The organism is Kribbella koreensis (genome assembly GCF_039525325.1).
Taxonomy (GTDB): domain Bacteria; phylum Actinomycetota; class Actinomycetes; order Propionibacteriales; family Kribbellaceae; genus Kribbella; species Kribbella koreensis.
Genome location: NZ_BAAAHK010000021.1, coordinates 191,746 through 239,971 on the forward strand (window position 1 = coordinate 191,746; position 48,226 = coordinate 239,971).

Sequence of the window (48,226 nt, forward strand, 5' to 3'; positions counted from 1 at the left end):
CGATCGGGACGAGGTCTTCCGGCGGACCCTCGAGGCTCTCCCCGAGACCGTGGAACTCGACGCGCAGGTCCACGTCCACCTCGCTCGCCGCTTGGGAGACTAGCTTTCTTTGGAGGGTTTGCCGCGTGGACGTGACGGTCTTGTGTGATGCGGTGGCGGTGTTTCCGGAGTCGGTGGAGACGGCGTTGCCGGGCTGGTCTGCAGCGGAGGCTGAGTGGACGGCGGTGGCCGCGCCGGGGAATGTGGCGGCCGAGGGTGGATGGTGGCTGCATTTTCATAGCTACCTGGTGACTTCGGCGGCTGGTGTTCTGCTGGTTGATACGGGGATCGGGCCGGCCGGCGGTGAGGCGGCTGAGTGGTTGGGGACGGCTGGGCGGTTGCCGGCCTTGCTGAAGTCGGCGGGGGTGGCGGCTGGGGAGGTCGACACCGTGGTGTTGACACACATTCATCTGGATCACGCGGGATGGAATCTGGCCGAGGCGGTGCCGCGGTTTGGGAACGCGACGTACGTGGTGCAGCAGGCCGAGGTTGAGCATGCGCGGGGGTCGGCGACGTACGAGCGGTTGGTCAGGCCGCTTGAGGATGCTGGGCAGATGCGGGCTGTGGACGGAGAGGTGTCGCTCGACGGTGGAGTGCGGTTGTTGCCTACGCCGGGGCACACGCCTGGGCATCAGTGCGTGGTGACTTCGCGGGCTGTGCTCGGGGGCGATGTGCTGGTGCATCCGGCGCAGGGGCGCTGGCCGGAGTTGACCTATGTTTACGAGAGGGACCCGGCGGTTGCGGTGACGTCACGGCGGGAGGTGCTGGCGTTGGCGGCGGCTAGCGGAGTACCGATTGCTGCTGCGCATCCGCAGATGGCACTGGACAGTTCCGGGATTCCCTTGCCTGCTAGGGATTCCGGGTTCGGCGTCTGCTCGCCGTACAAGCTCTAGGCGGTCAGCGGTAGCCGGTGGTGTCGGCTGGCTTGCCCTGGGATTCGACCTCGACGATGTAGCGCCAGGCGTCTGGTTGGCTGCCGTCGAGGTCGGTGAAGCCGTAGACCTTGGCCAGTTCGCCGCTGGACAGTGACTTGCCGTGGTACCGGGAGACGTCGGGGTCGGCGGCCAGTGCGGCCACTGCGCGTCCGACGTACGAAGGGCTCTCGGAGATTGCGAAGTGCGGGATGCGCTCGGTCGCGTCGCGCCAGTTGTCCTCGGTGACGCCGAAGCCGTCGAGCATCGCCTCCGAACGCAGCCAGCCGGGAGTGAGCAGGATCGAGGTCGTGTCGTACTTCTCGAGCTCATGCGCCAGCGCGAAGGCCATCCGGCTGACCGCTCCCTTCGCGACGTCGTAGAAGAACGAGACGCGGTAGTTGGTCGCGTTGTACTCGTCCGTGCCGTCGGTCATCTCGACCACCAGGCCGCCGGGCGACTTGATCAGCAACGGCAACGCGAAGTGGCTGGTGATCGCGTGCGTCTCGACGCCGAGCCGGAACAGCTTGAGCCCGTCGTCGAGCGGCGACTCCCAGACGGTCTTGTCCCAGCTCGGTTCGCCGGTCTGGCCCCAGATGTCGTTCACGAGGATGTGCAGCGCACCCTGCTCGGACTCGATCCGCTCGACGAGCGCCTTCACCTGCTCGGGATCGGTGTGATCAACCCGTACTGCGATCCCGCGACCGCCGGCCGCGTCGACGAGCTCGGCGGTCTCCTCGATCGTCTCGGGGCGATCCATCTCCGAGCGCTGTGCTCTGGTGGACCGGCCTGTCACGTAGACGGTCGCGCCGGCCGCGCCGAGCTGGACCGCGATCCCTCGTCCGGCCGCCCGCGTCCCGCCGGCCACCAACGCCACCTTGCCCGCCAGGGTCTTCTCGCTCATCTACTGCCTCCCGGTGTAGCCATACGTTGTATGATTTCGTACCATACGACGTATGGTTAATGCTGGCAAGCCACTTCCGGGCCGCTCGGGACGGCCACGAGCAGGGGAAGAGCGGCTCAGCCGGCACGCCATCCTCGAAGCGGCGCTGCGGATCGTCGACACCGAGGGCCTGGAGGCGATGACGATGCGCCGGCTCGCCTCGACGCTCGGCGTGAACCCGATGTCGATCTACCATCACCTACCGAACAAGGCGGCCGTCTTCGCCGGGCTGGCCGAGCTCGTCTTCGCGCAGCTGGAGTCCACCCCGCCCGACGACAGCGTGCCGTGGAAGGACGAGCTGAAGACCGCGGCCGCCGCCTATCGGGACGCGTTGCGCGCCCATCCGAACCTCGCCCTGCAGATCCTCTCGGACACCTCGGCGGTATCGGACGTCGTCGTGGTCGTCGTCGAACCGTTCTACCGCTCCCTCGACCGGGCAGGCGCCGATCCACGCCAGATCGTCGAGGCCGTCAACACCATCATCGACTTCATCCACGGCTTCAGCCTCGGCGAGGCATCGGTCCGCGCCGAAACCTTCGACCTCGCCCCCGACCTACTCGCCCGAGTCAGCGCCTTACCTCCCGGCAAGGCGCCAACACTGGTCCGTGTGGTCACCGAGCTGGGCGCGGAGGGCCTGGCCTACGACTTCGACACCGGTTTCGCGACCGGCATCGCTTTGCTTGTCGACGGCATCGCCACCCGTTTCGCCCTGTAATCAGCTCAGCTGGTAGCGAATCCGGACGTTGTGTCCTCCACCCGAGCTGTCGATCTCAAGGGAGCCACTGACGCCGGCCAGTTCGGCGGTGCCGGAGCCCGGGGCGAACTCGTAGTACAGGGTGCTCTCGCCGTTCATCGTCCCGAACTGCTGCAGCACGACGCTGCCGTTCAGCCCATCGAGGCTGCCTTGGAACAGCTCCAGCGCGACGTATCCCGCCTTGCCCGCGGCCGGGTCACCCGCCGACAGCATGAAGCCGGTGCTGGTTCCAGCCATTCCACCGGTCCATACCTTGGTGAAGTCGAAGCGGCCGGTCGCGTCCAGTAATGCTTCGCCGGGTTGCAGCTCGATGGTGAATGCTGCTGTCGTTGAGTTGTCGGACATGCCCCGGACACTAGCCGCAGCGCGTCATCCGCTGCTTGTAAGAACACGACAGTCGATTGCTACTGCCCGGAGGTTTCGATGCGCGCCAAGGTTCTCTACGTCAGTGATCTGACTTATCCGGCTCGGGGGCGGCGGTATGGGGATGAGGACGCGTATCTGACCCGGGAGTTGCGGGAGCACTTCGATCTGGCGTTGTGTCATCCGTTGGATGCGGTCGGGTTGATGGACCGGTTCGACGCGGTGATCGTGCGCAACAGCGGGCCGGTGCTGCACTTTCAGGCTGAGTACGACGAGTTCCGGGCTGAGGCGATCGCGCGGGGGACGCGGGTGTTCAACCAGCTCAGCGGTAAGGCCGACATGGTCGGCAAGCAGTATCTGGTGGAGTTGAGCGACGCGGGCTATCCGGTGATCCCGACGACCGACAGCGATCCGTCGACGTTGCCGGAGTCAGCTGGTTATCTGGTGAAGCCGAAGCTGGGCTCGGACTCGATCGGGCTCCGCAAGGTATCGCGGGAGGAGCTGAGCACGCTCGCGCTCGACGGGCTGCTCGCGCAGCCGTTGGTCGACTTCCAGTACGAGGTGTCGTTCTACTTCGTCGATCGCGACTTCCAGTACGCGCTGTACACACCGGATCCCAGGCACCGCTGGGAACTCGCGCCGTACCAACCGACTGAGGCCGACCTGGCCTTCGCCCAGCGCTTCGTCGACTGGAACACCATCGACCACGGCATCCAACGAGTCGACGCCTGCCGCACCAGCACGACCACGGCCGGCGCAACCGGCGCCGGCGAACTGCTGCTGGTCGAGCTCGAGGACCTCAACCCCTTCCTCTCCCTGGCCTCGACCACGGACGATCGCCGGACCACGTTCGTCGATCGCGTTGCCTCATCCCTCGGCGCCCTGCTCGCTTTGTGAAGCCGGCGGCGGTAGCGCCGCCGGCGTGATCAGAGCAGTCAGGAACAACGGGATCGTCAGACCGGCCACCAATACCGGCAACGCGAACCAGACTGCTCCCAGGGCGAATCCCGCATAGACCAAGACGGCGAAGACTTCGGCGAACAGTCCTGACACCGAGGTCACCGTCGCCCGCGCCGGACCCGTGATGGCGTCCTGCAGCCGTGCCTCGGCGACGATGATGACGAGCTGCATGAAGCCGTACCCGAGCGCGATCGGCACGAACCCGACAGCCGTCCCACTCAACGCACCCCACGCCAGCAACCCCGCGGACAACGCCAGTCCGACACCGAGCACCCACCCCCGCATCCGGTACGCCGGACCCGCGAGCGCGCCACCAATCGCCTGCGCGGCAACCGTCCCTGCGATCAGCAACGGCACGAGCGCCGTCGAAGCACCGATTCCCCTTGCCAGCAAGGGAAAGTACTCATCGAAAGCCAGGAATCCACCAAGCAGAGCCACAAGCACAACAGCCTTACGAACAACCCGGCTGGTCGCCACCTCCGACAACCCAGCACGCAACATCGCAACGTACCGCCCGAGCACGCCATCGGCGGCAGACCCGTCTCCGGCCGGCCGCTCGGCCACGCGTCCGTCTCCAGCCGGCCGCTCGGCAACGGGTCCGTCTCCGGCCGTGCCCTCTGCGACAGAGCGTTCTCCAGCCAGGCGTTCGGTTGCTGCTTCCACCTCCTTTGTCTCGTCGGCCGTGGCGACTCGGGTCGCCTCCGGTAGGGACACGGCAACTGCCGCTTGAGCTAGGCAGCTCACAACACTCACGATGCCCAGCAGTGGATAGCCGCCGAGCTTGAACAGTGGTGCTGCCAAGGCGGTCGCCGCCAGGTTCAGGACCAGCGCGGCCGACTTGGCACGGCCGATCAGTCCGGCATACCGGTCGGCGGCTCCGCGCGCGGCGAGTTCGTCGTACACGAGGGCTTCGAAGGTGCCGGAGATCAGCGCGGAGCTGATTCCCCACAGGACGAAGCCGAGCGCGAACCCGGCGTACGAAGGAACGACGATCCAGCCGGCGAAGCCCAGGCCGCGGATCAGCGTGCCGAGCACCAGCAGTTTGCGCCGGGAGAAGACATCCGCCCAGGCACCGGACGGCACCTCGAGCAGGAAAGCGGTCGTGGACCAGATGATGAACAGCGACGAGACCTCCGTCGCCGAGAGCCCGTGATCGGTGAACAGCAGCTGATACACCGGATACAGCGGGATGAAGTCCTGCAGCGCCTCGAAGGCGACGATCCGCGCAGACAGACTGCGTGGGACAGCGTTAGGTCGGCGGCTGGATTGTCAAAGGTGCGGCGCTGAGTAGTTCATACCTCAGAAGATAACCGCGAACCCACTACCCGAACAGCTCCTTTGTTCCAGGTGTGGACAAGTGCAGCACCTGGTACCGCGTCCCCGGCACGATCCCCGGCTCGCCGCTCCACAAGGTGAAATGCACGAGCTCCCATCGCTCCGGATCCACCGCGATCGCAGAACTGTGGACACCGGGCATCTCAACGGTGCGCTGCAAGGCGGCCAACGCCTCGGCCACCGGCTCCGTCGGATCGACCTCCGCAGGCAACCTCCACACATTCTTCGTCGCACCCAGCGCCGGCTGGTCCACGTCAGCTCCGGCCTTCGCCGCCGCGCCGGTCCAGTGCCGCACACCCGGCCGCCCGAACGACCGGCAGATCCCGCTGAAGAACCCGCCGCCCCACAGGAATCGCCCCATCCCCGCAGCGTCGTTCCACAGATAGAACGGCGCGTACTGATTCACGATCGCCCCGTTCGCCTGGTCCTGCACCAGGTACGCCTTGATCCCCAGCCCTTCGAAGTCGTCCGTCCGGTCCCCCAGCGTCTCCACCCGGCGCCGGATGATCCCCATGTCGTAGTCCGTCGGCAGATTCAGCTCGTACTGCATCGCGTACATGCCGTACATACTAGTTGGTACAGAACGATATTGAGAAGCTTTTCCACCGGCGGTCCGGCAGGCTTTGGGGATGGCTGACGTGGGCGAGCGGGTCTGGCGGAAAGTTCCCGACGGGGTGCGGGAGGCGCTGACGCGCGGGCTCAGTCCGTCGGAGTTGCAGACGGCTTTGCTCGAGGTCAGTCGGGAGCGGGCGGCTGCGGTGACGCCGGCACGGTTGGTGCAGCGGTGGCGGGAGGATCGGTTCGTGCGGCCGTCCGGAGTCGATCCGCGGGCGCTGGTGAAGACGCAGGCGATGCTGTGGGAGCGCCTGCCGGAGCGGTTCGCGGGCGTGGAGTTGTCGCCGCTGACACCGCTGGGGACGTGCTCGGCGGTGGCGACCATTCACCAGAACATGGTCGTCAGCACGATCCGCGGTACAGAGGTCGCGAGCGATCCGACCAACCAGCTCGCGATCGAGGCCGCGGTACGCCGCCGCGCCGGCCAGGACCGCGTCGACCTCGCCACCTGTCAGCGGGTGGTTCGCGCGCAACTGGTCGACGGACCAGGGATGTTCGCGCACTTCGAGCTGTTCGCGTTGGTGTCGAGCGCGCGGGACACCGGGTCGGGGCGGATCGAGGCGGAGATGCTGGTCGACCATCTCCGCTACTGGCACGACGTACTGGGTGACGAGGCACAGTTGACGTTCACCACGTTCGAGCGGACCGCAGTACGGGAGCGGATCGACGACACGGTACGGCCTGCGCTGAAGGTCGAGTTCGCCGAGGATCCTCAACGGGAGAAGGGAATCAACTACTACTCCGGTACTGCGCTCGGCATCGCCCTCCCTGGTGCCGACCTGGGCGACGGCGGCTTCACGCCATGGACCGCCCAGCTGCTCGGAGACGCCAAGGAGCGCTACTTGATCTCCTGCGTGTCGACCGAGCGGCTGACCGCAGTACTCAGCGGAGCTTGAGCAGGGCCGCCTCGGTGGGCGAGAAGCCGCATGCCTTGACGTAGAAGTCCGCGAGATGCGGCTCGTAGTCGACATGCAGCCACTCGCAGCCTGCCACGTTCGACTCCTCGGCCGCGAGGCGAACCAGCTCCTTGCCGATGCCTTGCCGCCCGTATGACGGGTGGACAGCTGTGTCGAGGACAAAGGCGTGCGCACCACCGTCCCAGCAGACCTGCACGAAGCCGACGAGCTGATCGTTGCTGAAGGCACCGACCCAGGTGAGCGCGTGCCGCTCCAGCCGCGCGGCCCATGGCTGCACCTCGACCGTGGACTCGAAGGCGAGTGCATGCAAGGTGGACAGCTCGGTGTCGTCGACTGGGAAGCGGGTCCGGTAGTCGATCACGGGGCAGCCTCCGTACTGATCAACACGACTGTGCTGTGGGCAGTCAACGGCAGCAGGTCGCGTGCGGATCGCAGGCCGGCCAGGGTGGCGGCTCCGCTGGCGCCTGATGAGATGCCGGCTCTACCGAGGTCCTGGACGGCAAGGGTTGCCTCGTGCTCCTCCACTGTGACCGCTGCGTCGAGGCCGGCCCGCAGTACCGGCCAGGCGAGGCTTGAGGGCGTACCGCAGTTCAACCCCGCCATCACCGTCTGCCCTGTCGGCACAGTGAGCAGCTCGCCTGCCCGCAAGCTTGTGGTGACACAGGCAGCGCTCGCCGGCTCTACACCGAGCAGTACCGGAGTTAACGGTCCACTGCGGTAGTGGGTGACAGCAGCTTGGGCGACAGAGCCGACACCCATCGGTACTACGACCAGGTCCGGCTCGACGTCGATCTCCCGGAACAGCGTCGAGTATCCGTCGACGATGTGCTGCGGGATGACCTCGTATCCGGGCCAGGCCGAGTCCTGGATCAGCAGCCTCTCCCCTGTCGCCTCCTCGGCCGCGGCGGCGACCGCAGCGTCGTACGAGTCGTCGACGATGGTGACGACGGCGCCCTCGGAGCGGATGGCCTCGACGGCGCGGTCGCTGACCACAGCGGGGATGAACACGTGCGCCTTGAGGCTGAGGGTCCTGGCCATCCGAGCTACTGCTCGACCGTGGTTGCCGTCGGTGGCGGTGACCAGCTCAGTGGTCGACGGGTGGTCTTGCAAGGCGCGGTGGACTGCCCACCAGGCTCCGAGCGCCTTGAACGCGGGCAGGCCGAGTCGCTGCGACTCGTCCTTGACCAGGAGCTCGGCTATGCCCAGTTCAGCCGCTAGGGCTGGTACTGAGGTGAGCGGGGTCGGGCGGTAGCCGTCCAGGGTCTGGTGGAAGGTGAGTACGTCTGCGGGCGCAGCCGTAGTACGCCAGGTCCTTGCGGACGGGTTGGTGTGCCAGAGCACTGCTTAGGCGACCAGGGCGAAGGCTTGGGCTGAGGTGGAGTAGGCGTTCGGGGACGAGACCACGCGTTGCGGGGCCGACTCGGTGACGCGGATCGAGGAGGTCTGGAGGCGTACAGGCAGGGTGGCGCGGACCGCGGTGGCCAGGTCAAACTGCACCTCGGCGAGGAGGTCGGCGAGCTCGAGGTCGAGGGCCCGGCAGATGGCGGCGAGGATCTCTGAGGAGGGTTCCTTGCGGCCGCGCTCGATCTCGGAGAGGTACGGCACGGAGACCTGGGCCTGCTCGGCGAGCTCGCGCAGGGTGATCCCCCGCTCGCGCCGCAGCCGGCGGAAGACGTTTCCGATCACCTGGCGTAGCAACACGTCTGGGTCCTCCCCTGCTCCGGTGTCCTTAGGTCGAGTGTGCCACCCCGGGCAGGTCTGCGGTGGGCAGATCTGCCATGGGCAGATTCCTGGGACTCCGCCGCGCGGGGCGGCGACGCTGGATGACATGAGCGAGACCACTGCACCGAATGCCCTCGACAACCACATCTACCAGCGCCTGCTCTGGCAGCGCATCGTCGTGCTCGGCGACGAGATCAAGGACGAGAACGCGAACGCCTTGTGCGCCCAGCTGATCCTGCTGAACGCCGAGGATCCGAAGGCGGACATCTCGCTCTACATCAACTCGCCCGGCGGATCCGTGTCGGCCGGGCTGGCGATCTACGACACGATGAACTTCATCAGCAACGACGTGGCGACGTATGCGATGGGGCTGGTCGCATCGATGGGTCAGGTGCTGCTGGCTTGTGGGGCGGAAGGTAAGCGGTATTCACTACCGCACGCCCGGATCATGATGCACCAGCCGATCGGCGGGATGGGCGGAACGGCGACAGACATCAAGATCCAGGCGGAGCAGTCGGTCCTCGCCAAGAAAGACCTCGCCCGCCTGCTGAGCCAGCGCACCGGCCAGCCGATCGACCGGATCGAAGAAGACTCCGACCGAGACCGCTGGTTCACCCCAGAGCAGGCGTTGGACTACGGAATCATCGACAAAGTCCTCCAGCAACCAGCCCCTGCACTCACCTAGGCCTGGGCGAGGCCTCACGGCCTAAGTGAGTGCTGCAATGGCCGGCCCGCTGAGGTGGGGTCAGCTTGGCTGGGGTGGGGCAGCCGCGCGGTGGCAGGCGGAGTAGGTCAGGTGGCGGCTAGGGCTTGGGCCAGGTCGTTGGTCAGGTCGTCGGGGTCTTCTAGGCCGATGCTGAGGCGGAGGAGGTTGTTGTGGGGTTTGGCGGAGTCGTCGACCAGGCGGTGGGTTAGGCCTGCTGGGTGTTGGATGAGGGTGTCTACTCCGCCCAGGGAGACCGCGTGGGTGATCAGGTGGAGTGAGGCTGCGACTCGGGCAGCGGAGTCGTAGCCGCCGGTGGTGGTGAAGGCCAGGACGGCGCCGGGGCCGGATTGCTGGCGGCCGATGAGGCCCTGGGGGTCGCACTCGGCTAGGCCGGGGTAGTAGACGTTATCCACAGCCGGGTGGGTGCTCAGCCAGTCAGCTACCTTCTCCGCCGAGGACTGCTGCGCCCGGACTCGTACCGGCAGGGTCTGGAGTCCCCTGTGCAGTTCGTACGCCGCAAGCGGGTGCAGCAGGCCACCGGTCAGGGCACGGACCTGGCGGAGCTTGGCGGTCCACTCGGCGTTGGCTGCGATGACTCCGCCCATGACGTCGCCATGGCCGCCCAGGTACTTCGTTGCCGAGTGCAGCACCAGAGTCGCGCCGTGCTGGGCGGGCTGCTGGAGTACAGGCGTCGCGAAGGTGTTGTCCACAAGCACCGGTACGCCGTTGGCCTGGCGGACGGCTGCGGCGATGTCCACCAACTCCACCGTCGGGTTGGCCGGCGTCTCGACCAGGACGAGCCCGGTGTCGGGGCGGATGGCATCAGCGATACCAGTCGGGGTCACCCAGCTCACCGACGTACCGAGTAGGCCTGTGGATAACAGGTGGTCCGAGCCGCCGTAGAGCGGGCGGACGGCGACGACATGCGGGCGGCCACCGACGACCGTGGCGAGCAGGGCGGCGGACAGAGCGGCCATGCCGGAGCCGTAGGCGACTGCGCCTTCGCAGTACTCGAGCTCTGCGAGGGCCTGCTCGAAGCGGGCGACATTCGGGTTCCACAGGCGCTGGTAGACGAGGCTGCCGCCGTCGGGGCCGTTGCCGAGCGCCAGGGCGTCGTACGAGGCTCCGCCGCGCTCCACATCGGGCAGTGGGTAGGTCGTGGAGAGGTCGATCGGGGGGACGTGGACGCCGAGCGCGGTGAGGTCGTCGCGGCCGGCGTGCACGGAGCGGGTGTCCAGCTGGGTCATGGGGGCCTCCTCAGGACGGGGTGAGCCTGAGGATGGAATCTTCTGCAGAATCGGGCAAGAGTTCCGAATAAAATTCGTCCACAGGCTTGTCCACACGCTGTGGATTCTGTGGATGGGACTTACAGTGGGGGCATGCCGAAGGATCGTCGGACGCCTGGACCGGCCCCCCGGCCGGTGCCCGCTGCGCTCGACGAGGTCGATCGGGAGCTGGTCCGGCTGCTGACCGCCGACGGCCGGATGCCGAACAACGCGCTCGCCGAGGCGACCGGCATCGCGCCGTCGACCTGCCTGACCCGCGTGCGCTCACTGCGCGAACGCGGCGTGATCCGCGGTTTCCACGCGGAGGTGGACCTGGCCGCGCTCGGGCGACCGCTCCAGGCGCTGGTGGCGATCCGGATCGGCGCCCACTCCCGCGACGACATCGACCGCTTCCGCGCGGCGGCCCCGCGCCTCCCCGGCGTACTGGCGCTCTTCCACGTCAGCGGCGCCAACGACTACCTACTGCACGTATCGGCGGAGAACCCCGACGCCCTCCGCGATTTCGTCCTCGACCACCTCACCGCAGATCCTGCGGTCATCCACGCCGAAACCAGCCTCATCTTCGAACACGTCCGCGGCACCCCCACCTGACCCAACCTGTGGATAACTCAGCGGGGCTTCAGGCCCCAGGCTGTGGCTAGCAGGTCGTAGGAGTGGCGGCGTTCGGCGGGGTTGTGGATGTTGGTGGTGATGATGAGTTCGTCGGCGCCGGCTGAGGTGGCTCGGCGGGTGAGGTCGGCGGCTACCTGGTCGGGGGTGCCTACGGAGACCAGGCCGGCCCACTCCTCGACGGCTGCGCGTTCGCCGTCGGACCACGGGTAGGCGGCGGCTTCCTCGGGGGACGGGAGTGGGCTGGGGCGGCCGGAGCGGAGGCGGAGCATGGAGAGTTGGTTGGCGAGGCTGAGTTGCTGGGCTCGCTCTTCCGTTTCGGCGACGATCGCGGCAAGGGCGAGGATCGCGTGGGGCTTCGGCTGCTCGGGGCTGGGCTGGAAGAGCTCGCGGTACGAGCCGATGACGCCCGCAGGGTCGAGGTTGCCGAAGTGGCCGGCGTAGGCGAATCCAGTGCCGAGGGCTGCGGCCGCCTGGCCGCCGTACGCGCTGGAGCCGAGCACCCAGACGGGCGGCAGGGGGATGTCGTCCGGCTGGGCAGAGATCGGGGCGAAGGGGTGGCCGGCGGGGAAGCCTTCGGCGTACGCGCGGAGCTCGGTGTACTGGTCGAGGAAGTCGTCGGCGGCTAGGGCCTCGCGGCTGCGGCGGAGGGCCAGTGCGGTGCGCTGGTCGGTACCGGGCGCGCGGCCGATGCCTAGGTCGATGCGGCCGGGGTAGAGCCCGCCGAGGACGCGGAAGCTCTCGGCGACCTTCAGGGGTGAGTGGTTCGGCAGCATGATGCCGCCGGAGCCGACCCGGATGGAGGAGGTCGCGGCGGCGACGGCCGCGATCATCACCTCGGGGCTGGTGCTCACGACGCTGGGGATGTTGTGGTGCTCGGCGAGCCAATACCGGTGGTAACCGGCCGCCTCTGCGCTTCTTGCGAGCTCGAGGGTCTCGTGGAGCGCCTCGGACGGGCGCGTCCCCGTCGGTACGGGCGAGAGGTCGAGCACGGACAGGGGCATCGGCTCAGCAGTCACGTTCAACCGTAACCGCCACTCGCGGCTGGCTATTCCACCGAGCGGGCGACTTTGTGCTCCATCTGAGCGAGTGCGACCGGGTGGATTCGCTCACGTGAAGCACAAAGTTGTCGGTACGACGGCTTGGTGCCGGTCCGGCGTACCGGCGCGAAGGGTCAACCAGGGCACGGCGTCGGGCGGTTGGCAGCGGTTCGGCGTACCGGGCAAGGGTCAGGCGGGGTAGGGGGTGGTGGTGCGGGCTTCGCGGAGGGGGCGGGACCACCAGGCGAGTTGGGTGAGGAGGGTGGCGGCTGCTGCGGGGGTGGTGGGATCCTGCGGGGTGCCGTCGGGGGTGAAGGGGTCGGTCGGCTGGTGGAAGCTGAGGGTTTCGCGGATGGTGACGGCGTGGAGCTCGCCGAAGACCTGGCGGAGTTGCTCGGCCGCGCGGAGTCCGCCGGAGCGGCCGCCGTACACGAGGAAGGCGACTGGCTTCGCGTACCAGGGGCGGCGTACGGAATCGATGGCGGTTTTGAGGTCGCCCGGATAGCCGTGGTTGTACTCCGGGGAGACGATCACGATCGCGTCGGCCTCGTCGATGCGCGCCGGCAGGTCAGCCGTCGGAGTGCGGCTGAGGTCGATCAGGTCGAGCTTGAAGTCGTCTCTGCTCTCGACCTCCCGCGCGAACCACTCAGCCAGCACGGTGCCGAACTTGCCCGGCTCGGAGTTCCGGACCAGCAGGGCGAGGCGAAGCGGATGCACAGTCACTCCGCCGACGGTAGAACCTCAAGTTGACTTGAGGTCAAACCAACAACATCCGGTGCGAGGGTCCGCTTCCGCGGCCGACCACTCCGCGGTGGTCAAGTCGCCACCGGCCGAGTTGTTGTTTCAGCAAGCCCGCTCACTGGGGGTCAGGTCCCGCCGCGGGCCGGTCAGGCGGGGCCGATTCGGCGGGTGGGGCCGATTCGGTGGGTGGGGACGATTCGGTGGGTGGGGACGATTCGGTGGGTGGGGACGATTCGGTGGGTGGGGACGATTCGGTGGGTGGGGCCGATTCGGTGGGTGGGGGTGGTGCGGCGGGTGGGGGGTTGAGGGGTAGGGAGGTGTTGGCGGCTCGGATCAGGTCGGTTGGTTGTGAAGGGTCGGGTGGGGTGGGTGCCGGTTCGGGGGTGGTGGGGAGGACGCCTACTGATTGCCAGGCGGTGGTGACGGCGGTGGCTTCTGGGGAGGTGGGGCCGTAGAGGGTGGCGGCGGTGGCTTGGGTTGCTTCGGCGAAGGTGGTGAAGGTGGCGGTGGAGGTCAGGTTGCCGGAGGTGAGGGTGGTGTACCAGATCTGGCCGGCGGCTTCGTAGGCGTAGCCGGCCAGGGCGGTGGCTACCAGGTAGAAGGCGTGGTTGGGGATGCCGGAGTTCAGGTGGACGCCGCCGTTGTCTTCGGTGGTTTCTACATAGGAAGACATGTGGGCAGGTTGGGGATCCTGGCCCAGGCGGGGGTCGTTGTAGGCGGTGCCGGGGGCCTTCATGGAGCGGAGGGCGACGCCGGCGACGCCGGAGCGGAAGAGTTCGGCGCCGATGAGCCAGTCGGCTTCTGCAGCGGTCTGGCCCAGGTGGTGCTGTTTGGCCAGCGAGCCGAAGACGTCGGAGAGGCTCTCGTTGAGGGCGCCTGACTGGCCTTCGTAGACCAGGCCTGCCGTGTACTGCGTAACGCCATGCGTCAACTCATGACCAGTGACGTCAATCGAGCGGGTGAAGTCGCCGAAGATCTCCCCGTCGCCATCACCGAAGACCATCTGCGCGCCGTCCCAGAAGGCGTTCGCATACCCATGGTCGTAGTGCACCGTCGAACTCAGCGGCAGCCCGGCTCCGTCGACCGAGTCCCGCCCGAAGCATTCCTTGAACATCGTCCAGGTCGCCCCGGTGCCGTCGTAGGCCTGGTTGACGGTCGCATCGGCCACCGCGGGATCGCCCTCGCGCCGGACCACCGGGCCGGGCAGCGTAGTGCCGTTCTCCGCATCGTGGACGACCCGTCGCGCGCCCGCGTCATCGCCTTCAGACTGAACAGAGCCTTCAGACCGAGCAGGGCCCTCGAGCTGGACCGAGCCCTGCCCGAGCGCGGCCGGGCGGCTTCGGAGTACGGCGTCGTGCTGCAGCGACAGGCGGTAGCGAGCGCGCAGATTCGGGTCGTCCGCGGTCCGCTCGAGGTGTTCGAGCAGGTACGGCGGGACGATGTGATGGACCGTCATGCTGCTGATCGTGCCCTCTGGACCGGGTAGCGCAAAGGGCGAAATGCGATAAACTCAAGGATTTGTGGCTGCCACCAGAGAATTGCCGAAATCGGCACTGGGAACCAACGAGGTGCATTTTATCACGAGGGGTTGGAATTGCTGAATCCGGTCGAGGCTGAACAGGTTTACCTGACGGCTTTCTACGCGACCCTCGACCGTGAGCGGGAGCGTACGGAGGGTCGCCGGCAGGACGAGCAGATCGCCGGTACGCGGAACGCGCAGGCCCTGCACCAGCGCGACGGCCGGGTCCGCGACCTGAACGCCCGGCTGTCCCGGCTGAACGCGGCCGAGGAGGGTCTGGCGTTCGGCCGGCTCGACGACGAGGACGGCGGCGTCCTGCACATCGGCCGGATCGGGTTGCACGACGAGGACTACGAACCGCTGCTGGTCGACTGGCGCGCACCAGCGGCGCGACCGTTCTACATCGCCACCGCCGTGGTGAACGAGGGCATCGTCCGGCGACGGCACATCCAGACCCGGCTGCGCCAGGTGGTCGACGTCCAGGACGAGCAGCTCGACCTGGACCGGACCGCGGACGGCGCGTCCCAGCCGGGCACCGGGGTGGTCGGCGAGGCGGTGCTGCTGAGCGCGCTGGAGGCGCGGCGTACCGGCACGATGGAGTCGATCGTGCGGACCATCCAGGCCGACCAGGACCGGATCATCCGCTCCGAGCTGGCCGGTGTGCTCGTGGTGCAAGGCGGGCCGGGCACGGGAAAGACCGCCATCGCGCTGCACCGGGCGGCTTTCCTTTTGTATACACACCGCAGCCAACTGGAAAAGCGCGGCATTCTGGTGGTCGGCCCCAATTCCACCTTCCTGAAGTTCATCGGCCAGGTGCTGCCGTCACTCGGTGAGGACGGCGTCCGCCTCGTCACCGTCGCCGAGCTGTACCCCGGCGTGACCGCGACCCGCCCCGAGCCCGCCGAGGTGGCCGAGGTCAAGGGCCGCGCGGTGATGGCCGAGGTGATCGAGACCGCGGTCGCCGATCGCCAATGGGTGCCCACCAAGCCGCTCGAGCTGACCGTCGACCGGACCGTACTGCGGGTCGAGCCGGCCGTCGTCGAGGAGCTCCGCACCGCCGCCCGCGCCCGGCAGCTGACCCACAACCAGGCGCAGCCGTTCTTCCGGACGACATTCATCGAGCACCTGGTCAGCCAGTACGCCGACATCATCGGCGAGGACCCGCTCGGCGGCGAGAACCTGCTCGACGACTACGACCTGGAGGAGTTGCGCAACGAGGTCGTCGCGGACCCCGGCGTCCAGGCTTTGCTCCAACAGCTCTGGCCGGTGCTCAGCCCGCAACAACTCCTGATCGACCTGTACGCCGATGAGGCGCGACTCAAATCCGCCGCGCCGCAACTGAGCGACCTCGACCGCGAGCACCTGCTCCGGTACGGCGACGACTGGAGTCCCGCCGACGTCCCGCTGCTCGACGAAGCCGCCGAACTCCTCGGCGACGATGGGCGTGATCTCGCGCGCGAGCGGGCCGAGCGAGCCCGCGCGATCGCTTATGCGCAAGGCTCTCTGGACGTTCTGTCCGGTTCGGGCTCGACCGACTTCGACGAGGACGACGAGGCGGAAGTCCTGTCGGCGAAGGACATCCTCGACGCCGAGATGCTGGCCGAGCGTTATGAGGCCGATGACGATCGCACGCTGGCCGAGCGCGCCTCGGTCGATCGGCGCTGGACGTACGGGCATGTGATCGTGGACGAGGCGCAGGAGTTGTCGCCGATGGCTTGGCGGGCGATCGCACGGCGTTGTCCGCTGCGGTCGATGACGCTGGTCGGCGACGTCGCGCAGACGGGTGCGGCCGGTGGCGGGACCAGTTGGCGGCAGGCGTTGGCGCCAACGTTCGGGGATCGCTGGCGGCTGGCGGAGTTGACGATGAACTACCGGACGCCGGCTGAGGTCATGGAATTGGCTGCTGACGTACTGCGTGAAGTGGACCCGACCGCGGTGGCGCCGCAGTCGGTGCGGGCGACTGGGGTGCGGCCGTGGCATCTCGACGTACCGGCGGCTGAGCAAGCGGCGTACGTGAGCAAGGTGGCGCATGAGGAGACGCAGCACGGGCAGGTCGGCGTCATCACCTCGCGGCACCGGCTGGAGCTGGTGCAGGAGGCAGTGGGCGACATAACCGGGATCACCGTGCTCACGGTCGCCGGTGCGAAGGGCCTCGAGTTCGACTCGGTCCTGGTCGTCGACCCCGACGGCATCATGATCGAGTCCCCCCGAGGCCTCCGCGACCTCTACGTAGCCCTGACCCGCTGCACCCAACGCCTAGGCGTCATCGGCCCCCTACCCGACGTACTGCAAGGCTCTGACGCCTGGGACGTCCGCACCTGACCGGACTGTTCTCAAGGCACGTCGACAGCTCTACTGTCGAAGGATGAAGAAGCCTCTTCAGTGTCTTCTCGGCTTACACAGGTGGAGAACCGAGCGCAACGAAGAAGGCGGGCGGTACGAGCTCTGTCAGCGGTGCGGCACCACGCGTGACAAGGTCACGCTGATGGACCACCCGGGGAACTGAGCCGCCACGTCAGTGATTGGCGCAGCACTTGATTTGGTGTTCGACTTCGAAGGGGATGAGGACTCCGCCGGCGGCTGGTTGGACCAGGAGGACTATCTGGCCGTGGCGGCGGATGGGGCGGATGTAGTTGCGGGTGTCTACCAGGGTGGAGTCGTCGACGGGTAGGCCGCCGATGGCTTCTACCTGGTCGATGCCGCAGGTCTCGACCAGCTCTGCAGCGGTCAGGGTGCCGCGGGCGTTCTCCTGGCCGGGGAATGCGACCAGGCGGCCCGCAGTACCCAGTGCTGTTTCTACTGCGGCCACGTAGGCGCCGCGGACGAGTTGGCTCGGGCCTGCGACCTCGGGCTCGGCTGCACCCGCGCGGATGACGGCCGAACCGACATCCTGGGTCAGGGACGTCTGGTCGAAGCTGGGCGTGCTGATGGAGACAGCCAGGTGGCCGCCTGACACCACATGGGTGCAGGCGACTACCGGGCCTGTCGCGGACTCCAGCAGGCCGTGGAGGACGTGTTCGGCCTCCACGGTGTCTGCGGAGTCCGCATCGACGGCGATGATCACTTTGTCGGAAGCACCCAGATCGGGTTCGTGTAGAACCACAGGTCCGCCCACGGGTCGGCGTCACCGACCACATCCAGCTGCGGGCCGGCAGGGTCGATCGCTGCACCGAGGTAGCCGACCTGGCTGCGGTTGCCGTCCGTACCACGGACGCGCACGTAGAACGGGTTCTCCGGGTCCGCCTTGCCCAGCGGCAGGACGAGCTCGAAGGTGCCACGCTTGCCCGAGGTGTCCCACTGCTTGACGACCTTGGTGTCCGGCGCAGTGAAGGTGTCCTTGTCGCTGACCGCACCCTTCACCGCACCCACGATCGCGTCGACGCGGTTGAGCGACGGCGTGAAGTTGGCCCAGTTGGGGACGTTCTGCGCGGTGATCCGGATGACGAGCTCGATCGCGCGGCCCCGGCGTACGTGCAAGGCGCCACCCAGCGGCTCACCGTGGGTTTTGCCGGTCTCGCGGACCTCCATGTCGACGGCCTTGACGAGCGCGCCGTGGTCGACCCAGACGCGGCCGTTGCGCAGGCCCTCCATCACCGCGCGGTAGTCGCGGTTGTCGGCGCCGACGTGCGTCCGGCTGTAGTAGCCCGGGAAGAAGTCGGCCGCGGTGCGGTTGACCGTGCGGCTGTAGACCGGGTCCATGTAGCGCCCGTCGCGGTCGAACTGTGCCTGGTCCGAGCCGTCGGGGCGACGGGAGGTCTCGTTCCAGTTGACGTGCGAGTCCGAGTTGGCACTGATCCACCACGGCTTGCCCTCGGCCAGCAGGCTGTCCCAGAGACCGCCGACGGTCGACGTCATCCAGTCGAAGCCACCCCAGGTCCGGTACGACTCGGCCGGGTACCCGGGGAAGGAGTTCGCGTTCGGCGCGTTGCCGTAGAGGCCGCGAGCGCCACCAGCGCCGATCCCAGCCGGCAGACCGCCGGCTTGGTGACCGGGCGCGCCTTCGAAGCCGACGGCGATCCGCGGGTCGGCGTCGCGCCAGTTGCGGATCTCGTGCGGGCTGTCGATGCCGTTGCGGGCGGGGTGGTTCGCGAGGAACAGCGCGTCGGCGACCCGGCGCTGGTCGACCTGCCGGCCGAGCCACTGGATGCCGTCGAGGGCGAGCTGCTCGTTGGCCGGCGTGTTGGCGCCGGCGTTCTTCACGCTGCCGTCGTAGCCGTTCTCGAACTGCTTGAGTACCTCGACCTCGCGGCTGCCGGGAGCGACGAAGACGGTGCCGTGCTCGGCGGCCGGGATGTTCCACTCCAGGCCCTGGAAGATCAGCGTGTTCTTCAGCTCGGCCCGGGCCGCCTTGATCTGCGGGTTGACCAGGTCGACGCCGATCCGGGCGTGGGTGGCGCCACCGTGGTCGGTGATGACCAGCCAGTCGAGGCCGTTCGCGGCCGCGTGCTGCGCCTGGTCGATGACCCGGTACATGCCGTCGGAGCTCAGCTGGGTGTGGATGTGGTGGTCGCCGGCCAGCCAGACGTTCGGCCGGCCACCGCTGGTGAACACGTGCCCGGTCGGCGAGGTCGCGGCGGCGAACTCGGCGCCGGAGACGGCGAGGGCGGCAGCGCCACCGAGGATCCCGGCCGAGCGGAGCAGACCGCGGCGCGACAACTCGGTCGGCGACAGGTCCTGGTCCGGAATCGACTCGTCCAGCGCCGCGGTGGTGGCGGCGTCCAGCTCGGTGTTCGGGTGGTGATGGTCGTGATCATGACCGTGCCCATGACCATGTCCGTGACCGTGCCCGTGCTCATGGCTGTGATCGTGACCATGACCGTGGCCGGTGTGGTCGTGGGAGTGTCCCATTCGTGCGTCCTCTCGGATGGCGGAATCCGGCGGGATCATCGCCTTTCGGGGTGACATCCAGATGTTGTCCGGATGAACCTCCGCCCTCGCCCGAGCCATGGACAACGCACAGCGACGGGACTTCAATGGTTCGCGGGGGGAAACATGAATGGAGAACCGGAAACAGTCACGGAAAGTTTCGAGAACACTCACCCGGGCAGGGACCGCGGTAACGCGACGCTGGCTGCCCTGGCAGGGGTCGCGGTCGGGGTGGTCATCGTCCTGCTGGCCTGGCTGGTCTTCCTGCTGAGTCGGCAAGATTCGGCCAAGGAGACGACGGCGGCGCCGCAGTCGACCGGCGTACCGGTTACGGTGAAGACGATGACCGTGGCTCCGTCGGTCAAAGGCACGACGACGGCGCCTGCCCCGGTACGAACCTTGCCGAAGGCGATCGGCGACGTCCGATCGCTCCCGGCAGGACTCTTCTGCCGGGACCTGAAGAGCAAGGGGTACAGCTACGTGGCGGCGATCGACTACTGGCGGCTGCACGGTCAGCCCAACCAGATGGATGCCGACCGCAACGGTATCCCGTGCGAGACCGTCTATCCACGCAGCGACATCGGGTCGTACTGGAACGGTCGGGAGGTCGTCGGCGTGACACCGCTGGCGTCCGGACTGTTCTGCCGCGACCTGGCCGACCGGGGTGCGACGTACGCCGAGGCGGTCGCCTACTGGTGGTACTGGGGCCGGCCGGAACGGATGGATGCCGACAAGAACGGCATTCCGTGCGAGACGGTGTACTCGGTTGCCGTGGTCAACGACTTTTGGTTCCAGTGAGGCGGTCCGTCTGGTTGGCCTTCCTGTCCGCGGCCCTGGTGGTCGCGGGCAGTGGGCTGATCGCACTCACCGCGACCGGTGCGTTCGACCGGTCCGATTCCAAGAAGACGACGGAGCCTGTACCGGCGCCGACGACCAGCGTTCGTACCAAGACCGTGGCTGTGCCGACCACGCCGACCGCTGTACCGAGCGAGCCGGCCGCTGTGCCGACGACCGCGCCGTCCGCTCCTGCGACGCCCGCGCAACCCGCGACGCCGCAGCGGCCGTCCAGGTCGGTGGCCCCGACAACGGCGGCCGCCGTCCGCGCCACCAAGTACGTCTTCCCGATCGGTGGTTGCCGGGCGGATGCTTCGCAGAGTCATCATGATTATCCGGCGTCGGACATCTTCGCGGACAAGGGTTGTAAGTTCGTCTCGCCGGTGGACGGGCGGGTCGATGAGGTGACCCGGGTGGACACCTGGAACAAGAAGACGAACGTCGGGCGGGATCGGGGTGGGTTGTCGATCTCTGTCGTGGGCGTGGATGGGGTTCGGTACTACGGGTCGCATCTGTCGGCCATTGGGGCTGGGATCAAGCCGGGGCTGGTCGTGAAGGCTGGGCAGCCGTTGGGCCTTACCGGGAACACCGGGAGTGCTCAGGTGACGCCGCCGCATCTGCATTTCGGGATCAGCTGGCCTACTGCGCCGGGGCACTGGTGGATCCGGCGCGGGGCTGTGGCGCCGCAGAGTTTTCTCAACGCTTGGCATGAGGGGCGGCAGCTGTCGCCGGTGGCGTTGGTGGGGAAGGTGCGGCGGGCGTACGGAGTCGACCGAGGGTGCCGGGACTACTGCTGACGTAGAGGCCGGAAGAAGGCGCGGATGTCGTCGACCAGGAGGTCGGGGGCTTCCAGGGCGGCGAAGTGGCCGCCTCTCGAGTACTCGGTCCAGTGGGTGATGTTGTGCCGGCGTTCGAGGATGTGGCGCATGGCTGGGTCGGTGGGGAAGACGGCGACTCCGGTGGGGACCTCACTTCGGGCGGCGGGAGGGGCGGTTCGGCTTTCGTAGTACAGGTTGGCTGAGGTGGCGCTGGTGTTGGTGAACCAGTAGATGGAGGCGTTGGCCAGCAGGTGGTCGAGGGCGACGGCGTCCTCGGGGAGCGCGCGAGCCGGGTCGGTCCAGTCGTGGAACTTCTCCAGGACCCAGGCGAGCTGTCCGACGGGTGAGTCGCTGAGGGCGAAGGAGACGGTCTGCGGTTTGGTCGACTGCAGTTCGGCATAGCCTGTGCCGGTCGCGCGGATGTGCTCGGCCGTCGCCAGCTTGGCCTGGTCTGCTGCGTTGAGGTCGTCGAAGTCGCCGGGCTCGGCCGCTGGGAACGCTAGGCCGCCATTGATGTGTACGCCGATGACGCGGTCGGGTGCGAGTGCGCCGACGAGCGGTGAGACGACCGACCCGGTATCTCCGCCTTGCGCGCCGTATCGGGGGTAGCCGAGGCGATTCATCAGCTCGATCCAGGCGCGGGCGATCCGCTCGTGATCCCAGCCGGGGCCTTCGAGTGGTACCGAGAATCCGTGTCCTGGTACCGATGGCGCGACCACGTGGAATGCGTCCGCAGCATCACCGCCGTGTTCGCCCGGCGAGGTGAGTGGGCCGAGGACCTCGATGAATTCGGCGACCGATCCCGGCCAGCCGTGGGTCATCAGGAGCGGGATGGCATGAGGCTCGGGCGAGCGTGCATGCAGGAAGTGCACCGTCTGGCCGTCGATCCGGGTCGTGTACTGCGGTACTGCGTTGAGCCGCGCCTCCCATGCCCGCCAGTCGAACTCCAGCCACCGCTCGACCACCCCACGCAGGTACTCGACCGGCACGCCCCGCGCCCAGTCACTCGACAGCGATCGCGGCCAGCGCGTCGCCCGAAGCCGACGGTGGAGGTCGTCGACGGCTTCCTGAGGGATCTCGATCCGGAACGGCTCAAGCATCGACTGCCCTCGCCTCGGATGCCGGGTCTCGCGTCAGCCGATAGAGGACCTTCGTGTGAACGGTCCGGAAGCCGAGCTGCTCGTAGAGGCGTTGCGCGCCGGTCGGGCTTGCCGCGTCGACGTTGAGTCCGGCGCGCTCGAAGCCGGCCGCCTCGCCTGCTCCCATCGCCTCCGCCATCGCCGCGCTCGCCAGCCCGCGGCCGCGATACTCACGTCGGGTGCCGACCTGCCCGATCCACAACTCCCGTACGCCGGTCGCCTCGGTGTCGGCCGGATACTCATAGGCCAGCGCGTACGCCGCGATGCGATCGCCGTCGAGCACCAGGCGGGAAAGCGCCGGCCGGAATCCGCGATGGCCGGTGAACCACCGCTGCCAGTCCTCCTCGGTCTTGGGCTCGACACCCCAGTGGTCGACGAAGATCTCGTTGTGGGCCAGCCGGAGCGGCTCGTCGTACTCGATGGCGAACGGGATCAGCCGGAAGCCCTCGGCCGGCTGGGTGACGATGGGCTGTTCGGAGTACGGGCGCTGCATCGAGCTGTAGTACCGGGTGGGTTGGTAGCCGTTGGCAAGAGCCAGCACCCGACCACCGTCGTCGACGCTCTGCAGCTCGACGTCGACCGTCGTGAACAACTCCAAGGCTCGCCGGGTCGCCCACTCGAACAGCGGCCGCCCGATTCCCTGCCGCCGATGCTCCGGGTGAATCCCGCCCTTCACCGTCTCGTCGTCGATCAGGCTGTACCCGACAAGTCGACTCCCCTTCCAGACACTCCGCCCATCGGCGGCCGCATCGACCACCCGCCGCAGACCGACCGCATCGACGTACTCGCCACTTCCATCAGCCGCCGCGATCGCATTGACCAACTCGACGAGCCCCTCGAGCAACGCCGACCCGAGCGGTCGAACCTCGACACCGCCCGGCCAGCTCATGCCGGCCTCAGGTCGGTGACCAGGCGGAAGCGCCACCGGATCGCCTCGGTGCTGTCGTCGACGGTGAAGGCCGGGTCGTCGATCACGTGCCGGAGGTCCGCGTCGGCGACCAGCCCGGTGGTCGACGTTTTCGTCCCCGCGAGGACCGCTCCGACGAGCTGGTCGCGCAGCGGGCCCGGGAATCCGAACTCGGCCTTCTCCATGCCGGTCAGCCTACGGACGGCGCCAGGTCAGAGGTTGGCGTAGTACTCCGGCTTCATCTGGATGATCTGGACGTAGTTGCCGTCCGGGTCGATCAGGGTGGCGAAGTAGCCGGGGCCGCGGTCCTCGGGTTCGACCAGCCAGTTGACGTCGAGGGTGCGCAGATGGGCGGCGGTCTGCTCGATGTCCTCGACCGCGAAGTTGATGATGAAGCGGCCCGGTTCGGGTGCCTTCGCGTCGACGTCGTCGCGGTGCTCGACGATCAGGCCGAAACCACCGAGGTCGAGAGTGCCGTAGTTGTTCGTCTCGGCGTGGAAGCCGTCGCGGTACCACGCCTTGAGACGGTCGGGGTCGGTACTACCGAGCAGCATGCTGTTCAGCACTGGGCGGTCCATGGCTGTCTCCTGTTCCGAGCCGGCGATCGGCTCACAGCGGGTACGTCGGAGTCGCGGTGACGGGCTCGACATACCGGGCTGTGAAAGAAGGCGGAGACAGAAAACGTCCGCACCGGTGAGGTTCGGTGCGGACGCTGAAGTGTTTTCGTTTTTACTTGTCCAGGCGCATTGTTCGAGGGTCTAACGGGGGGCTACATCCCACATGCGCTCGCCGGGCAGGGGGTCGGGGAGCCGGTCCACGACGGGCATCGGGTCGTTGGTGACCCGGAGTCCGGCGAAACGACGGCTCATGGCGTGGGCGTACCGCTCGGCCAACGCCGGCTCGGCGTTGTAGTCGGCGATCACGTGCTCACCGAACCAGACTCGTACGCGTCGGCGCTCAGACGTCTGGGTGGCGGTGGCGGTTGTCACTTGTCCTCCATGCAGTTCCAGGGTGGTCGGCCTTAGTCGCGGAGCGAGCGCGGTGCCGGTGCGCCGTGTGTTCACCGTCACGTCAGATCCAACGGACGAGCAGAACGGAAGGTCACGCGCGAAATCTGGGCAATTGTCCAGAACTTCTTCACCCTTTGTTCACTCGTTTCGAAGCTTTGTTCGATTGTTTCGGGAGACGCAATTCATAGCGTTTCCTCAGGTACGACACGCCGAGGCGACCCGGCGGCCTCCGTACGCTGGTGAAGTGACCATCGAAGACGCTGGGACCAAGGCCCTGGCGGTTCCCGACCAGATTGTTTCGCCGACCGGGATCGCCACCGTCCAGACCGAACACCTGATCGGCGACATCAGCGACGCGCTCCGGCTGCTGGACGCCGTGGAGCGGGTCCGCGGCCACGCCCACCCACTGATCCTCGGCCTGCAGGACGCGGTCGGGATCAAGATGCCGGCCGCGCTGGTGCTGAGCGCGATCTCCAACGGGCGCGACTCCGCCGGGGCCGTCGCCAACCAGGTCGGCACCACCACGGGTGAGGCAGAGCTCGCGATCGCGGAGCTCGCTGCCCTCGGACTGGTCCGCACGTCGCCGGTGCTGATGGTGACGGGGATGGGTCAGGCCCGCCTGTCCCAGCTCGACGGCCTGACCGTCCGCGTCCTCGACGTGGTCACCGGCATCCTCGGCCCCGCCGACGCCGCCCAGCTGATCCGTCTCCTGCACACTGTTGCCGACGGCCTCGAATCAGCCGCCATCACCGCCAACGCCTCCGACCAACTCCCCCCGACGATCCTCAACAACTAGTTGCTGGGTGTCGGGTCGTCGTACTTGCCCAGCTGACCCTCGTAGCGCTGACCGTTCCGGTAGGGCCACGGGTACGCCGTACAGCCATGCAGCCCCAACGTCTGCTGCTGCATCACGGGCGCCGGCTGTCCCGGACCAGGGCACAGCTCATGCGCGTTGCCGAGCCGATGCCCGGTCTCGTGGTTGATCATGTACTGCCGGTACGTCGTCAGGCTCGCGCCGTAGTTCGGTACCCCCTTGGCCCATCGCGCCACGTTGAGCACGACCCGCTCCCCGATCCGGCAACTCGTGTACTGGTCGAAGCCGCCGCCGCAGTAGGTGTCCCGGGTCGCGGGCGTGACGAGCATCAGCTTGAAGTCAGCCGCTTGCCCCGGACCGACCTGCCGGAACCGGTACTTGCCTGCTGAAGCCCAACCCTCTGGCGCGCCATAGGTCTCGCGCACGAAGCTCGCGAAGGCGGCCTGATCGATGCCCTTGATGCCGCCCTCGATCTGGATCTGGAAGGTGAAGAGCTTGCCCGCCCGGCCGATCGTCGCCGGGTTGCCTGGCAAGGTCGTGAAGTCGACCGTCCCGCGGACGGGATAGGTGACCCCCGGATCCCCTTGCCCAGGCGCCGAGTTGGACTGCGGAGAAGCCGGTACTCCGAGAGTCTTGGACTCGGCCGGGACCCCGGGCTCGGCCGGCGTCTCGGGCTCGGGCGCCTTGCCGGTCGGTGTGGATTTCGGCGAGGCCGCCTTCTTGGGTTGCGTCGACGTCTGGGCCACCGGTCGCTCTGGGTGCTCCTGGCGCGAGAACGGACTGGCCGGCAACTGGAGCAACGCGACGACCGCGACCGCCCCAACGATCCCCAGGGCGGCGATCCTCGTCTTGCGCATCAACAGCTCCTCACTCCGCGCTCCGGTCGAACGCGTCCTCACCCAGTACTTGTCTGATGCGGCGAAAACCCTTCTGCCCTATTTCGTACAGCCTTGTTAATTCGAAGGACGAGCTGGTCCACCAACACCTGATGGAGCTCAGCGGGCTAGCCGACGCGGTCGGTGAGGAAGGACTCCCAGGTATGGGTGCCGGTCGCGTTGGCGGGGGCGAGGTTGACGCCGGCGCGGAAGGCACGGGGGGCCTTGCCGGGGAAGTGAATGGGGAGGAGAGGACGGCGGCGGTGGGTGGCTGTGAGGTAGGAGCCGATGATCTCTTTGAGGGTGTAGATGGTGGGACCGGCGATGTCGGGGACCAGGCCGGCGGGTTCGCCTTGGGCTAGTTCGACCAGGCGGGCGGCTACGTCGCGGGCGTCGATCGGCTGGACGCGGAAGCCGGTGGGGACCGGTACTACGGGAAGCTTGGTGAGCGTCTTGGCCAGGGTCAGCATCAGGTCGTTGAACTGGGTGGCGCGGACTGTCGTCCACGGCAGACCGGACTCCGCGATCACCTGCTCGGCGCCGCGCTTGAAGGCGAAGTACGCGAAGGACTCCTGGTCGGCGCCGACGACCGAGATGTAGACGATGTGGGGCTTACCACCGGCTGCCTTGACCGCCTTGACCAGCGTGCGGGCCTTCTCGTCGTCGCCCTTGGCGTCGCCGGCCAGGTGGACGATCGTGTCGACCCCGGCGACGGCGGCGTCGATGCCTTCGCCGGTGGTGAGGTTGCCGACGGCGTACTCGATCCCGTCGGCCGGCTCGTGGCTGCTGCGGCTGAGCACCCGGACCTTGAAGCCGGCGTCCCTCAGCAGCGGGGTGGTCAGCCGCCCGAGAGTTCCTGTGCCGCCGGTGACGAGGACGGTTGCGGTCATGGTTCTGGCTCCTGTCGGTCGGTGCGGCCGCGGTTCTCGCGGCTCTACTTGTCCGACTCGCGCCAGGCGAGAAGTGTGACAGTCAGGCGCAGCGGATGCCCAGACCGCCGTCGACGGACCAGTTGGCGCCGGTGACGAAGGCGGCGGCTTTCGAGGCCAGGAAGCAGACCACCTCGGCGACGTCCTCGGGGGTGCCGACCCGGCCGAGCGGGTGCACGGCGAGGGCCGTTTCGCGGGCGTCGGGGATGGTGTCGAAGAACTCTTCGAGCAGGTCGGTGGCGATGAAACCGGGGCTGACGGCGTTGACGCGGATGCCGTGCGGGGCGACGTCGAGGGCGAGGCTGCGGGTCATGCCGACCAGGCCGGACTTGGCGGCGGCGTACGGGAACATGCCGGCCGTGGTCAGCTGGGTGTGGATCGAGGCGATGTTGACGATCGCGCCGCGCTTGGCCTCGATCATCTCGGGCAGCACGGCGCGGGCCATCAGCCAGGCGCCTTTGAGGTCGACGGCGAAGACGCTGTCCCATTCGGCGACGGTCATCGTGGTCGCGTCGGCGTAGGAGTTCCGGCCGGCGTTGTTGATCAGGACGGTGATCGGACGGCCGAGGGTGTTGGTGAGTTCGGCGACGGATCGGCGTACGGAGTCCTCGTCGGTGATGTCGCCGACGGATGCCGCGATGGTCGCGCCGGAGTGCTCGAGCTCGGCGGTGGTGGTCTCCAGTTCGTCGGGCAGGATGTCGAGGAGCGCTACGGCGGCGCCTTCCTCGGCCGCCTTGATCGCGATTGCCCGGCCGATTCCGCGAGCGGCTCCGGTGACGAGCACGACCTCGTCCGTCAGACGTCCGGACACTTGGTTGCCTCCTTCGGCTTTTCCTCATCCTTTCAGGAGGCGGCTTTCAGGGGGCGCGGAGGATGCCGGCCTTCGCTGCTCGGGCGGCGTCGCGGGCGTAGCGGTCGGCGTCGGCCTCGGAGAGGTCCTGGCGCAGGAGGGTCAGCTGGTGGAAGAGGGGTGCGGTCGCGGTCAGGAGGACGCGGTGGGCGTCGGTGTCGGCGGGGATCTCGCCGCGGTCGATGGCTCGGGCGATGACGATGGCGCTACGTTCGTACCGGTCTTTCCAGAAGCCGTGCAGCGCGTTGGCAGCCTCGGGCGTGCGGAAGGAGGCGGCGATGACGGCTGTCGTCAGGGAGGGTCTGATCGTGAGCGAGGCGTGGATCTCGCGGTTGAGTTCGACGAGGTCGCCTTCGAGGGTGCCGGTCTCGGCGGGGATCCAGGAGTCGTCCGCGCCCATCGCCAGGAGGTCGACCAGCAGGCCGTCGACGGTGCGCCAACGGCGGTACACGGTGGTGCGGTGTACGCCGGAACGCGCGGCGACCGCATCGACGGTGAGCCCGTCGTAACCGTGCTCGGCCAACTCCGCCTCGACTGCCGCAAGCACGTCAGCGCGAACCCGGGCCGTCCGGCCGCCGGGCCTCGCCCGCTCGCCGCGAGCGTCATCCCCGCCTTCCGCACCGGTGACGGCCGCATCGGCGGCGGCTGAGGTTGCGTTCCGGGGAGCGGGCATGGCATGATCTTAACGCAACATTCGTCGCATTAGCAGGAGGTAGTCGTGGAGTTCTGATTCGCCGTCGAACCGGTCCACCCGTCTCGGGTGAGGTCCGTCCGTTCCAGCGAGTCAGGAGGACACGTATGTCTACCCAGCTGTCGTTGCAGGAGATCTCCAAGTCGTACGACCATCGCCCGGTGCTCGATCGGGTGAGCTGCGCCTTCCCGCCCGGCGAGGTGAGCGGGCTGATCGGCGAGAACGGCTCGGGCAAGTCGACCCTGCTCCGGATCCTGGCCGGGATCGACCAGCCCGACCTCGACGGCAAGGTGACCATCGCCGGCAGCATCGGCTTCCTGGGCCAGGACAATCCGCTCCCCCTGCATCTCGACGTGGCGGCGGCACTGGACCACGCGCTGGCCGAGTTGCGCGCGATCGAGAAGCGGTTGCTCGAGCTCGAGGGATTGCTTGCTGACGGCAACGTTTCGGTGCTGGACGAGTACGGCGAGTTGCAGACCGCGTTCCAGGTGCGCGAGGGGTACGACGCCGAGGCGCGGTTCCAACGGGCGCTGGCCGGGTTGGGGTTGAGCTCCTTGCCGGGCGACCGGGTGTTGTCGTCGCTGTCGGGTGGGGAGCTGGCGCGGTTGCACTTGGCCGCGGTACTGGTTGCCGGTGCTGAGGTGTTGTTGCTCGACGAGCCGACGAACCATCTCGACCTGGCAGCGACGGTGTGGCTGGAGGATCATCTGCTGTCACGCTCGGGTACGACGGTCGTTGTATCGCATGACCGGGCGTTCCTGGAGCGGGTCGCGTCGACGTTGTTCGAGGTGGACGGCGATACGCATCAGGTCACTCGGTACGGGAACGGGTACGCCGGATATCTCGCGGAGAAGGCGGCCGAGCGGGCTCGGATCGCGCAGGCGCGGCAGGTCTGGGAGGACGAGGTCGCCGTGATGCGGTCGACGGTCGGGACCGCGGCGGATCGGGTCGCCTACGGGCGGCCGATGCAGGACAACAACAAGATGGCGTACGGCATCGCGGGTGACCGCGTGAACCAGGCCGAGCGGAGCAAGATCCGCAATGCCAAGGAACGGTTGCGGCGACTGGAGGAGAATCCGCCGCCGGTGCCGTCGAAGCCGCTGCGGTTCACGGCCGCGTTGCGGACGGCTGGGTCGAGTGGGGTGCTGCTTGATGCGGTCGGGGTGTCGGTGGCCGGGCGGCTGCGGCCTGCGTCGGTTGAGGTTTCGAAGGGTGATCGGTTGCTGATCACCGGACCCAACGGGGTTGGGAAGTCGACGCTGCTCGACGTACTGACCGGTGCGCTGGCGGCCGACTCCGGGTCGGTGGAACGGCGGGGGCGGATCGGGTATCTGGCGCAGGACGTCGTCGAGGCGCGGCCGGATGCGACGTTGCGGGAAGAGTTGATGCGGCATCGCGGGTCTGGGCGGTTGGGGTTGTTCAAGCGGGAGCAGTTGCAGACGCGGGTGCGGGAGCTGTCGACCGGGCAGCGGCGGCGGTTGGCGCTCGCGGAGTTGCTGACCACGCAGTACGACGTACTGGTACTCGATGAGCCGACCAATCATCTGTCGCTGGTGTTGGTGGAGGAGTTGGAGGCTGCGCTGGACGCGTACGACGGGGCGCTGGTCGTGGTGAGTCATGACCGGCGGTTCGTGTCGCGGTGGCGTGATGAGGTGCTCGAACTGGAGGAGAAGAGTCTTGCGAAGCGCTGAGATCGTTGTTGCTGAGGGCAATGAAGGTCCGTACGGCGTCGCGGTGGGTGGCGACGGTGCGGTGTGGACGACGCTGGTGCATGCGGGAGCGGTCGCGCGGGTCGCGCGGGATGGGGTGGTGTCGCGGTTCTCGGTCGATGCCGACGGGAGCCGGCCGAGTGTGATCGTGGCGGGGCCGGATGGGGCGGTGTGGTTCACCCGGAACGGTGATGAGCGGATCGGGCGGATCGGGGCCGATGGGGTGGTTTCGTCGGTTGAGGTCGGGTCGGGGCCGTACGGGTTGTGCGTGGGGGCGGACGGGGCGTTGTGGTTCACGCTGATGAACGTGGATCGGATCGGGCGGGTGACGGTGGATGGGGAGGTGTCGTTGTTCGAGCTCGGGAGCAGCGGTGGGTTTCCGGCGATGATCACGGCGGATGAGGGCGGGGTGTGGTTCGCGCTCAACCAGGGGAACGCGATCGGGCGGATGGCACCGGATGGCGCGGTGGTCTTGCATCCATTGCCGACCGAAGGTGCTGGGCCGGTGGGGATCAGCGCGGGGGCGGGTGGGGTCTGGTTCACCGAGTTGCTGGCCGGCCAGGTCGGGCGGATCCACGCTGACGGGAAGATCGTCGAGTATCCGCTGCCGGACCGTTCGTCCAAGCCGCACGCGGTCGTCGCAACCGACGACGGCGGCTGCTGGGTGACGCTGTGGGGCTCGGGTTCCGCGATCCGGCTCGATGCGCAGGGTGCGGTGACCGAGGAGATCCCCCTCGGCGAGAACTCCGAGCCGCACGGCCTGGCAGTCGGCGCCAACGGCGAGGTCTGGATAGCCCTCGAGATCGGTGTCCTTGCGCACATCCACGCCTGAGAGTGAGCCGATTCACCCACCGGAGGGACCCGCTGATCCACCCACAGGAGCAGTGTGGTTTGTGTGACCACACTGGTGGGACCAAGAGTTGTTCGAGTACCGCGGGTGCGGGATGTGCTCGCGGTCGGGCGGCCGGCGTTTTGGGTTGTTTCGGTGGTGCCGTACTACGTGGGGGTTCTGCTCGCCACGCATCGGCTGGTCCCCGCGGTTGAGGTCTGGCCGCGGTTGTTGGTCGGCGCTGTGGTGATGGGACCGTTGCTTTGGCTTTCGGTGTTGGCGATCAACGATGCGTACGACCTGCCTGGGGATCTGATCAACCCGCGGAAGTCGAAGTCACCTTTGCTCGATGAGCGGGTGACGCTGGCCGAGGCCAAGGTACTGGCGCTTGGTGCTGGGGTTGCTTCGATCGCGGTTGCTTTGGTGGTTGGTCCGCTCTTCGCGGCGGGGGTGGTGCTGGCGGTGGTGTTGGGGTTTGCGTACAGCGTGCCGCCGGTGCGGTTGAAGACTCGGGCTGGGTTTGATGTGGCGGTCAACTCGCTGGCGTTGGGGACGTTCGGGCCGTTGGCGGGGTGGGCGGCGGTTCGGCCTGGGCTGGATGGGTTTCCCTGGGTGATGGCGTTGCAGGGGACGCTGGCGGCGATCGGGTTGTACCTGCCGACGACGCTGGCGGATCTCGAGGCGGATCGGGCGGCCGGGTACCGGACCGTCGCGGTGCGGCTCGGTGCGCGAGCGACGTACCGGCTGGGGTTTGCGTTCTGGATCGCGGCGGCGGGGCTGTCCGTGCTGCTGGCGGCGCTGGACGCGGTCATTCCGCGGAGCATGCTCGCGCTGGAGATCGTGATGGTGCCGGTGCTCGTCGCGGCGTACCGGCGGTTCATCGGGCCGGGGATGACCTTCAAGGGCGTGGTAATTCTTGCGTCGCTGTTCCTGCTGCCGTGCGGGACCTTCGCGCTCACCTACACCGGCGTCCTCTGACTCACACCTCAGCGCCGCCGGCCGTTCCATCGGTATGACCTGGAGAGAAGAGCTCGACGAACACGGCTGCGCGCTGATCGGACAGTTGCTCACGCCGGAGCAGTGCGCGGAGATCGCCGGCCTGTACGACGAGGTGCGGCGGTTCCGCTCGACGATCGACATGGCCCGCTACCGCTTCGGCTCGGGGCAGTACCGGTACTTCGATCACCCACTCCCCGACCTCGTCGCCAAGCTCCGCGAGGAGTTCTATCCGCAACTGCTCCCGGTCGCGCGCGACTGGGCGGCCAAGCTCAACCGCCCCGCGCCCTGGCCGGACACGCTCGAGGAGTGGCTCGACGACTGTCACCGCGCGGGGCAGACGAAGCCGACGCCGATCCTGCTCAAGTACCAGGCCGGCGACTGGAACGCCTTGCATCGGGATCTGTACGGCGATCTCGTGTTCCCGCTGCAGATCGTGATCGGGCTGAACAAGCCGGGCGTCGACCACGAAGGCGGCGAGTTCCTGCTGGTCGAGCAGCGGCCGCGGGCGCAGTCGCGCGGGACCGTCACGATGCTGCCTCAGGGGCAAGGGCTGATCTTCACCACCCGCGATCGCCCGGTGAAGTCGGCTCGCGGCTGGTCGGCCTCGCCGGTCCGGCACGGCGTGAGCACCGTCCGGTCAGGAATCCGGCACACCCTCGGTCTCGTCTTCCACGACGCGGCCTGACGGACCGTCGCCCACGAGGCCGCTTGAGTTGATCCGCAGGCGGAACGACCGGCGTTCGACGGCGGCGACCACTTCGTCGAGGATCTGGCCGAGCGGCGCCGTGAGCTCCGCATCCAGGTCAGCGAGAGCGGCCGTGGTCGCCTGCCACTCGGCTTCGATGGTCGGCAACAACGAGCGCGTCTTGTCGGTCAGCTGCACGATCCGCTGCCGCGCGTCCTCGCCGGGCTCGAGCGTGACGAAGCCGGACCGGTTGAGCTGGGCAACCGTCTGGCTGGCGGCGGAATGCGTCACCCCGACCGCCGCGGCCAGCGCCCGGATCGACAACGGACCCTCGGCAACCAGCGTCCGGACGATCGGCGAGAACCGCGGCCGGTACTCCGGCAGGCCCGCGTCCACGTAGACCTTGGCCACGTCACCGTCCAGCAACTCCAGCACATGCCGTAACCGGGTACCGATCGCGCCTTCCATGGAACGTAATCTAACAGCACTGTTATATTCATATCCATGGAGACGCCCGCAACGCAGCCGTATGACCAGGGGATGCTCGACGTGGGCGACGGGCAGCTCGTCTACTGGGAGGTCTGCGGCAACCCCGAGGGCAAGCCGGCTGTGGTGCTGCATGGCGGTCCGGGGTCGGGGGCGGGCGCGTTCTGGCGTCGATTCTTCGACCTGGCGAAGTACCGGGTGGTGTTGTTCGATCAGCGCGGCTGCGGGCGCAGTACGCCGGATGCCGCCGGGCCGGACGCTGACCTGAGCACCAACACGACCTGGCATCTGGTCGCCGATATCGAGCGGTTGCGCGTGCACCTCGGCGTCGACAAGTGGCTGGTGCTGGGGGCGTCATGGGGTGCGACGCTGGCCTTCGCGTACGCCGAGCAGCATCCGTCGGCGGTGTCGGAGATCGTGCTGTTCAGCGTCACGAGCACGACTCCGCGCGAGGTCGAGTGGATCACCCGGGACATGGGGCGGATCTTCCCCGAGGAGTGGCGGCGCTTCCGGGACGTCGTACCGGCCGAGGAGCGGGACGGGAATCTCGCGCTCGCCTACAGCCGGCTGCTGCACGATCCCGATCCGGCGGTACGGGACCGGGCAGCGAGGGCTTGGTGCGAGTGGGAGGACACGCATGTGTCGACGTACCAGGGCTACAAGCCGGATCCCCGGTACGACGACCCGGTCTTCCGCCTGCGATTCGCGCGACTCGTGTCGCACTACTGGGGTCACGCGGGCTGGATCGAGGATGGCGCCTTGCTTCGTGACGCGGGCAAGCTGGCCGGGATTCCCGGGGTGCTGGTCACCGGACGACTCGACATCAGCAGCCCGCCGGACACCGCCTGGGAGTTGGCCCAGGCCTGGCCGGACGCCGAACTGCACATCGTCGGCGACGCCGGCCACGGCGCCGGGAAATCAAGCGTCTCGGAGCTGGTGACGGCCGCGATCGATAGGTTCGCGTCGAGCTGAGCCAGCCACACCTGCAGCTGTACTAGCGCCTGCTGCGCATCTCCGCGTCGAACGAGTCCTGCAGCACCTTCATCGCCGCCAACTCAGCAGGGTCGGCGAACAGCTCGGGCAGCGTCGCCGGGTCCACGTCGTACAGGTGCGTCTGCAACCACCAGATGTTGCCCTGCGGATCCTTGATCCGGCACCCCCGGTCCCCCACGATCCGCGACGTCGTCAGCTCGGTCACCACCGTCGCCCCCGCCTCCAGCGCCCGCGCCAGCACCGCGTCCACGTCATCCACGAAAACACTCAGCAAGCTCGGCGTATCCGGCCACTCCGGCTTCGAATCGAACGCCATCAACACCGAGTCCCCGACGGTGATCTCGGCATGCCCGATGGTCCCGTCCTCGTTCGGCACCGCGAACGACTTCTCCGTCTCGAACGTCCGCTCCACAAACTCCAGCCACTGCACCACTCCCCGCACCGCAACGTAGGGAGTAACGGTTCCTTTGCCACCAGGGTTCTTGGTCATGCCTCAAGTCTCACAGCGGTAGAGGCCAGCTTCTGGCCTCTACTCAAGAAGCTGCTGAGGTGTAGCGGGCGGCCAGTTGGTGGGCGGCGTCCTTCAGTTCTTTGGGGCTTTCGAATTCGAGGTCGGATTCGAACATGCCGAAGGTGGCCGCCAGGCCGGTCCAGGACCAGGCGCTGAGAGTCAGGCGGCAGGTGGTGGGGGTCAGTTCTTCGACGAGGGCTTCGTGGCCGGCCCAGCGGGCTATGTCGGAGGCTTTGGCTTGGAGGATGGCGGTGCCTTGGCAGGGCCATTGGTTCTGGGAGCGGAAACGGTCCGAGATGTAGGTGGAGATGTCGGGGGCGGGGAGTTCGCGTGGGGTGAAGCGCGGACCGGTGGGGGTCTTGGGGAGCATCCGGTCGACTCGGAAGGTGCGCCAGTCGTTGCGGTCGAGGTCCCAGGCGACCAGGTACCAGCGGCCGCCCCAGGTGACGAGGTGGTGGGGTTCGACCTTGCGGGGTGGGACGAACTCTTCATCGGTGGCGCCTGGTGAGGCGTAGTCGAAGCGGAGTACTTCGCGAGCGCGCAAGGCCGTGCCGATGGCGATCAGGTGGTCGGAGTCGACCTTGATCCGGCGCGAATCGGCGTACTTGTCGACCGTGGTGACCTGAAGCGCGTCGACGCGTTGGCGCAGCCGTGCGGGCATCACCTGGCGGACCGTGGCGAGCGCGCGCAGGGCGCCTTCCTCGATCCCGGTCACCGTGGTCGTCGCGGTCTGCAAGGCGACGGCGACCGCGATCGCCTGGTCGTCGTCGAACAGCAGCGGGGGCAGGTCGGCGCCCGCGTCGAGGCGGTAGCCGCCGTCCGGGCCCTTGCTCGCGCGGACCGGATAGCCCAGGTCGCGCAGGCGGTCCACGTCGCGGCGGACCGTGCGCGGGCTCACCTCCAGCCGTTCGGCCAGCAGCGCGCCCGGCCAGTCGCGGCGCGCCTGGAGCAGGGACAGCAGCGAGAGGAGTCGAGCCGAGGTTTCGGACATGAGTTCAGATTGCCACGGGTAACGGCCAGAACCTGTCCTCTACTGCTGGAAATGTCGTCTCCAAGAGCCCCCGACCAAGGAGACATCGTGATCAGCACCCGAGAACTCACCAAGGACTTCGTGGTGAGCCGTACCGAGACCGTGCACGCGGTCCGCGGCATCAGCCTGGACGTCGAACCGGGCGAGCTCGTCGCCGTGCTCGGCCCGAACGGCGCCGGCAAGACCACCACCCTGCGGATGCTCACCACCCTGATCGCCCCGACCTCCGGTATGGCGAAGGTCGCCGGGTACGACGTGACGACCGACCCGAGCCTGGTCCGCCGGCAGATCGGGTACGTCGGCCAGGGCAACGGCGCGGGCCACTCGCAACGGGTCCGCGACGAGCTCTACGGCCAGGGCATCATCTACGGGCTCGACCAGCGGGCGGCGAAGCGGCGTACCGGCGAACTGCTGGAGTCGCTCGAGCTCGGCGAGCTGGCCAAGCGCAAGGTGTCCGAACTGTCCGGCGGTCAGCGTCGCCGGCTGGATGTCGCGATGGGACTCGTGCATGCGCCCGGACTGCTGTTCCTGGACGAGCCGTCGACCGGGCTGGACCCGCAGAACCGGGCCAACCTGTGGGACCACATCCTGCGGATGCGCGCCGAGCACGCGATGACGATCGTGCTCACCACGCACTACCTCGACGAGGCGGACTCGATGGCCGAACGGGTCGTCGTGGTCGACCACGGCGAGGTGATCGCCGACGACACCGCCGACGCGCTGAAGGCAGACCTGGCGGGCGATCAGCTCGCCCTGACCGTTGCCCCGAGCAACCTCTCCAGGGTCGCCGAGCTGGCGAACAAGCTGCCGGGAGCACGAGAGGTCGTGGCCGAGGCCGATCGGCTGACCGTGCGCGTCCAGGACGGGCCGAGGGCGTTGCCCGAACTCATCGCGGCGGCGCAGCAGTACGGCGTACCGGTCGGCACAGCCCAGGTACATCGGCCGACGCTCGACGACGTCTTCCTCAATCTCACCGGCCGCAGCCTGCGCGAGGCCGACTCCACCGGAAAGGCCGCAGCATGACCACCCTCACCGTTCCCACTCCCACTCGGCAGATCACGCAACCGGTCAGCCGGAATCTCTTCCGCGACACCTCGTTCGTCATGCGGCGGGAGCTGAAGCCGGTACTCCGTGACCCGTTCTCGCTGATCTTCGGGATGATCCAGCCGCTGGTCTTCCTGGCCCTGTTCGGTCCGCTGCTGGCGGGGTCGCTCGGCGGCTCGCTCGACGGTGGCGTCTGGCAGTGGTTCGTGCCGGCCATCCTGGTGATGACGACCTTGTTCGGTACGTCGGCGACCGGGTCGAACCTGTTGACCGAGTTCGTCACCGGCGCGCACGAGCGGATGCTGGTCACGCCGCTGTCCCGGTCGTCGCTGCTGATCGGTCGGGCGCTGAAGGAGATGGTGCCGCTGTTCGGGCAGGCAGTGATCGTGATCGCGGTGATGACGCCGTTCGGCTTCGACCTGCACCCGGTGGGCGCGCTGGTCGGACTCGCGCTGCTGGCCGTGTTCGGGGTCGGGCTGGGGTCGTTCAGCTACGCGCTGGCGATCGCGGTACGCAAGCAGGAGTGGATGTTCTGGGTGGTGCAGCAGACGTTCCTGTTCCCGCTGATGATCCTGTCCGGGATGCTGCTACCGCTCGAGACCGGGCCGGAGTGGATGCGGGTGGCGTCCAAGTTCAACCCGCTGTCCTACCTCGTCGATGCCGAACGCACTCTCTTCTCCGGCACCGTCACCTCGACCACGGTCCTGTGGGGCTGGCTGGCCGCCTTCATCACCGTCGCCCTGGGCCTCACCATCGGCATCCGCTCAATGCTGCGCTCGGCCGACTGAATGCACTGAAGAACCCGAGGCGGCCTCGCCTCGGGTTCTTCTCACGCCTCAGAAGCGGAGATGCGCTGCCGAGACCTGGTTGAGGTGGATGAGCAGGTCGTAGCTCGCGCCGAGCCTGATCGGCAGATCCGGGGTCGGGTAGCCGGTGCCGATGTCGCGCGTCGGACGGCGTACGTCGAGCCAGGCGCGAGTGCTGGCCGGCAGGCGGCGCAGGTCGACCAGATAGTCGCGGTACGGGACCTTGTCGAGCGTGTACTCGTTGTTGCCCGGCGCCGCCGACGGCAGCGTGAAGGTCTTCAGCTCGCCGGTCGAGATGTCTTGGGAGTTGAAGGATCCGTGATCGAAGGACGTCCCGATGGTGAGGTAGTCGCGCCCGAGCTGCTCCCACAGGAACGTGCCCTGGGCCTTCGGGTAGTCGGCCGGCGATCCCGTCTCTAGCGCGATGTGCCCGTTGTGCGCCGACAGCACCACCTTCGCGCCCGTGGTGCGTGCCCACCAAGCGGTGTTGGCCGCCATCGACTCGTCACGGAAGTACATCGCCTTCGGCAGTTCCTTCGGGTCCGTGACGTCGAAGGAGAAGAACTTCGTCATCTGCCAGATCGCCCGAGCGTGCTGCGCCGCCCAGGTCCGCTCGGGGCTGACTGGCAACGACTCGACCAGTACTACGGCCCGCTGGGCGGCCGCCGCGAGCTTGACGCGCTCGGCGAGCGGCTTGGTGAGGTACGCCGTGCTCCAGGCCTCGTACTCGGCGTCGGAGCGGATACCGGCGTACAGGCGCTTGATGTCGTTGAGCCGTGTGGGGCTGGTCTTGCCGACGTAGCCGATGACGCGGTCGAGCAAGGCGGGGCTCGCGTAGCCGAGGTCGTCGCCGACAAAGTGCAGCTTGCGCGCATGGGTGCGGTTGTAGGAGCGCATCCACTCGATCAGGTCGAGGTACTCCTGCGCATTCCAGAACTTGTACGACCCCTGGAAGTCGCGACGCATGATCTCGCGCGGATCGCCGACCCCGCTGACGATGTACCGGTCGAGGTCGAGCCCGGTGCTCCACGACGCCTCGAGGGCGAAGGTGGTGAACCCCTTCCTCTCCACCAGCTCGCGGAAGATCTTGTGTTTGAGCGTGAAGAACTCACTCGAACTGTGCGTCGCCTCGCCGACGCCGACCACGCGAGCGTTGCCGACCATCGCGACCAACGGCCGCAGATCGCGCAGGCCGCTGTCAGCATCAGTACTACGAATAGGTTGCGCCGCACGGGTGAGCGCAGGCACGGGGTCGGCCGGCGCAGCGGTCGCGGTGATCGTCGATAGAGGCAGCGCCGCCGCAACAACCAGCGCGGGGAGTGCCAGGAGCCGCTTCATCAGGATCCTCCGGGGAGTCGGAATCAGGTACTCCCAACCCTGTCCGTCCGAACTCCCCCACCCCATCCAGCAGCCACCCCAACCGGGGTGACCCAGGCTCTACCCTTCGAGCTTCTCCAGCGCGGTACGCATGCCGGCTTCGGCCTCGTCGCCGAGCTTTTTGAACTGGGTCTTGAAGAGCGGCTCGATCAGCCGGGTGACGCCCTTGAACTCGAACTCGGCGCGGTAGGTGACCTCGGTGCCGCCGCTCTCGGTGGCGCGGAACGTCATCGTGTCGAGGGCGGTGACGGTCTTGTTCTCGCCACGGAGCTGGAAGACCCGGCCGGGCTCGAGCTGCTGCACGACGTACTCGAGCTCGGTCTCGCGGCCGGCGAAGGACGACTTGTTCCGGTACTTCGTCCCGGGCCCGCCGTCGCCTTCCAGCTTCACCGTCGACACTGTCCCGGGGTCCCACTCGGTGGTCGTCTCGAAGTCGGACAGGTAGGCGAAAACGCTCTCGACGGACTTCTCCACGGTGACAACGCGCTCGATGGTGATCACCCTCGTCACGCTACCGGTCCGCTCAACCAGAACTTATGCACCGACCCCGCGATCGGCCCGCCGAGCCAACTCGGTGAAGAACTCCCGGTACAGCGGCTCGTCGGCCGTCCGGATCTCGGCCATCGCGAGCAGTTGGCCGGGTGCGCTCGCGTAGAGCGGCTCGTCGAGTTGCTCGACGTTGCCGAAGTACAGGCGGCTCAGCCCTTTCTTGCGGTCCTCGACGCGGACCTTCGCCCACTTCACCGGCGTCCGGTACGAACCGATGATGCGCTTCCGCCGGAACAGCTCGAGGATCCCGCTCTCGACGTGCAGGTAGACGTCGTCGTGCTCGAACACCATCGGTTCCATGGGCGGAATCTAGTTCGTCGAGGTGATGGTGAGGATTTCCGGGATGGCGGTGTCCCAGGTGGGTCTGGGGATTTCGTGGCCGGCGCCTTCGAGGAGGACCAGGCGGGCGTTGGGGATCTCTCGGGCCAGGGCTTCGCCGTGAGCCGGGGGGAAGAGGGGGTCTTCGGTGCCGTGGAGGACCAGGGCCGGTACCGCGATTTCGGTGAGGCGGTGGCGGATCGAGCCGCCGGGGGCCACTGACCAGTGGTTCGTGGCCGAGGCGGGGTTGATGCTGCGGGCGAAGGCTTGTGCGTAGAGGGCACGGCGGGCGGGTTCGTCGTACGGGAGCGAACCGGCGTACAGGCGGTCGTCCGCGATCAGCCGGTCGAGGGCTGCTTCGGTGTCGGACCAGTCGATCGGGGTGTCGTCGGAGAAGCTGGCGCTGAGCTTCTCGCTCGGCGGCGGGAGATCGGGATCCGACGGGCCGCTGGGGCTGGTCGAGGAGACGGTGATGGAGGCGACGCGGTCCGGGTGCTCGACGGCGAGCTGCAGCACGATGGCGCCGCCCATCGACAGGCCGACGAGGTGCGCCTTGTCGATCTTCAGCGCGTCCAGGATGCCGATCGGGTCGGCGACCAGGTCCTCTCCCGTGTACTTCGGTGCGCCCGGCTCGTAGGTGGTCGACCGACCGGTGTCGCGGTGGTCGTACCGGATCACGTAGCGCGGGCCGGCCGCGAGGCGTTCGCAGAACTCGGGCTCCCAGTGGTCCATCGACGCGGATCCCCCGTGGATCAGCAGGATCGCTGGGTCCGCGGGGGATCCGAAGGTGTCGACACACAACTCGACGCCGTTCACAGGAAGGAGGCTCGTCATGCTCCGACGGTAGTAGTGGACGGGGCCGACGGATGCTGGGTTTCAAAGTTCTTCGAAATGCCGGCGTGCAGGGCCAGGGCGAACGCGACGACGGCGAGCGTGCTGGTGATGGCCCGGATGTTGTTGCTGGGGTTCCACTTGGACAGGTAGTTCAGCCATTCCGCCGCACCGGCCGCGGAGTGCGGGTCGACGGCGGCGAGCTGGTCGTTCAGCGGGATGTTGACGGCGAAGCTGAGCACGATCACGCCGACCAGGTAGAGGGCGGCGCCGGCCAGCACCCAGGACCTGCCCGGGGTGTTCTTCACGAAGGCGATGATCGTGAGTGCGACGCAGACCAGCGCGGTGCCGCAGAAGACCAGCAGGAAGAGCGGGTTCTGGATCCTGACGTTGATCAGGTTCATCGCGGTCGCGCCCTGCCCCGGCGGCATCCGCTCCAGCGAGCTCATCACCGCGGTACCGAAGGCGAAGAACAACCCGGCCATCAACGCGCTGCCGACGAGGGCGCTCAGGGTGAGGATCTTGGTGAGGTTCATACCGACCACACCCCGGTCTTCGCGATCTCGCGCGCCCAGTCCGCGAAGTCGCGGGGAGCCCGGCCGAGTACCTGCTGGACGCCGTCCGACACGTACTCCGAACGGTGGTTGCGGATCACCGCGAACAGATCGCGGACGGCCTCCGAGTCCTCGACCGTCTGCCCGTAGCTGACGAGTTCGGCGACGAAATCCGCTGGTTCGAGATCCACGTACTTCACCTGCCGGCCGGTGACCGTCGACAACACCGCGGCGACCTCGGCCAGGGTCAGCGTGCGCGGTCCGGACAGCGAGTACGTCTCGCCGGTGTGCCGCTCGTCGAGCAGCGCGGCCGCCATCACGTCACCGACGTCGTTGGTGTCGATCCACGCCTCGCCGCCGTCACCGGCCGCCACCCGGATCTCGCCGCCGAGCACGTAGTCGAACAGGAAGTCCTCGCTGAAGTTCTGCGCGAACCACGCGGGCCGGACGATGGTCCAGTCGGCGCCGCTCGCCCGGACCGAGTTCTCCAGCTCGACGCTGCTCTGGTAGACCGCGAAGTCACGGCCAGGGCTGCCGACGCCGCGACCGGACAGCAGCACCACGCGGCGCAGCCCTTCGGCCGCCGCCTGCTGGATGAATCGACCGGCCTGGGCCAGCCCGGTCGGGCCGACCGGCGGTGCCAGGTACGCCGTGTCGACGCCGGCCACAGTCGGCGACCAGGTGCTCTCGTCGTACCAGTCGAAGCGCTGCTCGCTCGACCGCGAGGCCAACCGGTAGGGGACGCCACGGGCGTCCAGTTGCTCTACGACGCGACGGCCGGTCTTGCCTTTGCCGCCGATGATCAGGAACGGGTTCGTTGTTGTCATGGCTCAAGTTCATCGCGGTTGAGTGAGACAAACCATGGTTGTCTGGTGCAATTCGATGTCTGAGAGTCTCAATCCGAAGTACGCTGGCCGACATGGACGTCCTCGATGACCTGCTCGCCGGCACCCGGGCCCGCGGTGGCGTGTTCAACCTGACGATCCTGGATCCGCCCTGGGGACTGGACATCGTCGACGAGGCGCCGCTCGCGCTGGCGACCCTGGTCCGTGGTTCGGCCTGGATCCTCCGCGGCGGTCAGCCACCGGTCCGGATGGAGGAAGGCGACGTCGCCGTGCTGTCCGGCACCGAGCCCTATGTCGTCGCCGACCAGCCGGACACCGTGCCGAATCTGCGGATCCACCCGGGCGGCATCTGCGAACCGTTGCCTGGGGCCCCTATCGACTACAGCGCCCGGCTCGGCGTCCGGACCTACGGCGGCCGCCCGGACGGTGAGGCGATGGTGGTCAGCGGCACGTACGAGCTCGAAGGCGATGTCAGTCGCCGCCTGCTCTCGGCCCTTCCACCAACTCTGGTGGTGCCGGCCGCGAATGTCGCGGGGCACGTGATGGATGTGGTGGTCGGCGAGATCCAGCGCGACGAGCCCGGGCAGCAGTCGGTGCTGGACCGATGGCTCGACCTCGCGTTGATCACCACGTTGCGCGCGTGGTTCGCCCGGCCTGAGTCGCATGCGCCGGGTTGGTACCAGGCGCAGAGCGATCCGGTGGTGGGGCTGGCGTTGCGGTTGCTGCATGAAGATCCGGCGCACCCGTGGAGCGTTGTCGAGCTGGCCGATCGCACAGGGGTGTCTCGGGCCAGCCTGGCTCGGCGGTTCAGTGGTTTGGTCGGTGAAGCGCCGATGGCCTACCTGACCGGGTGGCGGATCACGTTGGCCGCTGACATGTTGCGCGAGACGACCGACACGGTCGAGTCGATCGCGCGGAAGGTCGGGTACGCGAATGCGTTCGCGTTGAGCGTCGCGTTCAAGCGGGTCAGGGGCACGAGCCCAACCGCTCACCGTCGGGCGAGCACCGCGGCCTGACGTTTGCGCTCCGGCCTGGTCGAGACAGTCAGCGATTGAGGATCCAGGCGAGGTCGGTCGACGGGAGATAGGGCTCGAAGACGGGCGGCTCGGCGATGCGGTCCCACAGGTCGCCGGTGGTGCGCGACGGGAGGTAGGCGTTGACGAAGGCGCCGTGGTCGACGCTCACCAGGGTGGCCTCTACGGTCTTCACCCGGTCGGGGAATTCGGCGCGGAGTACGGACTCTGCGGCCGCGAACAGGGCCGGTAGCGTCGGCGGGTTCCCGCATGACGTCCGCAGCTGCCGGCGGTAGGAGTCGAAGGCCGGCCAGCCGGCTTGGAGGGCTCGGTCGAAGTCGAGTGGGTGGACGGCTTCGGCGTACGGGAGCTTTGCGGTGAGCAGGTGTTTGACCGCCCAGCTCTCGGGTGGCACGGGACCGGCGTCGACGAAGAGCCGGTCGGCCTGGACGAAGGTGGTGGCCAGGACGCGGGGGCTCGGGTCGGTGCGGTCGGCCTTGCGGTGATCCGTGTAGGTCGTCGAGCGGTCGGCGTAGTTGGGGATCAGATGGATGATTCCGGCGCGCAGCAAGGGCTCCGCGGTGAGGATGCGTTGGCCGAGCGCGGTCAGATCCGGCGTGTCGATGCCGAGCTGCATCTCGGTGTAGTTGCGCCGGCGTTTGGGGTCGAGCGTCATCGGATCGTCCAGTGGCGCCTGGTTGCTGCTCGCCACCATCAACGGATGGAAGGACCCCGGACGGTGGTCGGGCAGCACCAGGGTGTCGACGAGCAGCCGGGTGCGTTCGAGCAGCCAGGACTCGTCGGCGGCCGGTACGACGGAGACCGCGAACCGCTCGCCCTGCCGCCAGCGGAGTCCGTCCGGGCCGGTGATGAATCGCTTCGCGTACGCCTTGGCGACCAGCTCCGGAGTGGGGGCAGACCGCCGGAAGAAGCGGTTCATCCGGCGGCTCAGCGCGGGATTGCGGCTGTACCCCTGCGCCATCGGCTCAGGCGGTGGTGGCGTCGATGAACGCGAGCGCCTGCGGCCAGGAGAGCCGGTAGGCGTCGGCATTCACCGGGTCGCTCTGCCGGGAGCGATCGGTGTAACCGTGCGCGGCACCGGGGTAGAACTGGGTGATCGTCGCCCCGGTGTCCCGGCTCTGCAACGCCGTCTGCAGCGCTTCGAAATCGGCGACCGGTACGGCGGCGTCGGCGCCCGGGTAGGCGATCAGCACCGGCGCGGTGATGTTGATGGAGTCGGCGATCGCGTCGTACGAGTGGTTCGGCCGGAGCTCGGACGGAACCGTCGGGTGGAAGGCCACCACGTTCGTGAGCCGGTGATCCCTTGCCCCGAGCAACAAAGCGAACCGGCCGCCGAGGCACCAGCCGACCGTGCCGACCTTGGTGCAGCCGAGCTCACCGAGCAGGTGGTCGAGGAGCGCGACCTGCTCGGTGAGGGCGGTGTCGTCGTCCAGCCCACCGAGCAAGTCCCCAAGCTCGTCCCGGGTCGAGTTGTCCGTACTCCGGCCCTTGAACGGATCCCAGACCAGCGCGGTGGTCCCCCGCCCCGCCAGCTCGTCCGCCCACGCCCGGAGCTGCTCGCCGATCCCGGTGATCATCGGCAGCAACAACATGCCCGGCCCGGCCGTCACTCCGACCGGCCGGGCTAGGTATGCGCTCTGCTCTCCGACCTGTACCTGACTCGCGTCGATGTCCACGCGTCGGAGAGTAGGGCATGGCTGGCGGTTTCGTGCAGTCGCGAGGAGGTACTCGGTGCGGTAGCTCGGCGTGCTGGAGTGAAGGCCTCGATGTTTTTCCATCGTGGCCTTCACTCCAGTGCGCCGAGATGCCGTGCCGAGCACCCCGCAGCACGCACGAAACCGCCAGCCATGCCCGCGTCGACGATCAGGTGCGGTTGGCCTTCAACATCCGCTGGCCGGCGACGTTGACCAGGACGAAGATGATGGCAGAGAAGAGCAGCAGGGCGAGCTGGTCCGGGAGCAGGGCGACGCCGACGCCGACGGCGAGGACCGGGAGCGCGAGTCCGGCGTACGCGATCAGGAAGAGTGCGGCGAGCACCTCACCGCGCGAGCCGGGGTCGGCCAGCGAGGCCGCGGTCGCGACGGCGCCGCGGAAGACGAGGCCGACGCCGGCGCCGGCGATCACGCCGCCGATGACGAACAGCCAGAGGTTGGGGATCAGGCCACCGACTGCGACTCCGACCAGGCCGACCGACATCAGGACCAGGCCGAGCCGGAGCTGCTGCGGACGGCTGAAGCGTACGAACAGCACCTGGCTGGCCGCTCCCGCGATGAAGACCACGAACGTCACGACCCCGGCGAGCAACCGCGAGGTGTGGTGCAACGTGCCGGCCAGGAACGTCGGCGCGAGCGACGTGAACAGCCCGAAGATCGCGAACGCCGCAAACGCTCCGACCGCCGTGGCGAAGAACTGCGGCTTGGCGGCACTCGGCAACGCGACCCGCTGCGGCCGGTACGCCGGACGCTCCTCCAGCCGCTCGACCGTCTCGGGCACCAACGCGATCCCGAGCGCGCTCAGCAGCAACAGCACGAGGAACAACTCGTACGGACGATCCAGCGGCTTCGATCCGTACTCCGCGAGCAGCCCACCGACGAGCGGACCGAAGGCGAGCCCGCCCAGGTTCACCATCGACGAGATCAGCGCGGAGTGACTCGGGTCCTCGTCCGGCCGGGAGATCCGTCGCAGCTCGGACAGGTGAGCCGTCGCGGTCGCCGTCAGGACGCCGACACCGACACCGCTGATGAAGCGAGCCAGCAGCAGCCCGGGCACGTCCTGCCAGAGCAGGAAGATCACAGCGGCGAGCGCCTCGGTCAGTACTGCGAGCAGCGCGACCCGGCGACGGCCGAGCCAGTCGCTGACGTGGCCGGCCAGGTACAGGCTGACCATCACGCCGACCGCGTAGGCGGCGAAGATGACGGTGATCAGGAAGGTCGGGAACCCGTCCCGGCGCTGGTAGATGGCGTAGAGCGGGGTCGGGACCGTCGAGAACGCCATCGTGGTCAGAAAGGCGACGGCGATCATCCAGAAGCCGGCGCCGTGCGCGAAGTGCACGCGGGTACCGGCCTTGTCGAGCGAGCGGGGGCCGGAGAGAGTTGTCATGCTTCTAGGTTGCGCCGATTGATCTATCGAGTCCAACGAATCTTCTTGCACTGTCTTATCGAGGCTGGCGATAATTGGATCTGTGGACAGCAGACAACTGGAGTACTTCGTCGCCGTCGCGGAGGAGCTGAGCTTCACCCGGGCGGCGCAGCGGCTCTTCACCGTCCAGTCGACCGTGTCGGCGGCGATCCGGGCGCTGGAGACGGATCTGAAGACGACGCTGTTCGATCGGTCGACCCGGCGGGTGACGCTGTCGGATACCGGGGAGGCGCTGCTGCCCGAGGCGAAGGCTGCGCTGGAGGCGCTGGACCGGGCCCGCGCTGTGGTCGAGGAGGCGTCGACCGGGCTGCGCGGCAGCGTGCGGATCGGGACGATGACGAGACTCGGGCTGGTCGATCTGGCCTCGCTGCTGGGCGCCTTCTATCAGCGGTATCCGCTGGTCGACGTTCAGGTGACGACCTCACCGACGGGGTCGAGCGGGTTGGCCGACGATGTGCGGCACGGGCGGCTCGACGTCGCTTTGGTTGGGTTGAGCGCGGCGGAGCTGACGGGGCTGGAGCCGCGGGAGTTGGCGACGGTGCGGTTCGTCGTACTGGTGCCGGCTTCGCATCGGCTGGCCGGAGCGGATGCGGTTCGGCTCGAGGAGTTGGCCGGCGAGCGGTTCGTCGACATGCTGCGCGGGTTCGGGAATCGGACGGCGGTGGATCGGGCTTTCGATCAGGCCGGCATTCCCCGGCGGGTGCAGGTGGAGGTACCGGATCTGACAACCGTGCCGGACTACGTGCGGGCAGGGCTGGGAGTTGCCGTCGTACCGGAGATCGATCTGGAGGACGTGCCCGGCGTGGTCCGGCTGCGACTGGCGGGGACGGAGCTGGCGTGGACGTTGTCGGCGATCACCTTGAGCGGCAAACGGCCGAGCCGAGCCGTGACCGCGCTGCTGGATCTGATGGCGGCGTCGGTCCGGGCGTGACGCATGCCACTTTGTTGATACATCACCAACCCGACGTACGCTCGAAGTAGACACCCACTCCTGGGGGCCTTTGCTACGGATCGTCCGGCACGTTCCTGCCGGCGGAGGAAAGGAAGTCAGCGACATGGCCACTGTGTCGTTCAAGGGAGCAACCCGGGTCTATCCCGGCACCGAGATCGCCGCCGTCGACAAGCTCGACCTGGACATCCAGGACGGCGAGTTCGTGGTCCTGGTCGGACCGTCGGGCTCTGGTAAGTCGACCGCGCTGCGGATGCTCGCCGGGCTCGAAGAGGTCAACGAAGGATCGATCTACATCGGTGACCGCGACGTCACCAACAGTCCGCCGAAGGAGCGGGACATCGCGATGGTGTTCCAGAACTACGCGCTCTACCCGCACATGTCGGTCGCGGACAACATGGGCTTCGCGCTGAAGATGCAGGGCATCCACAAGGAAGAGCGGGTCAAGCGAGTTCTTGAGGCCGCGAAGCTGCTCGGCCTCGAGGAGTACCTGGAGCGCAAGCCGAAGGCCCTGTCCGGTGGGCAGCGTCAACGGGTGGCGATGGGCCGCGCGATCGTGCGTGATCCCCAGGTCTTCCTGATGGACGAGCCGCTGTCGAACCTCGATGCGAAGCTGCGGGTCCAGACCCGCACCCAGATCGCCGAGCTGCAGCACCGGCTGGGCGTCACGACCGTCTACGTCACGCACGATCAGATCGAGGCCATGACGATGGGCGATCGGGTAGCCGTCCTGAAGGACGGTCTGCTCCAGCAGGTCGACACACCGCTGAACCTGTACGACGCCCCGAAGAACCTGTTCGTCGCGGGCTTCATCGGGTCGCCGGCGATGAACCTGATCGAGGCGGAGATCGTCGACGGTGGCGCGATGATCGGCGACTACAAGGTGCCGATCGCCCGCGACCTGCTGGCCAAGGCCGGCGACGACAAGACGATCGTGCTCGGCATCCGGCCGGAGTCGTTCCATCTGGCCGACGAGGGGCTGGCGGTGAAGGTCTCGGTGATCGAGGATCTCGGCTCCGACGCCTACCTCTACGGCAGCGCCGTCCACACCGACGACCAGCAGATCATCGCCCGCGTCGGCACCCGCCTGCACGACGAGAAGGGCGCCATCGTCCACCTCGCCCCGCAGCCGGACAAGCTCCACCTCTTCTCGAAGTCCACCGAACTCCGCATCTCCGCCTGACCCCACCGCCCACCCGCCCACCATCTGAGGGGTTATCCCCTCAGACCCCCACCGCCCACCGCCCACCATCTGAGGGGTTATCCCCTCAGATGGTGGGTTGCCTAGCCGGATCCCAAGGGGGCAACCCACCATCTCAGGGGTTAACCCCTCAGATGGTGGGGCG

Annotated in this window: 56 protein-coding genes (1 of these 56 cut by a window edge); 22 read left to right on the plus strand and 34 right to left on the minus strand. The window is 67.9% G+C overall.

The genetic code is table 11. The features are described 5' to 3' along the window. Together ABD116_RS37545 and ABD116_RS37550 are read left to right on the plus strand one after the other, a co-directional pair. Window positions 1–103: the final stretch of a class I SAM-dependent methyltransferase gene (locus ABD116_RS37545; RefSeq protein WP_343982084.1), read on the plus strand. The gene continues 665 nt to the left of window position 1, outside the view; 103 of the gene's 768 nt are visible here — the last part of the coding sequence; its start codon lies beyond the left edge, outside the window; its stop codon occupies window positions 101–103. A gap of 22 nt (window positions 104–125) precedes the next feature. After that, the gene (locus ABD116_RS37550; protein ID WP_343982087.1) at window positions 126–932 is read left to right on the plus strand and encodes an MBL fold metallo-hydrolase; all 807 of its coding nucleotides are present in this window, start codon (window positions 126–128) and stop codon (window positions 930–932) included. 4 nt (window positions 933–936) lie between these two features. Here ABD116_RS37550 and ABD116_RS37555 read toward each other — a convergent pair whose 3' ends face one another. Next, complete coding sequence (locus tag ABD116_RS37555; RefSeq protein ID WP_343982090.1) at window positions 937–1,854, minus strand: SDR family oxidoreductase; 918 nt, start codon at window positions 1,852–1,854, stop codon at window positions 937–939. A gap of 52 nt (window positions 1,855–1,906) precedes the next feature. On the opposite strand from ABD116_RS37555, the gene ABD116_RS37560 reads away from it, so the two are divergent. Then, window positions 1,907–2,608 (plus strand): TetR/AcrR family transcriptional regulator, encoded by a 702-nt coding sequence (locus ABD116_RS37560; protein ID WP_343982092.1) that lies wholly within the window; start codon window positions 1,907–1,909, stop codon window positions 2,606–2,608. On the opposite strand, the gene ABD116_RS37565 is transcribed toward ABD116_RS37560, so the two are convergent. Further along, window positions 2,609–2,992: a DUF3224 domain-containing protein gene (locus ABD116_RS37565; RefSeq protein ID WP_343982095.1), complete on the minus strand. Its 384-nt coding sequence runs from the start codon at window positions 2,990–2,992 to the stop codon at window positions 2,609–2,611. Between the two features lie 78 nt (window positions 2,993–3,070). Between ABD116_RS37565 and ABD116_RS37570 the strand changes: the two genes are divergently transcribed. After that, window positions 3,071–3,907: an ATP-grasp domain-containing protein gene (locus ABD116_RS37570; protein ID WP_343982098.1), complete on the plus strand. Its 837-nt coding sequence runs from the start codon at window positions 3,071–3,073 to the stop codon at window positions 3,905–3,907. Here ABD116_RS37570 and ABD116_RS37575 read toward each other — a convergent pair. Then, complete coding sequence (locus ABD116_RS37575) at window positions 3,878–5,146, minus strand: MFS transporter (protein WP_343982101.1); 1,269 nt, start codon at window positions 5,144–5,146, stop codon at window positions 3,878–3,880. The genes ABD116_RS37570 and ABD116_RS37575 overlap by 30 nt on opposite strands. A 145-nt stretch (window positions 5,147–5,291) precedes the next feature. Next, window positions 5,292–5,864: a DUF4865 family protein gene (locus ABD116_RS37580; protein ID WP_343982104.1), complete on the minus strand. Its 573-nt coding sequence runs from the start codon at window positions 5,862–5,864 to the stop codon at window positions 5,292–5,294. 70 nt (window positions 5,865–5,934) lie between these two features. Between ABD116_RS37580 and ABD116_RS37585 the strand changes: the two genes are divergently transcribed. Continuing rightward, the gene (locus tag ABD116_RS37585) at window positions 5,935–6,816 is read left to right on the plus strand and encodes a hypothetical protein (protein ID WP_343982108.1); all 882 of its coding nucleotides are present in this window, start codon (window positions 5,935–5,937) and stop codon (window positions 6,814–6,816) included. Here the strand turns inward: ABD116_RS37585 and ABD116_RS37590 are convergent. The 3 genes from ABD116_RS37590 to ABD116_RS37600 are packed head-to-tail and all read right to left on the minus strand — an operon-like array spanning window position 6,803 to window position 8,538. Then, window positions 6,803–7,198, minus strand: coding sequence for a GNAT family N-acetyltransferase (locus tag ABD116_RS37590; protein WP_343982112.1), 396 nt, complete (start codon window positions 7,196–7,198; stop codon window positions 6,803–6,805). The genes ABD116_RS37585 and ABD116_RS37590 overlap by 14 nt on opposite strands. After that, window positions 7,195–8,178, minus strand: a complete 984-nt coding sequence (locus tag ABD116_RS37595) for a pyridoxal-phosphate dependent enzyme (protein WP_343982116.1) — start codon at window positions 8,176–8,178, stop codon at window positions 7,195–7,197. Before ABD116_RS37595 ends, ABD116_RS37590 begins: the two co-directional genes overlap by 4 nt. A gap of 3 nt (window positions 8,179–8,181) precedes the next feature. Beyond that, on the minus strand, window positions 8,182–8,538 hold the full coding sequence (locus ABD116_RS37600) for a helix-turn-helix domain-containing protein (RefSeq protein ID WP_343982119.1): 357 nt from the start codon (window positions 8,536–8,538) through the stop codon (window positions 8,182–8,184). A gap of 118 nt (window positions 8,539–8,656) precedes the next feature. Between ABD116_RS37600 and ABD116_RS37605 the strand changes: the two genes are divergently transcribed. Next, window positions 8,657–9,244 carry a ClpP family protease gene (locus tag ABD116_RS37605; RefSeq protein ID WP_425552238.1) on the plus strand — a complete coding sequence of 196 codons (588 nt, stop codon included), beginning with the start codon at window positions 8,657–8,659 and terminating at the stop codon, window positions 9,242–9,244. 107 nt (window positions 9,245–9,351) lie between these two features. Here ABD116_RS37605 and ABD116_RS37610 read toward each other — a convergent pair whose 3' ends face one another. Further along, complete coding sequence (locus ABD116_RS37610) at window positions 9,352–10,512, minus strand: trans-sulfuration enzyme family protein (RefSeq protein WP_343982123.1); 1,161 nt, start codon at window positions 10,510–10,512, stop codon at window positions 9,352–9,354. Window positions 10,513–10,644: 132 nt separating this feature from the next. Between ABD116_RS37610 and ABD116_RS37615 the strand changes: the two genes are divergently transcribed. Then, entirely contained in the window at window positions 10,645–11,142 is a 498-nt protein-coding gene (locus tag ABD116_RS37615) for an Lrp/AsnC family transcriptional regulator (protein WP_343982126.1), read from the plus strand. Window positions 11,143–11,159: 17 nt separating this feature from the next. Here the strand turns inward: ABD116_RS37615 and ABD116_RS37620 are convergent, their stop codons facing one another. Beyond that, a complete protein-coding gene (locus tag ABD116_RS37620; protein WP_343982129.1) occupies window positions 11,160–12,179 on the minus strand; it encodes an LLM class flavin-dependent oxidoreductase in 1,020 nt (339 codons plus the stop codon). 94 nt (window positions 12,180–12,273) lie between these two features. On the opposite strand from ABD116_RS37620, the gene ABD116_RS37625 reads away from it, so the two are divergent. Next, the gene (locus ABD116_RS37625; RefSeq protein ID WP_343982132.1) at window positions 12,274–12,402 is read left to right on the plus strand and encodes a hypothetical protein; all 129 of its coding nucleotides are present in this window, start codon (window positions 12,274–12,276) and stop codon (window positions 12,400–12,402) included. Here ABD116_RS37625 and ABD116_RS37630 read toward each other — a convergent pair. Beyond that, window positions 12,390–12,923 carry an NADPH-dependent FMN reductase gene (locus ABD116_RS37630; RefSeq protein WP_343982134.1) on the minus strand — a complete coding sequence of 178 codons (534 nt, stop codon included), beginning with the start codon at window positions 12,921–12,923 and terminating at the stop codon, window positions 12,390–12,392. The two genes, ABD116_RS37625 and ABD116_RS37630, sit on opposite strands and share 13 nt — an antisense overlap. A 133-nt stretch (window positions 12,924–13,056) precedes the next feature. Next, window positions 13,057–14,397: a M4 family metallopeptidase gene (locus ABD116_RS37635; RefSeq protein WP_343982137.1), complete on the minus strand. Its 1,341-nt coding sequence runs from the start codon at window positions 14,395–14,397 to the stop codon at window positions 13,057–13,059. A gap of 132 nt (window positions 14,398–14,529) precedes the next feature. On the opposite strand from ABD116_RS37635, the gene ABD116_RS37640 reads away from it, so the two are divergent. Next, complete coding sequence (locus tag ABD116_RS37640) at window positions 14,530–16,782, plus strand: HelD family protein (RefSeq protein WP_343982141.1); 2,253 nt, start codon at window positions 14,530–14,532, stop codon at window positions 16,780–16,782. Window positions 16,783–16,975: 193 nt separating this feature from the next. Here ABD116_RS37640 and ABD116_RS37645 read toward each other — a convergent pair whose 3' ends face one another. After that, window positions 16,976–17,524 carry a hypothetical protein gene (locus ABD116_RS37645; protein ID WP_343982144.1) on the minus strand — a complete coding sequence of 183 codons (549 nt, stop codon included), beginning with the start codon at window positions 17,522–17,524 and terminating at the stop codon, window positions 16,976–16,978. Then, entirely contained in the window at window positions 17,521–19,308 is a 1,788-nt protein-coding gene (locus ABD116_RS37650; protein WP_343982147.1) for a PHP domain-containing protein, read from the minus strand. The genes ABD116_RS37645 and ABD116_RS37650 overlap by 4 nt, the downstream gene beginning before the upstream one ends. Window positions 19,309–19,452: 144 nt before the next feature. Here ABD116_RS37650 and ABD116_RS37655 point away from each other — a divergent pair, with 144 nt between their 5' ends. Next, a complete protein-coding gene (locus tag ABD116_RS37655; RefSeq protein ID WP_343982150.1) occupies window positions 19,453–20,124 on the plus strand; it encodes a hypothetical protein in 672 nt (223 codons plus the stop codon). Continuing rightward, the gene (locus ABD116_RS37660) at window positions 20,121–20,957 is read left to right on the plus strand and encodes a M23 family metallopeptidase (RefSeq protein WP_343982153.1); all 837 of its coding nucleotides are present in this window, start codon (window positions 20,121–20,123) and stop codon (window positions 20,955–20,957) included. Before ABD116_RS37655 ends, ABD116_RS37660 begins: the two co-directional genes overlap by 4 nt. Here ABD116_RS37660 and ABD116_RS37665 read toward each other — a convergent pair. From ABD116_RS37665 to ABD116_RS37685, 5 genes are all read right to left on the minus strand, one after another. Further along, window positions 20,948–22,078 (minus strand): epoxide hydrolase family protein, encoded by a 1,131-nt coding sequence (locus ABD116_RS37665; RefSeq protein WP_343982156.1) that lies wholly within the window; start codon window positions 22,076–22,078, stop codon window positions 20,948–20,950. The two genes, ABD116_RS37660 and ABD116_RS37665, sit on opposite strands and share 10 nt — an antisense overlap. Further along, window positions 22,071–23,006 (minus strand): GNAT family N-acetyltransferase, encoded by a 936-nt coding sequence (locus ABD116_RS37670; RefSeq protein ID WP_343982159.1) that lies wholly within the window; start codon window positions 23,004–23,006, stop codon window positions 22,071–22,073. The genes ABD116_RS37665 and ABD116_RS37670 overlap by 8 nt, the downstream gene beginning before the upstream one ends. After that, window positions 23,003–23,209: an ASCH domain-containing protein gene (locus ABD116_RS37675; RefSeq protein ID WP_343982162.1), complete on the minus strand. Its 207-nt coding sequence runs from the start codon at window positions 23,207–23,209 to the stop codon at window positions 23,003–23,005. The genes ABD116_RS37670 and ABD116_RS37675 overlap by 4 nt, the downstream gene beginning before the upstream one ends. A 27-nt stretch (window positions 23,210–23,236) precedes the next feature. Next, complete coding sequence (locus ABD116_RS37680; RefSeq protein WP_343982166.1) at window positions 23,237–23,602, minus strand: VOC family protein; 366 nt, start codon at window positions 23,600–23,602, stop codon at window positions 23,237–23,239. A gap of 180 nt (window positions 23,603–23,782) precedes the next feature. Beyond that, on the minus strand, window positions 23,783–24,013 hold the full coding sequence (locus tag ABD116_RS37685; protein ID WP_164602023.1) for a hypothetical protein: 231 nt from the start codon (window positions 24,011–24,013) through the stop codon (window positions 23,783–23,785). 265 nt (window positions 24,014–24,278) lie between these two features. On the opposite strand from ABD116_RS37685, the gene ABD116_RS37690 reads away from it, so the two are divergent. Continuing rightward, window positions 24,279–24,830 carry a MarR family transcriptional regulator gene (locus ABD116_RS37690; RefSeq protein ID WP_343982169.1) on the plus strand — a complete coding sequence of 184 codons (552 nt, stop codon included), beginning with the start codon at window positions 24,279–24,281 and terminating at the stop codon, window positions 24,828–24,830. Here ABD116_RS37690 and ABD116_RS37695 read toward each other — a convergent pair. The 4 genes from ABD116_RS37695 to ABD116_RS37710 all read right to left on the minus strand — a co-directional run bounded on the left by ABD116_RS37695 (window position 24,827) and on the right by ABD116_RS37710 (window position 28,175). Then, window positions 24,827–25,705, minus strand: a complete 879-nt coding sequence (locus tag ABD116_RS37695; RefSeq protein WP_343982172.1) for a DUF3152 domain-containing protein — start codon at window positions 25,703–25,705, stop codon at window positions 24,827–24,829. The genes ABD116_RS37690 and ABD116_RS37695 overlap by 4 nt on opposite strands. Window positions 25,706–25,851: 146 nt before the next feature. Continuing rightward, a complete protein-coding gene (locus ABD116_RS37700) occupies window positions 25,852–26,613 on the minus strand; it encodes an SDR family oxidoreductase (protein WP_343982176.1) in 762 nt (253 codons plus the stop codon). Between the two features lie 82 nt (window positions 26,614–26,695). Beyond that, window positions 26,696–27,463: an SDR family NAD(P)-dependent oxidoreductase gene (locus tag ABD116_RS37705; protein WP_343982179.1), complete on the minus strand. Its 768-nt coding sequence runs from the start codon at window positions 27,461–27,463 to the stop codon at window positions 26,696–26,698. Between the two features lie 46 nt (window positions 27,464–27,509). Further along, window positions 27,510–28,175, minus strand: a complete 666-nt coding sequence (locus ABD116_RS37710; RefSeq protein ID WP_343982182.1) for a TetR/AcrR family transcriptional regulator — start codon at window positions 28,173–28,175, stop codon at window positions 27,510–27,512. Window positions 28,176–28,300: 125 nt separating this feature from the next. On the opposite strand from ABD116_RS37710, the gene ABD116_RS37715 reads away from it, so the two are divergent. From ABD116_RS37715 to ABD116_RS37730, 4 genes are all read left to right on the plus strand, one after another. After that, the gene (locus tag ABD116_RS37715) at window positions 28,301–29,884 is read left to right on the plus strand and encodes an ABC-F family ATP-binding cassette domain-containing protein (RefSeq protein WP_343982185.1); all 1,584 of its coding nucleotides are present in this window, start codon (window positions 28,301–28,303) and stop codon (window positions 29,882–29,884) included. Then, window positions 29,871–30,734: a Vgb family protein gene (locus ABD116_RS37720; protein WP_343982188.1), complete on the plus strand. Its 864-nt coding sequence runs from the start codon at window positions 29,871–29,873 to the stop codon at window positions 30,732–30,734. The genes ABD116_RS37715 and ABD116_RS37720 overlap by 14 nt, the downstream gene beginning before the upstream one ends. A 63-nt stretch (window positions 30,735–30,797) precedes the next feature. After that, complete coding sequence (locus ABD116_RS37725) at window positions 30,798–31,709, plus strand: UbiA prenyltransferase family protein (RefSeq protein WP_343982191.1); 912 nt, start codon at window positions 30,798–30,800, stop codon at window positions 31,707–31,709. A 34-nt stretch (window positions 31,710–31,743) separates the two neighbouring features. Further along, the gene (locus ABD116_RS37730; RefSeq protein WP_343982194.1) at window positions 31,744–32,415 is read left to right on the plus strand and encodes a 2OG-Fe(II) oxygenase; all 672 of its coding nucleotides are present in this window, start codon (window positions 31,744–31,746) and stop codon (window positions 32,413–32,415) included. Here the strand turns inward: ABD116_RS37730 and ABD116_RS37735 are convergent. Further along, window positions 32,368–32,883 (minus strand): MarR family winged helix-turn-helix transcriptional regulator, encoded by a 516-nt coding sequence (locus tag ABD116_RS37735; RefSeq protein WP_343982197.1) that lies wholly within the window; start codon window positions 32,881–32,883, stop codon window positions 32,368–32,370. The two genes, ABD116_RS37730 and ABD116_RS37735, sit on opposite strands and share 48 nt — an antisense overlap. 36 nt (window positions 32,884–32,919) lie before the next feature. Here ABD116_RS37735 and pip point away from each other — a divergent pair, with 36 nt between their 5' ends. Further along, window positions 32,920–33,873, plus strand: a complete 954-nt coding sequence (gene pip, locus ABD116_RS37740; protein WP_343982200.1) for a prolyl aminopeptidase — start codon at window positions 32,920–32,922, stop codon at window positions 33,871–33,873. 22 nt (window positions 33,874–33,895) lie between these two features. On the opposite strand, the gene ABD116_RS37745 is transcribed toward pip, so the two are convergent. Further along, window positions 33,896–34,384, minus strand: a complete 489-nt coding sequence (locus ABD116_RS37745) for a VOC family protein (RefSeq protein WP_343982203.1) — start codon at window positions 34,382–34,384, stop codon at window positions 33,896–33,898. Window positions 34,385–34,427: 43 nt separating this feature from the next. After that, window positions 34,428–35,396 (minus strand): helix-turn-helix transcriptional regulator, encoded by a 969-nt coding sequence (locus ABD116_RS37750; protein WP_343982205.1) that lies wholly within the window; start codon window positions 35,394–35,396, stop codon window positions 34,428–34,430. An 87-nt stretch (window positions 35,397–35,483) separates the two neighbouring features. Between ABD116_RS37750 and ABD116_RS37755 the strand changes: the two genes are divergently transcribed. Continuing rightward, entirely contained in the window at window positions 35,484–36,458 is a 975-nt protein-coding gene (locus ABD116_RS37755; protein ID WP_343982208.1) for an ATP-binding cassette domain-containing protein, read from the plus strand. Then, window positions 36,455–37,267, plus strand: a complete 813-nt coding sequence (locus ABD116_RS37760; protein ID WP_343982210.1) for an ABC transporter permease — start codon at window positions 36,455–36,457, stop codon at window positions 37,265–37,267. The genes ABD116_RS37755 and ABD116_RS37760 overlap by 4 nt, the downstream gene beginning before the upstream one ends. Window positions 37,268–37,315: 48 nt before the next feature. On the opposite strand, the gene ABD116_RS37765 is transcribed toward ABD116_RS37760, so the two are convergent. The 6 genes from ABD116_RS37765 to ABD116_RS37790 all read right to left on the minus strand — a co-directional run bounded on the left by ABD116_RS37765 (window position 37,316) and on the right by ABD116_RS37790 (window position 41,741). Next, window positions 37,316–38,623, minus strand: a complete 1,308-nt coding sequence (locus ABD116_RS37765) for an erythromycin esterase family protein (RefSeq protein WP_343982216.1) — start codon at window positions 38,621–38,623, stop codon at window positions 37,316–37,318. A gap of 99 nt (window positions 38,624–38,722) precedes the next feature. Next, window positions 38,723–39,163, minus strand: coding sequence for an SRPBCC family protein (locus ABD116_RS37770; protein ID WP_343982219.1), 441 nt, complete (start codon window positions 39,161–39,163; stop codon window positions 38,723–38,725). A 33-nt stretch (window positions 39,164–39,196) separates the two neighbouring features. Continuing rightward, window positions 39,197–39,511, minus strand: a complete 315-nt coding sequence (locus tag ABD116_RS37775; RefSeq protein ID WP_343982223.1) for a hypothetical protein — start codon at window positions 39,509–39,511, stop codon at window positions 39,197–39,199. A 9-nt stretch (window positions 39,512–39,520) separates the two neighbouring features. Continuing rightward, window positions 39,521–40,363 carry an alpha/beta fold hydrolase gene (locus ABD116_RS37780; RefSeq protein ID WP_343982226.1) on the minus strand — a complete coding sequence of 281 codons (843 nt, stop codon included), beginning with the start codon at window positions 40,361–40,363 and terminating at the stop codon, window positions 39,521–39,523. Continuing rightward, entirely contained in the window at window positions 40,360–40,896 is a 537-nt protein-coding gene (locus ABD116_RS37785) for an anthrone oxygenase family protein (RefSeq protein ID WP_343982229.1), read from the minus strand. The genes ABD116_RS37780 and ABD116_RS37785 overlap by 4 nt, the downstream gene beginning before the upstream one ends. Then, window positions 40,893–41,741 (minus strand): NAD(P)H-binding protein, encoded by an 849-nt coding sequence (locus ABD116_RS37790; protein ID WP_343982232.1) that lies wholly within the window; start codon window positions 41,739–41,741, stop codon window positions 40,893–40,895. Before ABD116_RS37790 ends, ABD116_RS37785 begins: the two co-directional genes overlap by 4 nt. Before the next feature lie 92 nt (window positions 41,742–41,833). Between ABD116_RS37790 and ABD116_RS37795 the strand changes: the two genes are divergently transcribed. Next, a complete protein-coding gene (locus tag ABD116_RS37795; RefSeq protein ID WP_343982234.1) occupies window positions 41,834–42,775 on the plus strand; it encodes an AraC family transcriptional regulator in 942 nt (313 codons plus the stop codon). A gap of 28 nt (window positions 42,776–42,803) precedes the next feature. On the opposite strand, the gene ABD116_RS37800 is transcribed toward ABD116_RS37795, so the two are convergent. The 3 genes from ABD116_RS37800 to ABD116_RS37810 all read right to left on the minus strand — a co-directional run bounded on the left by ABD116_RS37800 (window position 42,804) and on the right by ABD116_RS37810 (window position 45,892). Next, window positions 42,804–43,754: a hypothetical protein gene (locus ABD116_RS37800; RefSeq protein WP_343982237.1), complete on the minus strand. Its 951-nt coding sequence runs from the start codon at window positions 43,752–43,754 to the stop codon at window positions 42,804–42,806. A gap of 4 nt (window positions 43,755–43,758) precedes the next feature. Continuing rightward, entirely contained in the window at window positions 43,759–44,469 is a 711-nt protein-coding gene (locus tag ABD116_RS37805; RefSeq protein WP_343982239.1) for a dienelactone hydrolase family protein, read from the minus strand. A 187-nt stretch (window positions 44,470–44,656) separates the two neighbouring features. After that, a complete protein-coding gene (locus ABD116_RS37810; protein WP_343982242.1) occupies window positions 44,657–45,892 on the minus strand; it encodes an MFS transporter in 1,236 nt (411 codons plus the stop codon). An 82-nt stretch (window positions 45,893–45,974) separates the two neighbouring features. Between ABD116_RS37810 and ABD116_RS37815 the strand changes: the two genes are divergently transcribed. Together ABD116_RS37815 and ABD116_RS37820 are read left to right on the plus strand one after the other, a co-directional pair. After that, window positions 45,975–46,862: a LysR family transcriptional regulator gene (locus ABD116_RS37815; protein WP_343982245.1), complete on the plus strand. Its 888-nt coding sequence runs from the start codon at window positions 45,975–45,977 to the stop codon at window positions 46,860–46,862. A gap of 124 nt (window positions 46,863–46,986) precedes the next feature. Continuing rightward, entirely contained in the window at window positions 46,987–48,063 is a 1,077-nt protein-coding gene (locus tag ABD116_RS37820) for an ABC transporter ATP-binding protein (protein WP_343982248.1), read from the plus strand. The last annotated feature ends 163 nt before the right edge of the window (window positions 48,064–48,226 follow it).

Coding starts and splice junctions, on each gene's coding strand:
- ABD116_RS37555 (WP_343982090.1), bottom strand. CDS start 1,854: ATGAGCGAGAAGACCCTGGCGGGCAAGGTGGCGTTGGTGGCCGGCGGG.
- ABD116_RS37810 (WP_343982242.1), bottom strand. CDS start 45,892: ATGACAACTCTCTCCGGCCCCCGCTCGCTCGACAAGGCCGGTACCCGC.
- ABD116_RS37745 (WP_343982203.1), bottom strand. CDS start 34,384: ATGACCAAGAACCCTGGTGGCAAAGGAACCGTTACTCCCTACGTTGCG.
- ABD116_RS37570 (WP_343982098.1), top strand. CDS start 3,071: ATGCGCGCCAAGGTTCTCTACGTCAGTGATCTGACTTATCCGGCTCGG.
- ABD116_RS37650 (WP_343982147.1), bottom strand. CDS start 19,308: ATGGGACACTCCCACGACCACACCGGCCACGGTCATGGTCACGATCAC.
- ABD116_RS37780 (WP_343982226.1), bottom strand. CDS start 40,363: ATGACGAGCCTCCTTCCTGTGAACGGCGTCGAGTTGTGTGTCGACACC.
- ABD116_RS37765 (WP_343982216.1), bottom strand. CDS start 38,623: ATGAAGCGGCTCCTGGCACTCCCCGCGCTGGTTGTTGCGGCGGCGCTG.
- ABD116_RS37585 (WP_343982108.1), top strand. CDS start 5,935: ATGGCTGACGTGGGCGAGCGGGTCTGGCGGAAAGTTCCCGACGGGGTG.
- ABD116_RS37665 (WP_343982156.1), bottom strand. CDS start 22,078: ATGCTTGAGCCGTTCCGGATCGAGATCCCTCAGGAAGCCGTCGACGAC.
- ABD116_RS37670 (WP_343982159.1), bottom strand. CDS start 23,006: ATGAGCTGGCCGGGCGGTGTCGAGGTTCGACCGCTCGGGTCGGCGTTG.
- ABD116_RS37560 (WP_343982092.1), top strand. CDS start 1,907: ATGGTTAATGCTGGCAAGCCACTTCCGGGCCGCTCGGGACGGCCACGA.
- ABD116_RS37565 (WP_343982095.1), bottom strand. CDS start 2,992: ATGTCCGACAACTCAACGACAGCAGCATTCACCATCGAGCTGCAACCC.
- ABD116_RS37695 (WP_343982172.1), bottom strand. CDS start 25,705: ATGCGCAAGACGAGGATCGCCGCCCTGGGGATCGTTGGGGCGGTCGCG.
- ABD116_RS37675 (WP_343982162.1), bottom strand. CDS start 23,209: ATGGAGAAGGCCGAGTTCGGATTCCCGGGCCCGCTGCGCGACCAGCTC.
- ABD116_RS37775 (WP_343982223.1), bottom strand. CDS start 39,511: ATGGAACCGATGGTGTTCGAGCACGACGACGTCTACCTGCACGTCGAG.
- ABD116_RS37610 (WP_343982123.1), bottom strand. CDS start 10,512: ATGACCCAGCTGGACACCCGCTCCGTGCACGCCGGCCGCGACGACCTC.
- ABD116_RS37730 (WP_343982194.1), top strand. CDS start 31,744: ATGACCTGGAGAGAAGAGCTCGACGAACACGGCTGCGCGCTGATCGGA.
- ABD116_RS37790 (WP_343982232.1), bottom strand. CDS start 41,741: ATGACAACAACGAACCCGTTCCTGATCATCGGCGGCAAAGGCAAGACC.
- ABD116_RS37615 (WP_343982126.1), top strand. CDS start 10,645: ATGCCGAAGGATCGTCGGACGCCTGGACCGGCCCCCCGGCCGGTGCCC.
- ABD116_RS37715 (WP_343982185.1), top strand. CDS start 28,301: ATGTCTACCCAGCTGTCGTTGCAGGAGATCTCCAAGTCGTACGACCAT.
- ABD116_RS37580 (WP_343982104.1), bottom strand. CDS start 5,864: ATGTACGCGATGCAGTACGAGCTGAATCTGCCGACGGACTACGACATG.
- pip (WP_343982200.1), top strand. CDS start 32,920: ATGGAGACGCCCGCAACGCAGCCGTATGACCAGGGGATGCTCGACGTG.
- ABD116_RS37785 (WP_343982229.1), bottom strand. CDS start 40,896: ATGAACCTCACCAAGATCCTCACCCTGAGCGCCCTCGTCGGCAGCGCG.
- ABD116_RS37820 (WP_343982248.1), top strand. CDS start 46,987: ATGGCCACTGTGTCGTTCAAGGGAGCAACCCGGGTCTATCCCGGCACC.
- ABD116_RS37795 (WP_343982234.1), top strand. CDS start 41,834: ATGGACGTCCTCGATGACCTGCTCGCCGGCACCCGGGCCCGCGGTGGC.
- ABD116_RS37700 (WP_343982176.1), bottom strand. CDS start 26,613: ATGACCGCAACCGTCCTCGTCACCGGCGGCACAGGAACTCTCGGGCGG.
- ABD116_RS37655 (WP_343982150.1), top strand. CDS start 19,453: ATGAATGGAGAACCGGAAACAGTCACGGAAAGTTTCGAGAACACTCAC.
- ABD116_RS37750 (WP_343982205.1), bottom strand. CDS start 35,396: ATGTCCGAAACCTCGGCTCGACTCCTCTCGCTGCTGTCCCTGCTCCAG.
- ABD116_RS37680 (WP_343982166.1), bottom strand. CDS start 23,602: ATGGACCGCCCAGTGCTGAACAGCATGCTGCTCGGTAGTACCGACCCC.
- ABD116_RS37635 (WP_343982137.1), bottom strand. CDS start 14,397: ATGACGGTCCATCACATCGTCCCGCCGTACCTGCTCGAACACCTCGAG.
- ABD116_RS37710 (WP_343982182.1), bottom strand. CDS start 28,175: ATGCCCGCTCCCCGGAACGCAACCTCAGCCGCCGCCGATGCGGCCGTC.
- ABD116_RS37760 (WP_343982210.1), top strand. CDS start 36,455: ATGACCACCCTCACCGTTCCCACTCCCACTCGGCAGATCACGCAACCG.
- ABD116_RS37735 (WP_343982197.1), bottom strand. CDS start 32,883: ATGGAAGGCGCGATCGGTACCCGGTTACGGCATGTGCTGGAGTTGCTG.
- ABD116_RS37800 (WP_343982237.1), bottom strand. CDS start 43,754: ATGGCGCAGGGGTACAGCCGCAATCCCGCGCTGAGCCGCCGGATGAAC.